This window comes from Pseudomonas ovata (genome assembly GCF_003131185.1).
GTDB lineage: Bacteria > Pseudomonadota > Gammaproteobacteria > Pseudomonadales > Pseudomonadaceae > Aquipseudomonas > Aquipseudomonas ovata.
Genome location: NZ_QFFU01000016.1, coordinates 56,331 through 113,042, shown reverse-complemented (window position 1 = coordinate 113,042; position 56,712 = coordinate 56,331). Strand labels below are relative to the sequence as shown.

Below are 56,712 nucleotides of genomic sequence, written 5' to 3'. Positions count from 1 at the left end.
CGTCGGCCAGTTCCTGTTCCGCTTCCGGCTGGTCGAAGGGGTGACGGTGAGTCACGGCCACGCCGGCGATGAAGAAGGTACAGAAACCGAAGAACTGCGGAATGATGAACCACAGGTTCTGCGCCTGGTAATCGACGATGTCGCGCATGTTGAACGAGCCGACCTGTACCACGATGCCCATCAGCGCCAGGCCCATGAACACTTCGTAGGACACGGTCTGGGCCGAGGCCCGCAGGCTGCCGAGCAACGCGTACTTGTTGTTGCTCGACCAGCCGGCGAACAGCACCGCGTACACCGACAGGCCTGCCATGGCAAAGAAGAACAGCAAGCCGATGTTCAGGTCAGCCACACCCCAGGTCGGGGTGATGGGGATGACCGCGAAGGCGATCAGCAAGGCGCTCATGGCCACCACCGGTGCCAGGGTGAAGATCACCTTGTCGGCAAACGGTGGCATCCAGTCTTCCTTGAAGAACATCTTGAGCATGTCGGCGGCGATCTGGAACATGCCGAACGGGCCGACACGGTTCGGCCCGTAGCGGTCCTGCCACCAGCCCAGCAGGCGGCGTTCGACAAAGCTGAGCAGCGCGCCGCAGACCACCACGGCCAGCAGGATCACGATGGCCTTGACCACCGCGATGATTGCATCGATCACTTCAGGGGTGAACCAGCTCATTGCGCTGCCTCCTGCAGGCCGTCGACGGCCTGGCCGCTGAATGCCGGTGGAATACCGGCCAGGCCTGCCGGCAAGCCGACCAGACCCGTGCCCAGCTCTTCATTGATGCGCAGCGGCAGACGCAGGGTCTTGCCGGCTACGTTCAACGTCAGCAGAGCGCCTTCATTGACACCCAGGCGGTCGGCCTCGGCCTTGGCCAGGGCCACGTAGGCTGCTGGAATGCGCTCTTGTACCGGGGCGGCTTTCGAGGAGTTCTCCTCACTGCCGAACAAGTGGTAGAACGGCACGGCCTGCCAGGTGCCCTGGGCGGGCGAGAACGCACGCGGTACGCCGCCGAACCAGCTCAGGCGATCATCGCCATTGCTTTCGATCAGGCGCGTGCCCGGGTCACCGGCACGCAGATGGCCACCTACTTCATCCTGGAACTTGTTCCAGGCCTGCGGCGAGTTCCAGCCCGGCGACCAGGCAAACGGCACCTGCTGGCGCGGTTCGGCCGAGCCCGAGTAGCCTTCCATCGAGAACGCGAACGCGGTGTCCTTGTCCTGCGGCGTGCGCGGTTCATGCACGCTGATGTTGGCGCGCATGGCCGTACGACCGCTGTAGCGCAGTGGCTCGCGGGCCAGCTTCATGCCCTTGATGCGGAACGAAGCGGACGGCGCGGCGTTGATGATACCGGCCAGGCGCGGCGTGCTGTTGGCGCAGGCTTCAGTGACCTGGTCCAGTTGCGTCCAGTCCACCGGCTGGTTGAGCAGGGTCGAACGCAGCGCGTGCAGCCAGCGCCAGCCTTCGTGCACCAGGATGCTGGCGTCCAGGTAGGTCGGATCGAAGACCTGGAAGAAACGCTGGGCACGGCCTTCCAGACTGACCAGGGTGCCGTCGCCTTCGGCGAAGCTGGCGGCCGGCAGGACCAGGTGGGCGCGGTCGGTGGTGGCGGTTTTCTGGTGATCAGCCACGATCACCACCTTGGCGGCGCTCAGGGCGGCATCGACCAGGGCGGCATCGACACGGGTGTACAGGTCGTTTTCCAGTACGACGATGGCGTCGGCCTTGCCGTCGATCACCTGTTGCAGCGCGGCATTGACCGAGTCACCACCGAGCAGGGCCAGGCCCATGCTGTTGGCTTCCGGCACCACCAGGCTGATCGAGCCTGGCTTGTCGCGCAGCTTGAGCGCCTTGGCGATGTTGGCGGCGGCTTCGATCAGGGCCTTTGAGCCCAGCGAACCACCGGAGATGATCAGCGGACGCTTGGCGGCCAGCAGGGCATCGGCAATGCGCTGCACCAGTTCGCGCGCTTCAGGCTCCAGGCCTTCGACGGCCGGGGCGCTGGCGTCGATGGCATGGGCCACGGCAAAGCCCAGGCGGGCCAGGTCGTCTGGCGCTGCATGCACGCATTCGGCGGCCACGTCGTCCAGGCGGGTTTCGGCCAGGCTGGCAATGAACAGCGGGTTCAACTCGTCCTGGGCGATGTTGCGTACGGCCGCATCCAGCCACGGTTGCACTTTCATGGCCGCAGCCATGTCACGCGCCTTGCCCTTGACGGCCTGGCGCAGTGCCAGCGCCACACGGGCAGCGGTCTGGGTCAGGTCTTCGCCAAGCACGAAGACAGCATCGTGGTCTTCGATCTCGCGCAGATTCGGAATCGGCAGCGGGCTGTCGTTCAGGACCTGCACGATCAGGCGCACGCGCTCCAGCTCACCGGCTTCCATGCCGCTGTAGAAGTGCTCGGCACCGACCAGTTCGCGCAGCGCGTAGTTGCCTTCCAGGCTGGCACGGGGCGAGCCGATGCCGACGATGTTGCGGCCACGCAGCAGATCGGCGGCGGTGTCCAGCGCCTCGTCCAGGCTCAGGCGCACCTGCTCCTGACCACGGCTCAGCAAGGGCTGGCGCGGGCGATCGGTGCGGTTGACGTAGCCATAGCCGAAGCGGCCACGGTCGCACAGGAAGTACTGGTTGACCGAACCGTTGAAGCGGTTCTCGATACGGCGCAGTTCGCCATAACGCTCGCCGGGGCTGATGTTGCAACCGCTGGAGCAGCCGTGGCAGATGCTCGGCGAGAACTGCATGTCCCATTTGCGGTTGTAGCGCTCGGAGTGAGTCTTGTCGGTAAACACACCGGTCGGGCAGACCTCGGTGAGGTTGCCGGAGAACTCGCTTTCCAGCGCACCGTCTTCGACGCGACCGAAGTACACGTTGTCGTGGGCGCCGTAGACACCCAGGTCAGTACCGCCGGCATAGTCCTTGTAATAACGCACGCAGCGATAGCAGGCGATGCAGCGGTTCATTTCGTGAGAAATGAACGGCCCCAGCTGCTGGTTCTGGTGGGTGCGCTTGGTGAAGCGATAACGGCGCTCGTTGTGACCCGTCATCACGGTCATGTCTTGCAGGTGGCAGTGACCGCCTTCTTCGCAGACCGGGCAGTCGTGCGGGTGGTTGGTCATCAGCCATTCGACGACACTGGCGCGGAACGCCTTGGATTCGTCATCGTCGATGGAAATCCAGGTGTTGTCGGTGGCAGGCGTCATGCAGGACATGACGATACGACCACGGGTGTCGTTCTCGTCGTTGTACTGCTTGACCGCACACTGGCGACAGGCACCGACGCTACCAAGCGCGGGGTGCCAGCAGAAATACGGAATGTCGAGGCCCAGTGACAGACAAGCCTGTAGCAGGTTGTCCGCACCGTCGACTTCGAGCGCTTTGCCGTCTACGTGGATAGTGGCCATGGTTCAAAGTTCTTCGTTGGCCCGTTGTCAGCGGGCGTGGCTAATGGAATCTCGGTGGTACCCGCCTCGGTCAGCCCTGAGCAACAAGGGCGTCGGCCGGTACGAAACCGGCGGCCTGGGGCCGCCAGCCTTGTGTCTTGTTATGCCCCGACCACGGTCGGGATCTTGCCGGGCATCGGCAGGCCTGCGCTGGCAGGTGCCACACCGGCTTCGAATTCCGACCTGAAGTACTTGATCGCGCTGCCCAGAGGCTCCACTGCACCGGGTGCGTGAGCACAGAAGGTGCGGCCAGGGCCAAGGAAGTTGACCAGGCCCAGCAGGGTCTCGATGTCCTCGGCACGGCCCTGGCCTTTTTCCAGGGCGCGCAGCATCTTCACGCTCCAGGGCAGGCCGTCGCGGCACGGTGTGCAGAAGCCACAGGATTCCTGGGCGAAGAACTCTTCCATGTTGCGCAGCAGCGAGACCATGTTGACCTTGTCGTCGACGGCCATGGCCAGGCCCGTACCCATCCGCGTGCCGACCTTGGCGATGCCGCCGGCGTACATCTGCGCATCCAGGTGCTCGGGCAACAGGAAGCCGGTGCCGGCGCCGCCTGGCTGCCAGCATTTGAGCTTGAAGCCATCGCGCATGCCGCCGGCGTAGTCTTCGAACAGCTCACGGGCCTGCACGCCGAACGGCAGCTCCCACAGACCGGGGTTCTTGACCTTGCCGGAGAAGCCCATCAGCTTGGTGCCGTGGTCTTCGCTGCCTTCGCGGGCCAGCGACTTGTACCAGTCGTTGCCGTTGTTGACGATGGCCGGCACGTTGCACAGGGTCTCGACGTTGTTCACGCACGTCGGCTTGCCCCACACGCCGACAGCGGCAGGGAAGGGCGGCTTGGAGCGCGGGTTGGCGCGGCGGCCTTCCAGGGAGTTGATCAGTGCAGTCTCTTCACCGCAGATATAACGCCCGGCGCCGGTGTGCACGAACAGCTCGAAATCGAAACCGCTGCCCAGGATGTTCTTGCCCAGCAGGCCGGCGGCCTTGGCCTCTTCAACCGCACGGTTGAGGTGGCGGGCGGCCGTCACGTATTCGCCACGCAGGAAGATATAGCCACGGTAGGCTTTCAGCGCGCGGGCGCTGATCAGCATGCCTTCGATCAGCAGATGGGGCAGTTGCTCCATCAGCATGCGGTCTTTCCAGGTGTTGGGCTCCATCTCATCCGCATTGCACAGCAGGTAGCGGATGTTCATGGATTCGTCTTTGGGCATCAGGCCCCACTTCACGCCCGTGGGAAAGCCCGCGCCGCCGCGACCCTTGAGACCGGAGTCCTTGACCGCCTGGACGATCTCGTCGGGCGACTGTTGGGTCAGCGCCTTGCGCGCCGCCGCGTAACCATCCTTGCTCTGGTATTCGTCGAGCCAGACCGGCTCGCCGTCGTCACGCAGACGCCAGGTCAGGGGGTGGGTTTCGGCCGTGCGCGCAATGCGGTTGGCCGGGCCGAAGGAAGTCAGGGTCATGGGTAAGCCTCCAGCATCTGGGCGACGCCGCCGGGCTGCAGATTGCCGAAGGTGTCGTCATCGACCATCACCGCCGGCGCCTTGTCGCAGTTGCCCAGGCAGCACACCGGCAGCAGGGTGAAGCGGCCGTCGGCGGTGGTCTGGCCCGGGGCGATGCCCAGGGAGCTCTTGATCTCTTCGACGATCGACTCGTGACCGGCGATGAAGCACACCATGCTGTTGCACACGCGAATGATGTGACGACCGACCGGCTGGCGGAAGATCTGGCTGTAGAACGTCGCCACGCCTTCGACATCGCTGGCCGGAATGCCAATGACTTCGCTGATCGCGTAGATCGCGCCATCCGGCACCCAGCCGCGATGCTTCTGCACGATTTTCAGGGCTTCGATGGACGCCGCGCGCGGGTCCTCGTAGTGATGCATCTCATGCTCGATGGCCGAGCGCTCGGTTTCGCTGAGGACGAAACGGTCAGTCTGGATAAGTGGGCTGTTCATGCTTAGCGGTCCACGTCGGCCATAACGAAATCGATACTACCCAGGTACGCAATCAAGTCGGCGACCATGCTGCCTTTGATCACCGAAGGGATCTGCTGCAGGTGCGGGTAGCTTGGAGTGCGGATCCGGGTACGGTAGCTCATGGTGCCGCCGTCGCTCGTCAGGTAATAGCTGTTGATACCCTTGGTCGCTTCGATCATCTGGAAGGATTCGTTGGCCGGCATGACCGGGCCCCACGAAACCTGCAGGAAGTGAGTGATCAAGGTTTCGATGTGCTGCAGGGTGCGCTCTTTGGGCGGCGGCGTGGTCAGCGGGTGATCCGCCTTGTACGGGCCTTCGGGCATGTTGCGCATGCACTGGTCGATGATGCGGATGCTCTGGCGCATTTCCTCGACGCGGACCATGCAGCGGTCGTAGGCATCGCCGTTGGCGGCCAGCGGCACTTCGAATTCGAAGTTCTCGTAGCCCGAATACGGACGCGCCTTGCGCAGGTCGAAATCACAGCCGGTGGAGCGCAGGCCGGCACCGGTGACGCCCCATTCCAGGGCTTCCTTGGTGTTGTAGGCGGCAACGCCGATGGTCCGGCCCTTGAGGATGCTGTTCTGCAGGGCGGCCTTGGTGTACTCGTCCAGGCGCTTGGGCAGCCAGTCGACGAAGTCCTTGACCAGTTTTTCCCAGCCGCGCGGCAGGTCGTGGGCGACGCCACCAATACGATACCAGGCCGGGTGCAGGCGGAAACCGGTAATGGCTTCGATCACCGTGTAGGCACGCTGGCGGTCGGTGAAGGTGAAGAACACCGGGGTCATGGCGCCCACGTCCTGGATATAGGTACCCAGGAACAGCAGGTGGCTGGTGATGCGGAAGAACTCGGCCATCATGATGCGGATGGTGTCGACCTTCTGCGGCACCTTGATGCCGGCCAGTTTCTCGACCGCCAGCACGTAGGGCAGGTTGTTCATCACCCCGCCCAGGTAATCGATGCGGTCGGTGTACGGAATGTAGCTGTGCCAGGACTGGCGCTCGCCCATCTTCTCGGCACCACGGTGGTGGTAGCCGATGTCCGGAACGCAGTCGACGATCTCTTCGCCGTCGAGCTGCAGCACGATACGGAACGCACCGTGGGCCGAAGGGTGGTTGGGACCGAGGTTGAGGAACATGTAGTCCTCGTTCTCGGCCGAACGCTTCATGCCCCAGTCTTCGGGGTTGAAGCGCGCCGCTTCCTCTTCAAGCTGCTGCTTGGCCACGTTCAGGCTGTAGGGATCGAACTCGGTGGCGCGGGCCGGGAAGTCCTTGCGCAGCGGGTGACCTTCCCAGGTCGGCGGCATCATGATGCGGGTCAGGTGCGGGTGGCCCGGGAAGTCGATCCCGAACATGTCCCACACTTCGCGTTCGTACCAGTTGGCGTTGGGCCAGATACCGGTCACGGTAGGCACGCTGAGGTCGCTCTCGGACAGGGCCACCTTGATCATTACGTCACTATTACGCTCTACCGACAACAGGTGGTAGAACACCGTGAAGTCGGCGCCCGGCAGGCCACGGCGATGGGTGCGCAGGCGCTCGTCAACGCCATGCAGGTCGTAGAGCATGGAGTAGGGCTTGGCGACCTGACGCAAAAAGGTCAGGACTTCGACCAGCCGGGCACGCTGGACCCACAGCACCGGCATGCCGGTACGGGTCGGCTGGGCAGTGAAGGCCTCGGCGCCAAAGCGGGTATTCAGTTCATTGACGACATCTTGGTCGTCAGCCTTGTACGGCGGGATGTACAGAGCGGTGTCTGCAGTCATAGGTCTCAATCACTTCGGTCAACGTACAGAGTCGACCCGCGTTCTCGTTTTGTTATGTAAGAACGGGGGGTGTCAGACTTCGTCGGGGCTGCGCAGGTTGGTGACCTGGATACGCTCTTCGCGACGCTGGACCTTCGTCGAGGGCATCTCGGCGCGATACACGCCTTGATCGCCGACAACCCAGGACAGCGGGCGCCGCTCTTTCCCGATCGATTCCTGCAACAGCATCAAGCCTTGCAGGAACGCTTCGGGGCGGGGCGGGCAGCCGGGCACATAGACATCCACGGGCAGGAACTTGTCCACGCCCTGAACCACCGAGTAGATGTCATACATGCCACCGGAGTTGGCGCACGAACCCATGGAAATGACCCATTTGGGCTCGAGCATTTGCTCGTAGAGACGCTGGATGATCGGCGCCATCTTGATGAAGCAGGTCCCGGCGATGACCATGAAATCCGCCTGGCGCGGCGAGGCCCTGATCACCTCGGCGCCAAAGCGCGCGATGTCATGGGGCGCCGTGAAGGCGGTGGTCATTTCCACGTAGCAGCACGAAAGGCCGAAGTTATACGGCCACAGGGAGTTCTTGCGACCCCAGTTGACCGCATTGCTGAGCACATCTTCGAGCTTGCCCATGAAGATGTTCTTGTGGACCTGATCTTCTAGGGGGTCGGAAACGGTTTCCCGTTCACCGATCGGATACTGCTCGTTAGGCGCATCCGGGTTGATTCTGGTGAGATTGTATTGCATTGCCAAAGCCTCATTGTTTTAGCTTCGCCTGCCGTTTACGACGACCTTCGGGTGCCCAATCGAGCGCCCCCACCCGCCATAGATAAACAAGACCCGCCAACAGAATTGCTATGAAAACGAGCGCTTCGACGAATCCGGCCCAGCCGCTTTCGCGTACCGACACAGACCATGCAAAGAGAAAGAGGGCTTCGATATCGAAGATCACGAACAGCATCGCGACCAGATAGAATTTTGCGGAAAGACGCAGGCGGGCACTGCCGGTGGGCAGCATCCCGGACTCGAACGGTTCGTTCTTGCTGCGGCCCCAGGCGCGGCTGCCGAGCAGGCTCGACAGGCCGAGCATGAATGCACAGAGGCCAACGACACCCAAAAGGAAAATGGCGAAGCCCCAGTTGTGGGCAATCAGACCTGTCGATTCGGACATGCTGGCAATCCTTAGTCAGAGAACGGGCGTCTCTGAGTGCTTGAGAAATGGGTAGAGAGCAGTGACGAAATGTCGCAGCGAGATCAGTCCGCTGATTTTATGTGCAAATACAGTGCAAGTAAATTTTCTATATCAAATTTATTCTTTGAATCGATCGTTCATACCGTTTGCACCAGGCTGCAGGCCACGCAGACCGGGGATTTCGATGGGTTCGACCCAGTATGTTTGGTTATTACGGAAAAGCAGAAAAGCAAAACAGAATGATAATTAATGTCATTTGATAGGGTGTTTCATTAATGCTGCCGAGTGTGCGCGCCGACCTGTTTAAAGCACTAATAAGTAACATCATGACAGATGTCTGGCATTGCTGTGCGTCAATGTCGCGCCACGTCGCTGCAAAACGCACAAGCCGCCCTGGTGGACGGCTTGTGCTGAGGCTGGGTGACGGCGTCTGTCAGTGGAACTGATCCTGCTCGGTCGAGCCGGTCAGGGCGGTCACCGATGAGGCGCCCCCCTGAATCACGGTGGTCATGTCATCGAAATAGCCGGTGCCCACTTCCTGCTGGTGCGCGACAAAGGTATAGCCCTTGGCGGCGTCGGCAAATTCCTGCTCCTGCAGCTTCACGTAGGCGGTCATGTCGTTGCGGGCGTAGTCGTGCGCCAGGCTGAACATGCCGTGCCACATGTTGTGAATGCCGGCCAGGGTAATGAACTGGTGCTTGTAGCCCATGGCCGAGAGCTCGCGCTGGAATTTGGCGATGGTGGCATCGTCGAGGTTCTTCTTCCAGTTGAAGGACGGCGAGCAGTTGTACGACAGCAACTGATCCGGGTACTCCTTCTTGATCGCCTCGGCAAAGCGCCGCGCTTCGTCCAGGTCCGGCTTGGCAGTCTCGCACCACACCAGGTCAGCGTACGGGGCGTAGGCCAGGCCGCGGGCAATGGCCTGGTCCAGGCCTGCGCGGACCTTGTAGAAACCTTCCGGGGTGCGGGCGCCGGTGACGAACGGCTGGTCGTACGGGTCGCAATCGGAGGTCAGCAGGTCGGCCGCGTTGGCGTCGGTGCGGGCCAGGATAATGGTCGGGACCCCGGCCACGTCGGCCGCCAGGCGTGCCGCCACCAGCTTCTGTACCGCTTCCTGAGTGGGGACCAGCACCTTGCCGCCCATGTGGCCGCATTTTTTCACCGAGGCCAGCTGGTCTTCGAAGTGAACGCCGGCGGCACCCGCTTCGATCATGTTCTTCATCAGTTCATAGGCATTGAGCACGCCACCGAAGCCGGCCTCGGCATCGGCCACGATCGGCGCGAAGTAATCGATGTAGCCGTCATCGCCGGGGTTCTTGCCGGCTTTCCACTGGATCTGGTCGGCGCGGCTGAACGAGTTGTTGATACGACGCACGACGGTGGGCACCGAGTCGACCGGGTAGAGCGACTGGTCGGGGTACATGGACTCGGCCGAGTTGTTGTCGGCAGCCACTTGCCAGCCGGAAAGGTAGATGGCCTGGATGCCGGCCTTGACCTGTTGTACAGCCTGGCCGCCGGTCAGGGCGCCCATGCAGTTGACGAAATCCTTGTCGGGCCGGAAAGACGGCCTGGCGCCCTGGGTCACCAGATTCCAGAGTTTCTCGGCGCCCAGCTTTGCAAACGTGTGTTCCGGTTGAACCGAGCCACGCAGGCGGACGACATCAGCAGCAGAATAGGTTCGGGTCACGTTGGTCCAGCGCGGATTTTCAGCCCAGTCTTTTTCCAGAGCCGCTATTTGTTGTTCGCGTGTCAGTGCCATGTTGATAAACCTCATTTCCTGGGTTTTTCAGGCGTGAAAACGATCGCGCCAATTGCTCGCTATGTTTCAGGCCGCCTGATGCGGGGTATGTCCTGCTCCGCCAAAACGCCTCGTTTATCGAAGGCACGGGTGTTGGCTGCTCACTGATCGGAAAACGTGCTGCTGGTTGCGTTTGCATCGGATGGCGACAGATGAACGAATGGCTCAGGGTGATGAGCAGGCGTTACGGGCGTGGTCGAGAGGCGCCTCTGGCTCGTGGTTGCCGTGTGCGTCGCTCATTCCAGGATGCCTTTGTGCCTGACAGCGCTACCGTCCCTCGGGACAACTTCGTTCCAGTCGCAACCTCGTCAAACTGCCTTGTGGGCGGTCAGGACACGAAGCGGCCCGCACGGTAAGTATGGGCGCGCCCCGGAAGCGCATGAAGGCTTCTGATCAGCGGGAGCGAGGCCATCATGCCGTGGTGTTTTTGACCCGTCAAACGTTTTGTAGTGCTTTTTTGGTGCCACTACATCTTTGGTCTAATATGACTGCCGGGTCATTGAGAGGCCCGCCGGTTCTGGGTCGGGCGCCCTGAAGCCGGTTATCCGGCGCCCTTACTCGAGCGCATCGACCTTGACGCGCAGCAGCATGTCGTCACGCCCCTGGGTCGAGTAGTAACGGGCATTGGCCTGACGATCGGCCACCGACTGGTTCTGGCTGCCCGCCAGGGTGATCCATTCGCCCAGGCGACCGCTGACCGTGCTGTCGGTGCTCTGCACCTTGATGGCGTCGGGCCGTTCCTGGCTCACGCGGTCCCGGTTGGTGCTGATGGTCAGGTGCACGATGTCGCCGGTCACGCTGGCCGTGACGTAAAAGCCCTGTGTCACGTTGCGGTACTGGGTCTCGCTTTGCGAATAACCGTAGCTGTCGGTGCGCGAGGTGGTCAGCGGAATACTCTGGCCGGTCTGGATCAGGGCCGGGCTGCCTTCGGTGGTCTGGATCTGTTGCAAGGCGCCTTCGCGGCTGTCGGTGCCGTAGCTGATGACGCGCCCGCCGCCGGCGCTGTTGTGATTCTGCGCGGCCTGGTCACTGGTATCGACGCTGATCAACAAGCGTTTCGGGGCGGTGTCGAGTTGCGAGAGCAGGGCGCGAAGTTCGTCGATCTTGCGCGATTCGGCATTGACGATCAACTGATTGCCATGGGCGTTGACCGAGCCTTCCTGGCCCAGGAAATTGCGCGCCACCGGCAGCAGTTCGTCACTGGTTCGGTAGTTGAGCGGCACGATTTCAGTGGCGGCCAGTGTCCAGGTGCTCGACAACAGCAGCAGTGAAGCCAACAAGGGGCGTATGAACATGTCCTTTACTCCGCGAGAGCGTATCCAGGCCTTGAGTGTGTCACTTTGTCAGCCGATAGCAAAACGCCCCGACTCCCTTGGCTGGCGCTTGCACGCAGGCCATGGGGCTCGGGGCGTTATTTATGTAGTGCTTGTGTAGGGATGCCTACACAGTCTCGCGGCGCATATCGACATGCGGCAGGCCGGCTTCGAGAAACTCGTCGCTGACCACATGAAAGCCAAAGCGCTCGTAGAACGCCGCCGCCTGCACCTGGGCACTGAGCTTCTGCTGCGTAAGGCCGCGTTTCTCGGCCTCCAGCAGCACGGCGCCGAGCAGGGCTTCACCGACTTTCAGGCCGCGCCAGTCCTTGAGCACCGACAGACGTCCGATTTCGCCGTCAGGCAACAGACGCGCGGTGCCGATCGGGTAATCACCTTCAAAGGCGAGGAAGTGGGCGGCGTCGGCATCCTCGGCATCCCATTCCAGCTCCGGCGGCACCGCTTGCTCGGCGATGAAGACGCTTTCACGAATGCGCCGGATGGCAGCATTGTCCTTGTGCCAGTCTGCAACCGATACACTGATTTTATTCATCGGCAAATCCCAGGCTTCCTTGTTTGAGCAGTTCGCAGAGCAATGTCCGTGCATCCTCGTCTGCCAGCCACGGACCGAGGTTCTCGATATGCAGGGCGTCGGCTGCGCAGACCAGCTTCAACAGGTCGCGCAACTTGCCAGGCAGCAGGCGGCTCTGACCGCTGGCGAACAGTAACAGATCGTCATCGACATTCGACCAGGCCATGCGCGCGCTCGGGTTGCGAATGATGATCGCGCCTTGTTCCAGGCTGTCGAGCAGGTCAGTCTCTTCCAGTTCTTCACCGCTGACCAGTTCAGGGTAGCGCGGCTCGGTCATGAACTGGCCGAACCAGGTCAGCAGCAGGCGCTCGTCGCTCATGTGCTCGGCCAGCAGGCCCTTGAGGCGGGCCAGTGCGTCGTGCTGGATCTGGTGCGGATCGCTCACGGGCTGGGCATCGGCGTCAGTGTAGCGCTCCTCGTCAGGAATGAACTGACTGAGGAAGTCGGTGAAATGCGTCAGTACTTCGGCAGCGCTCGGGGCGCGGAAGCCCACCGAATAGGTCAGGCACTCGTCCACGGCAACGCCCCAATGGGCCAGGCGCGGCGGCAGGTAAAGCATGTCGCCCGGCTCCAGGGTCCATTCCTCGGTGCCTTCGAACTCGGCCAGGATGCGCAGGTCAGCGTGCTTGATCAGGGGGCTGTCGCTGTCGCACATCTGGCCGATCTTCCAGTGCCGCTGGCCGTGGCCTTGCAGCAGGAATACATCGTAGTTGTCGAAGTGCGGGCCGACGCTGCCGCCAGGTGCGGCGTAGCTGACCATGACGTCGTCAATGCGCCAGCTGGGCAGGAAGCGGAAGTTTTCCAGCAGTTCGCCCACTTCCGGGACGAATTGATCGACGGCCTGGACCAGCAGGGTCCACTCGCGCTCGGGCAGGGTGCTGAAGGCATCTTCGGCAAACGGACCGCGACGCAGTTCCCACGGGCGCTCGCCCTGTTCGATGACCAGGCGCGATTCGACCTCTTCTTCCAGAGCCAGGCCTGCCAGCTCGTCCGGATCGATCGGGCTCTGGAAGTCCGGCAGGGCCTGGCGGATCAGCAGGGGCTTTTTCTGCCAGTAATCACGCAGAAAAACACGCGCGCTCATGCCGCCCAGAAGTTGAAGAGGAGTATCAGGATTCATTTGTAAGCCCTTGAAATGAAAACGCCCGGCACAGCCGGGCGTGTGCAGAAGTTGTTGCGGTTCAGATACGCTTGGCTTGTGCCACGGCGTTACCGATGTAGTTGGCCGGGGTCAGCTGCTTCAGCTCGACCTTGGCCTGCGCCGGCATGTCCAGGCCATCGATGAAGGTCAGCAGTGCTTCAGGGCTGATGCCTTTGCCGCGTGTCAGCTCCTTGAGCTTCTCGTACGGGTTCTCGATGTTGTAGCGGCGCATGACGGTCTGGATCGGCTCGGCCAGCACTTCCCAGCAGGCGTCCAGGTCGGCAGCGATGCGTTGCTCGTTCAGCTCCAGCTTGCTGATGCCCTTGAGGCTGGCCTCGTAGGCGATCACGCTGTGCGCAAAGCCCACGCCCAGGTTGCGCAGCACGGTGGAGTCGGTCAGGTCGCGCTGCCAGCGCGAGATCGGCAGCTTGCTGGCCAGGTGCTGGAACAGCGCGTTGGCGATGCCCAGGTTGCCTTCGGAGTTCTCGAAGTCGATCGGGTTGACCTTGTGCGGCATGGTCGAGGAACCGATTTCGCCAGCCACAGTGCGCTGCTTGAAGTAGCCCAGCGAGATGTAGCCCCAGATGTCGCGGTCGAAGTCGATCAGGATGGTGTTGAAGCGGGCAATGGCGTCGAACAGCTCGGCGATGTAGTCGTGCGGTTCGATCTGCGTGGTGTACGGGTTGAACACCAGGCCCAGCTCGTCTTCGATGAAGGCACGGGCGTTGGCTTCCCAGTCGATGTCCGGGTAGGCCGACAGGTGGGCGTTGTAGTTGCCCACGGCGCCGTTGATCTTGCCCAGCAGTGGCACGGCGGCCACCTGGGCGATCTGGCGCTCCAGGCGGTAGACCACGTTGGCCAGCTCCTTGCCCAGGGTGGTCGGCGAAGCCGGCTGGCCATGGGTGCGCGACAGCATTGGCACGTCGGCAAAGCGCTGGGCCAGTTCGCGGATGGCCTCGGCGATCTGGCGCATCAGCGGCAGCACCACGTTGTCGCGACCTTCGCGCAGCATCAGGGCGTGGGACAGGTTGTTGATGTCCTCGCTGGTGCAGGCAAAGTGAATGAATTCGCTGACCGCATTCAGTTCAGGCAGCTTGGCGGCCTGTTCCTTGAGCAGGTATTCCACAGCCTTGACGTCGTGGTTGGTGGTGCGCTCGATCTCTTTGACGCGCTCGGCGTGCTCGATTGCAAAATTGTCGGCCAGTGCGTCGAGAATGGCGTTGGCTTCGGCCGAGAAGGCTGGCACTTCGGCGATTTGCGGATGGGCTGCCAGGCGCTGCAGCCAGCGTACTTCCACCAGGACGCGGAAGCGGACCAGGCCGTATTCGCTGAAGATAGGGCGCAAGGCCTGGGTCTTGCCGGCATAGCGGCCGTCAACAGGGGAAACCGCGGTGAGCGAAGAAAGCTGCATGGGGTGCTCTCGGACAGTCGGCTTTGAAAAGGGCGCATATCATACATGAAATTGCCGGCCGACTGGGGACAGTCGACCAGCGTAGATAGCGTCGAGCCTGAAGGTTGAAAAAGGAGAGGCGCGGCGTTTCAGCCGTGCATCAACGTGTAGAGTTCTTTCAGTAGCTTGCGACGGCTGAACACCAGTTGCCAGCGATGGCCGCCAACTTGTCGCCACAGGCGTGCCGAGCGAATGCCGGCCAGCAGCAGGGCGCGAATGCGCGATGCATTGCTGGGTTGCTGCAGGTTGCGCATGTCGCCATGCACCTGGATGCGCTGGCGCAAGGTGCTCAAGGTGTCCTGATACAAGGCCCCGGCGGCGGCGATCACATTCTCGTGAGCGATGCCGAAATGCTCGACCTGTGACTGGATCTGCGGCAAGCGCTTGCCGATCACGCCCAGCATGTCGTCGCGCTTGGCCAGCTGGCGCTCAAGGCCCAGCATCGACAAGGCATAGCGCAACGGTTCGCGCTGCAGGGTGCCCGGGTCGCGCTCCAGGGCGCTGGCCAGGGCGCGGTAGCCCTCGCGCAGGCACTGGTCATTGCCGCCGTATACATCCAGGGTGTCCTTGGGGTCGAGCACCAGCAGGCTGCCGAGCATGCAGCCCAGGTCCGCCTCGCTGACCTGGCCGGTCTTGGCCAGGCGGTCGACCAGGATGGCGGCCTGGAAGACGCCGCCCAGGGCGATCAGTTGTTCCTGAATCGGGGTCATCAAGGCTTGTCCTTGCTGTTCCAGGGTTCGGCCGTTTCGATCACGCCGCCGCCCAGGCAGATTTCGCCATCATAGAACACCACCGATTGTCCGGGGGTCACGGCGCGTTGAGGTTCATCGAAGAGCGCGCGGTAGCCGCCAGCGGTCTTTTCCAGGGTGCAGCCCTGGTCGCCCTGGCGGTAGCGCACCTTGGCTGTCAGACGGCGCGGGCTGTCGAGGTCGACCGGGTTGACCCAGTAGATCTGCGAGGCCAGCAATGCGCGGGAGAACAGCCATGGATGGTCATTGCCCTGGCCGACGATCAGCTCGTTGCTCTCCAGGTCCTTTTCCAGCACATACCAGGGCTCGTCGCCGGCATCCTTCAGGCCGCCGATACCCAGGCCCTGGCGCTGGCCGATGGTGTGGTACATCAGGCCGCTGTGGCGGCCGATGACTTCACCTTCGGTGGTCTTGATCTCGCCGGGCTGGGCGGGCAGGTACTGGCGCAGGAAATCGGTAAAGCGCCGCTCGCCGATAAAGCAGATGCCGGTGGAGTCCTTTTTGCGCGCCGTGGCCAGGCCGTGTTGCTCGGCAATGGCGCGTACTTCGGGTTTTTCCAGCTCGCCGACCGGGAACAGGGTGCGGGCAATCTGTTCGCCGCCCACGGCATGCAGGAAGTAGCTCTGGTCCTTGTTCGGGTCCAGGCCCTTGAGCAGCTCGGTGCGCCCGTCGATGTCGCGCCGGCGCACGTAATGGCCGGTGGCGATCAGGTCGGCGCCCAGGCTCAGGGCGTAGTCGAGGAAGGCCTTGAACTTGATTTCCCGGTTGCAGAGGATGTCCGGGTTGGGCGTGCGGCCGGCCTTGTACTCTTCCAGAAAATGCTCGAATACATGGTCCCAGTACTCGGCGGCGAAGTTGGCCGTATGCAACTTGATGCCGATGCGGTCACACACGGCCTGGGCATCGGCCAGGTCTTCGCGAGCGGTGCAGTATTCCGTGCCGTCGTCTTCTTCCCAGTTCTTCATGAACAGGCCTTCCACCTGATAGCCCTGCTGCAGCAGCAGAACGGCGGAAACGGAAGAGTCCACGCCGCCGGACATGCCGACAATGACGCGTGGTTTTTCAGTGTTCGAAAGGGCTGGATCAGACATGAGCGTTCAACGGCTATGGTGAAAAGGACGCGATTCTATCAGGCCGCAAGTGTCGCGTCTCACGCCTTGTCGCGCAGCAGGGCGAGACTGAAGCGTTCGCCGGTCAGGTAATCGTCCACGCAGCGCAGCACCAGTTCACTGCGCCAGCGTGGCTGTTGCTCGAGCAATTGCTCGCGGCTCAGCCATACCGGGCCGATGATGCCTTCGTCCAGGCGATAGTCGGGATGATGGCGCAGCGCCCTGGCGGCAAAGCAGATGCGCTGGTAGGTCACGCCATTGCTGGGGGCGGTGTACAGGTAGATGCCGACCACGCCGGTCAGCTCCACATCCCAGCCGGTCTCTTCCAGCGTCTCGCGCACGGCGGCCCGTTGCAGGCTTTCGTTAGGGTCCAGGTGGCCGGCGGGCTGGTTGAGTACCGGCTGGCCTTGTTGCAGTTCCTCGACAAACAGGAAGCGTCCCTGATCTTCGATGACGGTGGCAACGGTGACATGGGCTTGCCAATTCATGGGCCTTTCTCCAGAAGCGATGGCGGTAAAAACAACAACCCCGGCACGTGGGCCGGGGCTGTTGTGTATCAGTGTTGCACCTTACAGCGCGGCGATGGCGGCGTTGAAGGTTTCGCTAGGGCGCATGGCCTTGCTGGCCAGCTCTGGCTTGGCGAAGTAGTAACCGCCAATTTCAACCGGCTTGCCTTGTACCGCATTGAGCTCGGCAACGATTTTTTCTTCGTTGTCGGTCAGGGTCTTGGCCAGGGGAGCGAACTGCGCCTTGAGGGCGGCGTCGTCATCCTGGGCAGCCAGTGCCTGGGCCCAGAACAGGGTCAGGTAGAAGTGGCTGCCGCGGTTGTCGATGCTGCCGACCTTGCGCGAAGGCGACTTGTTGCGGTCCAGGAACTCGCCAGTGGCCTGGTCGAGGGTCTTGGCCAGCACCAGCGCCTTGGGGTTGTTGTAGGCGTGGCCCAGGTGTTCCAGGGAAGCGGCCAGGGCCAGGAATTCACCCAGCGAATCCCAGCGCAGGAAGTTCTCTTCGACAAATTGCTGCACGTGCTTGGGGGCCGAGCCGCCGGCGCCGGTTTCGAACAGGCCGCCACCATTCATCAGCGGCACGATCGACAGCATCTTGGCGCTGGTGCCCAGTTCCATGATCGGGAACAGGTCGGTCAGGTAGTCGCGCAGCACGTTGCCGGTGACCGAGATGGTGTCCTGGCCGGCGCGGGTGCGCTCCAGGGTCAGCTTCATGGCGTCGACCGGGGTCAGGATCTGGATGTCCAGGCCTGCGGTGTCGTGATCGCGCAGGTACTTCTGCACTTTCTCGATCATCACGCCGTCGTGGGCGCGAGCCGGGTCGAGCCAGAAGATCGCCGGGGTATTGCTGGCGCGCGAGCGGTTGACCGCCAGCTTGACCCAATCCTGGATCGGTGCGTCCTTGGCCTGGCACATGCGCCAGATATCGCCGGCTTCGACGTTCTGTTCCATCACGGTATTGCCCTGGGCGTCGCTGACGCGCACCACACCGGCCGTCTTGATCTGGAAGGTCTTGTCGTGCGAGCCATATTCTTCGGCTTTCTGCGCCATCAGGCCCACGTTCGGCACGCTGCCCATGGTGGTCGGATCGAAGGCGCCGTGTTTCTTGCAGTCTTCGATCACGGCCTGGTAGATGGTGGCGTAGCTGCGGTCCGGGATGACGGCCTTGGCGTCGTGCAACTGGCCATCGGTGCCCCACATCTTGCCCGAGTCACGGATCATCGCTGGCATCGAGGCGTCGACGATCACGTCGCTCGGCACGTGCAGGTTGGTGATGCCCTTGTCGGAGTTGACCATCGCCAGTTGTGGGCGGGCAGCATAGACCGCCTGGATGTCGGCCTTGATTTCAGCCTGCTTGTCGGCTGGCAGGCTGGCGATGCGCTCGTACAGGTCGCCGATGCCGTTGTTCAGGTTGAAGCCGATTTCCTTGAGCACGTCGGCGTGCTTGGTCAGCGCGTCCTGATAGAACTCTTCGACGATCTGGCCGAACATGATCGGATCGGAGATCTTCATCATGGTGGCTTTCAAGTGCACCGAGAACAGCACGCCTTGCTTCTTGGCGTCTTCGATTTCGGCGGCGATGAAGCTGCGCAGGGCCTTCTTGCTCATGACCGAGCAGTCGATCACTTCACCGGCCTTGACGGCGGTTTTTTCCTTCAGGACGGTGGCGGTGCCGTCCTGCGCGATCAGTTCGATCTTCAGGCTGTTGTCGGCCTCGACCAGGGCGGCTTTTTCGCTGCCGTAGAAGTCGCCGCTGCTCATGTGCGCGACGTGTGCCTTGGAGTCGCTGCTCCAGGCGCCCATCTTGTGCGGGTGCTTGCGTGCGTAGTTCTTGACCGACAGCGGGGCGCGGCGGTCGGAGTTGCCTTCGCGCAGAACCGGGTTCACGGCGCTGCCCTTGACCTTGTCGTAGCGGGCACGGGTTTCTTTTTCCGCGTCGGTCGAAGGGTTCTCGGGGTAGTCGGGAATGGCGTAGCCCTGGTCCTGCAGCTCTTTGACAGTGGCTTTCAGTTGCGGAACCGAAGCGCTGATGTTGGGCAGTTTGATGATGTTGGCTTCTGGCGTGGTCGCCAGTTTGCCCAGCTCGGCAAGATGATCCGCAATTTGCTGGTCGGCGCGAAGCGCTTCGGGGAAGCTGGCCAGTACCCGGCCTGCCAGCGAAATGTCACGGGTCTCGACGTCGATGTCGGAAGACGCGGTGAACGCTTCGATGATGGGCAGCAGCGAGTAGGTGGCCAGGGCCGGGGCTTCGTCAGTAAAGGTGTAGATGATCTTCGAGCGGTCGGACATTCGTATTAACTCTCTGTTTTGCTGAGCATGCACAAAATCCCGATGCGCGCCGTATGGGCACTCTGCCCATGCTTGCGTCATGAGCCCGGGTCGGGATTGCTTCGCGGTGATGGTGGGTGCATCAGTCGAGCGTCAAGCAGTCGGGCACCTGTGTCCCGACGCAGATCGGAGCGGGTGTCATGCATCCGGACGGCCCCGCACCAGTGATTCGAGTTCCATGACTCGGCAGTCACGCCGGGGAGTATATCAAACCCTGAATCCCAAGCATTAATGCTATGCGGCCAATTGGCGCATGCCAATACGCCCTTGGTCGAACGCAAGCGCTCTGGAACAGGGCTTTCGGCGAATTTTAAAAGTCCTTGGGCGATGCCGTGCTGAGCGGTATTTGCCTGTCTGCCAAGGCGTGACTAGGCTTTATGGCGGTCAGGCTGTCCAATCAACTGCGTATTGGAGCTCAGCATGCAATACAAGAACATTACAATTCCCCCTGCCGGCGAGCGCATCACGCTCAACCCCGACCACTCCCTGAATGTCCCCGATCGACCGATTATTCCTTATATGGAAGGTGATGGTATCGGTGTGGATATCACCCCCGTCATGCTCAAGGTCGTGGAGGCTGCTGTCGAAAAAGCCTACGGCGGCGTGCGCCAGATTGCCTGGATGGAAGTCTATGCGGGCGAAAAGGCCACGCGCATCTACAGTCCGGACACCTGGCTGCCCGACGAAACCTTGCAGGCGGTCAGGGACTTCGTGGTGTCGATCAAGGGGCCCCTGACCACGCCGGTCGGTGGCGGCATCCGCTCGCTCAATGTCGCCTTGCGTCAGCAACTGGACCTGTACGTGTGCCTGCGGCCTGTGCGCTGGTTCGCCGGGGTGCCCAGCCCCGTCATCAGGCCGGGCGAGGTCGACATGGTGATCTTTCGCGAAAACTCCGAAGACATCTATGCCGGTATCGAGTGGCAGGCCGGCTCGGTGCAGGCCGACAAGGTCATCCGGTTTCTCAAGGAGGAAATGGGCGTGCACCGGCTGCGGTTCGATCATGAATGCGGCATAGGCATCAAGCCGGTGTCCCGTGAGGGCACGGTGCGCCTGGTGCGCAAGGCCCTGCAATATGCCGTTGATCATGATCGGCGTTCGGTCACGATCGTGCACAAGGGCAACATCATGAAATACACCGAAGGTGCCTTCAAGGAGTGGGCCTGCGAAGTGGCCGTCGGCGAGTTCGGTGCGACCCTGCTCGAGGGTGGGCCCTGGATGCGCTTTACCAATCCAAAGACCGGGCGCGAGATTATCGTCAAGGACGTGATTGCCGATGCCATGTTGCAACAGGTGCTGCTGCGACCGGCCGACTATGATGTGATCGCCACGCTGAATCTCAATGGCGATTACCTCTCCGATGCCCTGGCCGCCCAGGTCGGCGGGATCGGTATTGCACCGGGTGCCAATCTGGCCGATGGCGTTGCCATGTTCGAGGCCACCCACGGCACGGCCCCACGCTATGCAGGCAAAGACCAGGTCAATCCGGGATCGTTGATTCTGTCGGCAGAAATGATGCTGCGCCATCTGGGCTGGGAGGAGGCGGCGGATCTTGTGATCAAGGGGCTTGAGGGGGCGATCTTGGCCCGAACCGTCACCTATGACTTCGAGCGGCTGATGGACGGCGCCACGCGTGTGTCGTGCTCGGGATTTGGCGAGGCGATCATCTCGCACATGTGACAGGTAGAGGGATCAAGGCCGGATGGCCGGTTCAAGCATCTGGACCGGCCATCCGGCAGTCTGGCATGACTGGCGTTTGTGGTGGTTCGCCTCAGGCAGGCACGTTTGAAGCCTTGACGGTTGCACTCGATGTTTCGACCGATTTGTCAGCACTGGCTGTCGCGGGCGAAATCTCTACAGCGTGCAAGCCCTTGGGGCCCTGGATAATCTCAAATTGCACTGGTTGCCCGGCCTTGAGCGTCTTGTAACCATCCATTTTAATAGCTGAATAATGTGCGAACAGGTCTTCATCCCGGCCGTCGGCAAGGATAAATCCATAGCCTTTTGCATTATTGAACCACTTGACTTTACCACTGAGCATAGCCATATCCCTCTGCAAAGGACTCCGTCTGGAGTATCATCCACCTCAATCCGCCTGACCTGAAAAATTTTGGTTGACTGCGCGGACCCTTTTTACCCAATGTGGGCTCTATTGTTTGTAACACCGTTTAGCTGATAGTCAAGGTCATGCGGCAGTCCATGTCATGAAAGCCGGTTGGACAGCGGCCACTTGCTATTGGTTCAATCCGACTTTTTCGAAATGAACATTCTTTCCCCATGCATGCAATCAGCAAGATTCGACTAACATTCAATCAGGATGGTCCTCGGTCAAACGAGGGCGCGCACGAGGACGATGCGTCGGGCGTAGCGGTACAGGACGCCAAGCCGACTCTGCAGGCGCCACCGATGTATAAGGTGATTTTGTTCAACGATGATTACACCCCGATGGATTTCGTTGTCGAAGTGCTGGAGGTGTTTTTCAACCTGAATCGTGAGCTGGCCACCAAGATCATGCTGGCCGTCCATACAGAGGGACGGGCAGTCTGCGGATTGTTTACCCGCGACATCGCCGAGACCAAGGCCATGCAGGTCAACCAATACGCCAGGGAGAGCCAGCATCCACTACTCTGTGAGATCGAGAAGGACGGTTAAACGCCGACCACTTGGGTATGAGGTGAAGCTATGTTAAACCGTGAACTCGAAGTCACCCTCAATCTGGCCTTCAAGGAAGCGCGTTCCAAGCGTCATGAGTTCATGACCGTCGAACACCTTCTGCTGGCCTTGTTGGACAACGAGGCTGCAGCCACCGTCTTGCGTGCCTGCGGCGCAAACCTCGATAAGCTCAAGCGTGATCTGCAGGAGTTCATCGACTCCACCACACCCCTGATCCCCGTTCATGACGAGGATCGCGAGACCCAGCCAACGCTCGGGTTCCAGCGCGTGCTGCAACGCGCCGTATTCCATGTGCAAAGCTCCGGCAAGCGCGAAGTCACCGGTGCCAACGTACTGGTAGCGATCTTCAGCGAACAGGAAAGCCAGGCCGTGTTTCTGCTCAAGCAGCAGAGCGTGGCCCGGATCGATGTCGTCAACTACATTGCCCACGGAATCTCCAAGGTTCCCGGGCACGGCGAACACTCTTCCGAAGGTGAGCAAGATATGCAGGACGACGAGGGCGGTGAGGCTTCTTCCTCAGGCAATCCTCTGGATGCCTATGCCAGCAACCTGAACGAACAGGCGCGTCAGGGGCGTATCGACCCGCTCGTCGGCCGCGAGTCCGAGGTCGAGCGCGTGGCGCAGATCCTCGCCCGTCGTCGCAAGAACAACCCTCTGCTGGTCGGCGAGGCTGGTGTCGGCAAGACCGCCATTGCCGAGGGCCTGGCCAAGCGCATCGTCGATAACCAGGTGCCGGACCTGCTGGCCAACAGTGTCGTCTACTCCCTCGATCTTGGCGCATTGCTGGCGGGCACCAAGTATCGCGGGGACTTCGAGAAGCGCTTCAAGGCGCTGCTCAACGAGTTGCGAAAGCGCCCGCATGCCATTCTGTTCATCGATGAAATCCACACCATCATCGGTGCCGGTGCGGCCTCGGGTGGCGTGATGGACGCCTCCAACCTGCTCAAGCCGCTCTTGTCCTCGGGTGATATCCGCTGCATTGGCTCGACCACGTTCCAGGAATTTCGCGGCATCTTCGAGAAGGACCGTGCGCTGGCCCGTCGCTTCCAGAAGGTCGACGTGTCGGAGCCGTCGGTCGAGGACACCATCGGCATCCTCAGGGGGCTCAAGGGGCGCTTCGAGCAGCACCACGACATCGAGTACAGCGACGAGGCCCTGCGTGCCGCAGCCGAGCTGGCCTCGCGCTACATCAATGACCGGCACATGCCGGACAAGGCCATTGATGTTATCGATGAGGCGGGCGCCTATCAGCGCCTGCAGCCGGTCGAGAAGCGCGTCAAGCGCATCGAGGTCGTGCATGTCGAAGACATCGTGGCCAAGATTGCGCGGATTCCGCCCAAGCATGTCAACAGCTCCGACAAGGAGCTGCTGCGCAACCTGGAGCGTGACCTCAAGCTCACCGTGTTCGGGCAGGATGCGGCAATCGACTCGCTGTCCACGGCCATCAAGCTGTCCCGTGCCGGCCTGAAGTCACCCGACAAGCCTGTAGGTTCGTTCCTGTTTGCAGGCCCCACCGGGGTCGGCAAGACCGAGGCGGCGCGTCAGCTCGCCAAGGCCCTGGGTGTGGAGCTGGTGCGTTTCGACATGTCCGAATACATGGAGCGGCATACCGTTTCGCGGCTGATCGGTGCGCCGCCAGGCTATGTCGGTTTCGATCAGGGCGGTCTGCTCACCGAGGCCATCACCAAGCAGCCGCATTGCGTGCTGTTGCTCGATGAGATCGAAAAGGCGCACCCCGAGGTCTTCAACCTGCTGCTGCAGGTCATGGATCACGGCACGCTGACCGACAACAACGGTCGCAAGGCGGACTTCCGCAATGTGATCCTGATCATGACCACCAATGCCGGTGCCGAGACCGCCTCGCGGGCTTCGATCGGTTTCACTCACCAGGATCACTCCTCCGATGCGATGGAAGTGATCAAGAAGAGCTTCACGCCCGAGTTCCGCAACCGCCTGGACACCATCATCCAGTTCGGCCGGCTCAGTCATGAGGTCATCAAGAGTGTGGTGGACAAGTTCCTCACCGAGCTGCAGGCGCAACTGGAAGACAAGCGGGTCCTGCTCGAGGTCTCCGATGCAGCGCGCAGCTGGCTGGCGCAGGGTGGCTACGACGCGGCGATGGGTGCAAGGCCGATGGCGCGTCTGATCCAGGACCGGATCAAGCGTCCGCTGGCCGAAGAGATCCTGTTCGGCGAGTTGTCCGATCATGGCGGTGTGGTGCATATCGACATCAAGGATGGCGAGATCACCTTCGATTACGAAACCACTGCAGAAATGGCCTGACGGTATGGCCCGTCCCGCGAGGGGCGGGTCATGTGCAGGCGGTGTTTGATGAGCATGCTCCAGAAACGACAAAGCCCGGCAATGCCGGGCTTTTTCGTCTGAGGCAACCGTGCTTAACGAGCGCGGTAGGTGATGCGGCCCTTGCTCAGATCGTAAGGCGTCAATTCAACGCGCACCTTGTCACCGGTCAGAATGCGGATGTAGTTTTTGCGCATCTTGCCGGAGATGTGCGCAGTTACGACGTGCCCATTTTCCAACTCCACGCGAAACATGGTGTTGGGCAGGGTGTCGACGACAGTGCCTTCCATTTCGAAGCTGTCTTCTTTCGACATGCAGTAAAGCCCTCGGGTATCAAATTGAGTGGCCCGGTGCAAGTGGCGCCAGGCAAAAGCGGCGTGCATTGTGCCCGAAAAATGCCTGCTACGCCAAGGACTTCAGTACAGAGTGACCCATCTTTGATTTGTCAGCAGCTCAATGGGGCGGTATTGGGTCTTGTAATTCATCTTCTTGCAGTTCTTTATCCAGTAGCCCAGGTACACCGCATGCAGATTCAGGCGTGCGGTTTCGGCAATCTGCCAGAGGATGGCATAGCGCCCTAGGCTGCGGCGTTCTTCATCGGGCTCGTAGAAGGTGTACACCGCCGATAGCCCGTTGGGCAGCATGTCGGTGGCGGCCACTGCCAGCAACCGGCCCTCGGCACGAAACTCGTAGAAGCGCGAAAATGGCAGGTCGCGCACCAGGAAGGTGATGAACTGATCGCGGCTGGGCGGATACATGTCGCCGTCGGCGTGGCGCTGCTCGATGTAGCGCTGGTAGAGGTCGAAGTATTCCTGGGTGAAGGTCGGCTTGACGCCGCGCACCTGCAGGTCGGCGTTACGCTTGATGATGCGCTTCTGCTGTCGGTCCGGGACGAACAGGTCCACCGGAATACGTGCCGGTATGCAGGCACTGCAGTTCTGGCAGTGCGGCCGGTAAAGATGATCGCCGCTGCGACGAAACCCCATGTCCGACAGGTCGGCATACACCTGCACATCCATCGGCTGACTGGGGTCCAGAAACAGGGTGGTGGCCTGTTCGTCGGGCAGGTAGCTGCAGGCGTGGGGTTGCGTGGCATAAAACTTCAGCCGCGCCAGGTCGGTCATGTTGCCCCCATTGTTGAAAACCGTTGAGTAGAGTGTAAGCCAGCCTGTCAAACTCGCCTAGGCAACCAGTCGGCGTTATTTTCGGCGTCCAGGTGTGTGTGCAGGTAATCGGCAAAGGCCTGGCGCGAAATCGAACGAGCGCCCAGGCTTTGCAGGTGAGCGGTCGGCATCTGGCAGTCGATCAGCACAAAGCCCCAGGCCTTGAGATGCTCCACCAGTGTGGCAAAACCGACCTTGGAGGCGTTGTCGGCCCGGCTGAACATCGATTCGCCAAAAAACAGCTGCCCCATGGCCAGGCCATACAGGCCGCCGACCAGCACGTCGTCCTCCCATACCTCGACGCTGTGGGCATGACCACGTGCATGCAGCTGCCGGTAGGCGTCCTGCATCTTGCCGGTGATCCAGGTTTCCTTTGCGTAGCTGCGCGGTTCGGCGCAGGCCTGGATGACGGCCGCGAAATCCTGATCAAACGTCACCCGGTAGCGCTGCTGGCGCAGCACCTTGGACAGGCTGCGCGAGACATGCAGCTCTTCAGGGAACAGTACGGTGCGCGGGTCGGGCGACCACCACAAAATCGGCTGGCCCTCCTGGAACCACGGAAAGCAGCCGTGCCGGTAAGCCCGCACCAGGCGCTCTGCCGACAGGTCGCCACCGGCCGCCAGCAGGCCGTCCGGGTCGCGCAGGGCCTTGCTCAAAGGCGGAAAGTCCAGGCTGTTGCGTTGTAACCAGGTCAACATGGCGTCAGGGATTCTCACGAGGGAAGGGGAGGGCAGAGCACTGGATGCAACTCCAGGCGTCCGCCATGGTCACAGTCAGGTTGCCACGCACAGGCCCGGCAAGGTGCGGGCAGGTCATACCGGTTGAACGGTGTGTCATAAGCCTTTGTCACGAAACACAATGCATGCTCAAATTAGGCCCCCTCGACGGTGCTTGAATATGCACGACCGCCGCGCCAGACTTGTGGCGCTGCGTACAGTGCCAGTACAGACCCGCAGGCAGGCAAAGCCGTACAATGCCCACTTTGCGCGTTATCATTCAAGTCGGCGTTACATCGGGATACTCATCAGGTCCCGGATGTCACCGGCGTACCCCTTGAGTCGCCGTCGTTCGTGATCGTTCAACAGAGTTGTTCGCGCCCCAGCGCAGGAAATAAAGCGTTTTGAAGAAATCCACTCCAGCACCCGCACCTGTACCCCTCTGGCGGCAGCAGTTGCACTATCGGCTCAAGGAAGGGGCATTGATCGCCTTCGGCTTCCTGTGCCTGTACCTGATGATGTCGTTGCTGACCTACGACCAGAGCGACCCTGGCTGGAGCCATACCAGCAGCAATGCCACCGAGGTGCAGAACGCCGCAGGCCGTGCCGGCGCCTTCAGTGCCGACATCCTGTTCATGGTCCTGGGGTATTTCGCCTACATTTTTCCCTTGCTGCTGGCAATCAAGGCCTGGCAAGTCTTCCGGCAACGGCACGAGCCGTGGCAATGGAGCGGCTGGCTGTTTTCCTGGCGCACCATCGGCCTGGTGTTCCTGGTGCTTGCCGGTGCCGCACTGGCCCATCTGCACTTTCATTTCGCGTCAGGCTTTCCAGGCTCGGCCGGCGGTGTACTGGGTCAAGTGCTGGGCGACCTGGCCAGGCACGCGCTGAACATCCAGGGCAGCACGCTGTTGTTCATTGCCCTGTTCCTGTTCGGCCTGACGGTGTTCACCGACCTGTCGTGGTTCAAGGTCATGGACATGACCGGCAAGATCACCCTGGACCTGTTCGAGTTGCTGCAAGGCATCGTCAGTCGCTGGTGGGCCGAGCGCGCCGAGCGCAAGCAGATGGTCGCCAAGCTGCGCGAGGCCGACCTGCGCGAGTTCCAGCGCCCGGCCGGCGTGGTCGAACGCCGTGAGCCGCGCGTGGTGGCACGCGACAAGGTGGTCGAGCCTGAACCACCGGTCAGCCGTCCTGTACCGCCGGTGTCCATGCCTGTAACGACGCCTGCCAGGGCAGCGTCCGCCAGCGTGCCTGCCGCCGCAGTTGCCGCAGCACCGATCATGGCGCCTGTACCGCCGCCTGCGCCGGCCCCGGCCCAGTCTCTGGTTGCCGAGCGTGCCAAGCCGGCCCCGGCCATTATTCCGCCGGCCCCGGCCAAGCCACCAGAGCCTGTGCGCCTGGCAAAACCTACGCCGTCGTTCATCGACAGCGCAGTCGAGGGCACGCTGCCGCCGCTGTCGATTCTCGACCCGGTGGAAAAGAAGCCGCTCAATTATTCACCCGAGTCCCTGGACGCCGTAGGCCGGTTGCTGGAAATCAAGCTCAAGGAATTTGGCGTCGAGGTCACCGTCGACTCCATCCATCCGGGCCCGGTGATCACCCGCTACGAAATCCAGCCGGCTGCCGGCGTCAAGGTCAGTCGCATCGCTAACCTGGCCAAGGACCTGGCGCGTTCGCTGGCCGTGACCAGCGTACGCGTGGTCGAGGTCATTCCGGGCAAGACGACCGTGGGCATCGAGATTCCCAACGAAGACCGGCAGATGGTGCGCTTCTCCGAAGTGCTGTCCTCGCCCGAGTTCGCGGCGGCCACGTCACCGGTGCCCCTGGCCCTGGGCCATGACATCGGCGGGCGTCCGGTGATCACCGACCTGGCCAAGATGCCGCACTTGCTGGTGGCCGGTACTACCGGCTCCGGCAAGTCGGTGGGCGTCAACGCCATGATCCTGTCGATCCTGTTCAAGTCCGGCCCCAAGGACGCCAAGCTGATCATGATCGACCCGAAAATGCTTGAACTGTCGATCTACGAAGGCATCCCGCACCTGTTGTGCCCGGTGGTCACCGACATGAAGGACGCCGCCAACGCCCTGCGCTGGAGCGTTGCCGAGATGGAGCGGCGCTACAAGCTGATGGCGGCCATGGGCGTGCGTAACCTCGCCGGCTTCAACCGCAAGGTCCGTGACGCCGACGAAGCCGGCACGCCGATCAGCGACCCGTTGTACCGTCGTGAAAACATGCACGACGAAGCGCCGTTGCTCGATACCCTGCCGACCATCGTGGTGGTGGTCGACGAATTTGCCGACATGATGATGATCGTCGGCAAGAAGGTCGAAGAACTGATCGCCCGTATCGCCCAGAAAGCCCGTGCCGCCGGTATCCACCTGATCCTGGCCACGCAGCGGCCGTCGGTGGATGTGATCACCGGCCTGATCAAGGCCAACATTCCGACCCGCATGGCCTTTCAGGTGTCGAGCAAGATCGACTCGCGTACCATCATCGACCAGGGTGGCGCCGAGCAATTGCTGGGTCACGGTGACATGCTGTACATGCCGCCAGGCACCAGCCTGCCGATTCGCGTGCACGGCGCCTTCGTCTCCGACGAGGAAGTCCACCGCGTGGTCGAGGCCTGGAAAATGCGTGGCACCCCGGACTACAACGAAGATATTCTGGCCGGCGTCGAAGAGGCCGGCAGTGGCTTCGAAGGCGGCGGCGGTGGTGGCGATGGCGACGACAGTGAGAGCGATGCGCTGTATGACGAAGCGGTCAAGTTCGTGCTCGAAAGCCGCCGCGCCTCGATTTCAGCGGTGCAGCGCAAGCTCAAGATCGGTTACAACCGCGCGGCACGCATGATCGAAACCATGGAAAATGCCGGCGTCGTCACCCCCATGAACACCAACGGCTCCCGCGAAGTCATCGCGCCGGCGCCGATGCGCGACTGACCAACAGCCTTACCCTCGACAGCATGCCGGTCATGCTGTCGCCCTTTCAGCGAATCCAACGAGGAATTCCATGCGTCTTATCCGCCTGTTACTGGCCACCGCCCTGACGCTCTCCACCGTGGCGGCGCATGCCGACAGCAAGGACGTGGCGCGCCTGACCCAGTTGCTGGAAAAATCCCAGACCCTGACCGGTCGCTTCTCGCAGATGACCCTGGACGGCAGCGGCACCCAACTGCAGGAAACCACCGGCGAAATGACCCTTCAGCGTCCTGGCCAGTTCAACTGGCACACCGATGCGCCACAGGAACAACTGATGGTCTCCGACGGCAAGAAAGTCTCGCTGTGGGACCCGGACCTGCAGCAGGTGACCATCAAGACCCTCGACCAGCGCCTGACCCAGACTCCGGCCCTGTTGCTGTCCGGTGACGTGTCGAAAATCAGCGAAAGCTTTGACATTACTGCCAGGGAAGCCGGCGGCGTGCTGGACTTTACCCTCAAGCCCAAGAGCAAGGACACGCTGTTCGATAACCTGCGCCTATCGTTTCGCAATGGCCTGATCAACGACATGCAACTGGTCGATAACGTTGGCCAGCGCACCAATATTCTGTTCACCGGCGTCAAGGCCAATGAGCCGGTGCCGGCCGGCAAGTTCCAGTTCCAGGTGCCCAAGGGTGCTGACGTCATTCAGGAATAAGAGGCGCTGACCCCGGACCATGGACCTGTTCAGTCGTGAACCCATCGCCCAGCCCCTGGCCGCCCGCTTGCGGGCGACCAACCTGGACGAGTACGTCGGCCAGGAGCACGTGCTGGCCCATGGCAAGCCCCTGCGCGAAGCACTGGAGCAGGGCGCGCTGCATTCCATGATCTTCTGGGGCCCGCCCGGGGTGGGCAAGACCACCCTGGCGCGGCTGCTGGCCAAGGTGTCGGACGCGCATTTCGAAACCGTCTCGGCCGTGCTGGCCGGGGTCAAGGAAATCCGCCAGGCCGTCGAGGTCGCCAAACAACAGGCGGCGCAATACGGCCGGCGCACCATCCTGTTCGTTGATGAAGTGCACCGGTTCAACAAGTCCCAGCAGGACGCCTTCCTGCCGTATGTCGAAGACGGCACGCTGATCTTTATCGGCGCAACCACGGAAAACCCCTCGTTCGAACTCAATAATGCCTTGCTGTCGCGGGCACGGGTCTATGTGCTCAAGAGCCTGGACGAGGCGGCCCTGCGCAAGCTGGTGCAGCGCGCCCTGAGCGAGGACCGCGGGCTGGGTCAGCGGCACCTGCGCCTGAGCGACGAAGGCTTTGCCACGCTGATGGCGGCGGCCGACGGCGATGGCCGGCGCATGCTCAACCTGCTGGAAAATGCCTCGGACCTGGCCGAAGACGGCAGCGAGATCGACAATGCGCTGCTGCAAAGCCTGCTCGGCGACAGCCGGCGGCGTTTCGACAAGGGCGGCGAGGCGTTCTACGACCAGATCTCGGCGCTGCACAAGTCGATTCGCGGTTCCAGCCCCGATGCGGCGCTGTACTGGTTCGCCCGCATGATCGACGGCGGCTGCGACCCGTTGTACCTGGCACGGCGCGTGGTGCGCATGGCCAGTGAAGACATCGGCAACGCCGACCCACGTGCCTTGCCGTTGTGTATGTCGGCCTGGGACGTCCAGGAGCGACTGGGCAGCCCGGAAGGCGAACTGGCGGTGGCCCAGGCCATTGTCTATCTGGCCTGCGCGCCCAAGAGCAATGCGGTGTACATGGCCTTCAAGGCGGCCATGCGTGACGTAGCCGAGAATGGCTCGATGGAAGTGCCGCTGCACCTGCGCAACGCGCCGACCAAGCTGATGAAGCAATTGGGCTATGGCGACGAATACCGCTACGCCCATGACGAACCGGACGCCTATGCCGCCGGCGAGGACTACTTTCCCGACGAGCTAGAGCCGCGCCAGTACTACGCGCCGGTGCCGCGTGGCCTGGAACTGAAGATCGGCGAAAAGCTGCGTCATTTGCAGGCGCTGGACGCTGCCAGCCCCCGGAAGCGGAGAAAGTCATGATTCAGACCATTCTTGCGGTGTCGATTGCCGGCATCGCTGGTACATTATTGCGCTTCGCAACCGGCAACTGGGTCAGCGCCCACTGGCCGCGGCACTTCTACACAGCCACCCTGGCCGTCAATCTGGCCGGGTGCCTGATCATCGGCGTGCTGTATGGCCTGTTCCTGCTGCGCCCTGAGGTGCCGGTCGAGATTCGCACCGGCCTGATCGTCGGTTTTGTAGGGGGTCTGACGACCTTTTCATCCTTTTCACTGGACACGCTGCGCCTGCTTGAAAGCGGGCAAGTGCCGCTGGCGCTGGGCTATGCCGGCATCAGCGTGTTCGGCGGGCTGCTCGCGACCTGGGTTGGCCTGTCCCTGACCAGACTTTGATAGACGAGAGAACGATATGCTCGATTCCAAACTGTTACGTACCCACCTTCAGGACGTAGCGGATCGCCTGGCGTCCCGCGGCTTCACGCTGGATGTAGCCCGTATTGAAGCGCTGGAAGCCCGCCGCAAGGTCGTCCAGACCCAGACCGAACAGCTGCAGGCCGAGCGTAATGCCCGTTCCAAGTCTATCGGTCAGGCCAAGCAGCGCGGCGAAGACATCGCGCCGCTGATGGCTGACGTCGAGCGCATGGGCACCGAGCTGAGCGAAGGCAAGGTCGAGCTGGACGCCATCCAGGCCGAGCTCGACGGCCTGCTGCTGACCATTCCCAACCTGCCTGACGCGTCGGTGCCGGTGGGCGAGGACGAAGACGGCAACGTCGAAGTGCGTCGCTGGGGCACCCCGGCCAGCTTCGATTTCCAGGTCCAGGACCACGTCGCCCTGGGCGAGAAATTCGGCTGGCTGGATTTCGAAACCGCCGCCAAGTTGTCCGGCGCCCGTTTCGCCCTGCTGCGCGGTCCGATTGCCCGCCTGCACCGCGCCTTGGCGCAGTTCATGATCAACCTGCACATCAACGAACACGGCTACGAGGAAACCTACACCCCGTACCTGGTCCAGGCGCCTGCTCTGCAAGGCACCGGCCAGTTGCCCAAGTTCGAAGAAGACCTGTTCAAGATCAGCCGCGACGGCGAAGCCGACCTGTACCTGATCCCCACGGCCGAAGTGTCGCTGACCAACATCGTGGCCGGGCAGATCCTGGACAGCAAGCAACTGCCGCTCAAGTTCGTGGCCCACACGCCGTGTTTCCGCAGTGAGGCCGGTGCTTCGGGGCGTGACACCCGTGGCATGATCCGCCAGCACCAGTTCGACAAGGTCGAAATGGTCAAGGTGGTGGCCCCCGAGCAGTCGATGGACGAACTCGAGTCGCTGACCGCCAACGCCGAACGCGTCCTGCAACTGCTGGAACTGCCGTACCGCGTCCTGGCGTTGTGCACCGGCGACATGGGCTTCAGCGCGGTCAAGACCTACGACCTGGAAGTCTGGGTACCGAGCCAGGACAAATACCGCGAAATCTCCTCGTGCTCCAATTGCGGCGACTTCCAGGCCCGGCGCATGCAGGCCCGCTGGCGCAACCCGGAAACCGGCAAGCCCGAACTGGTGCACACCCTGAACGGTTCCGGCCTGGCCGTTGGTCGTACCCTGGTGGCGGTGCTGGAGAACTACCAGCAGGCTGACGGTTCGATTCGTGTACCCGAAGTGCTCAAGCCCTACATGGGCGGCCTTGAGGTCATCGGCTAAATGGAATTTCTGCCCCTGTTTCACAACCTGCGTGGCCGCTGGGTGCTGGTGGTCGGCGGCGGTGAGATTGCCTTGCGCAAATCTCGCCTGCTGGCCGATGCCGGTGCGCTGTTGCGCGTCGTAGCCCCTGAAATCGAGACCCAGTTGCGCGAGCTGGTCGAACACAGTGGCGCAGAAATCCGCCTGCGCGGCTACGAGCCGGGCGACCTGGACGGTTGCGTGCTGGTCATTGCCGCCACCGACGACGAGCCCCTCAACGCCCAGGTCTCGCAAGACGCCCGCCAGCGTGGCATGCCGGTCAACGTGGTCGATGCGCCGGCCTTGTGCAGCGTGATCTTCCCGGCCATCGTCGACCGCTCGCCACTGGTCATTGCCGTGTCCAGCGGCGGTGACGCACCGGTGCTGGCGCGCCTGATCCGCGCCAAGCTGGAAACCTGGATTCCGTCCACCTACGGTCAACTGGCCGGCCTGGCGGCGCGCTTTCGCCATCAGGTCAAGCAGCTCTACCCGGATGTCCAGCAACGCCGGGCTTTCTGGGAAGAGGTGTTCCAGGGGCCGATTGCCGACCGGCAACTGGCGGGGCAGGGCGCCGAAGCCGAGCGCCTGTTGCATGCCAAGGTCAATGGTGCACCGCCGCACGCGCCGGGTGAGGTCTACCTGGTCGGGGCTGGCCCCGGCGACCCGGACCTGCTGACCTTCAAGGCCTTGCGCCTGATGCAGCAGGCCGACGTGGTGCTGTACGACCGCCTGGTCGCCCCGGCGATCCTGGACCTGTGCCGCCGGGATGCCGAGCGCGTCTACGTTGGCAAGCGCCGCAGCGAGCACGCCTTGCCGCAGGAGCAGATCAACCAGCAACTGGTCAACCTGGCCAGGCAAGGCAAGCGCGTGGTACGCCTCAAGGGCGGCGACCCGTTTATCTTCGGTCGCGGCGGTGAAGAGATCGAAGAACTGGCCGCTCACGGCATCCCGTTCCAGGTCGTGCCAGGCATTACGGCAGCCAGCGGTTGTGCCGCGTATGCCGGGATTCCGTTGACCCACCGTGACTACGCGCAATCGGTGCGCTTCATCACCGGGCACCTGAAGAACGGCACCACCGATTTGCCCTGGCAAGACCTGGTCGCGCCAGCGCAGACTCTGGTGTTCTACATGGGGCTGGTGGGGCTGCCGACCATCTGTGAGCAATTGATTGCCCACGGTCGCGCCGCCGATACCCCGGCGGCCCTGGTGCAGCAAGGCACCACGGTCACCCAGCGGGTCTTCACCGGCACCCTGGCCAACCTGCCGCAACTGGTGGCCGACCACGAAGTCCACGCGCCAACCTTGGTGATCGTGGGCGAAGTGGTGGTGCTGCGCGAAAAACTCGCCTGGTTCGAAGGCGCACAGGGCACCCTCTGACCCCCCGTAGGAGCGCGCTTGCCCGCGACCGAGTGCGTAGCGCTCGCAAAATCTGCGAAACGCCACAAATTTGCGGTTGTGAACACATTCAAAATCTGCGAAACGCCACAAATTTACGGCTGCTAACGCAGCCGGTCGCGGGCAAGCGCGCTCCTACCGAAGGCCAATAAAGATCAGGCGTCCTGCCAGATGCCTTGGCCTGGCAATCGCTCCCGGTCATGCGCCACTGCAAAATCCTGCTTCGGCCCCTTGGGCACGATGCCGGTGGGGTTGATGGTGCGGTGGCTGGCGTAGTAGTGGTGCTTGATGTGCTGGAAGTCCACGGTCTGCGCCACGCCCGGCCACTGGTACAGCTCGCGCAGCCAGTGGCTGAGGTTCGGGTAGTTGCTCAGGCGTCGCAGGTTGCACTTGAAATGCCCGTGGTACACGGCATCAAAGCGCACCAGCGTAGTGAACAACCGTACATCCGCCTCGGTCAGGTAGTCGCCGACCAGATAGCGCTTCTCGCCCAGCAGGCACTCCAGTTCATCAAGCTTGGCAAACACCTCATCGAACGCCTGTTCGTAAGCGCTTTGTGACGTGGCAAAGCCTGCGCGGTACACGCCATTGTTGACGGCCGGATAGATCTGCTCGTTGAGCGCGTCGATCTCACCACGCAACGGCTCGGGATACAGGTCCAGGTGGTTGCCGGTCAGGTCGTTGAAGGCCGAGTTGAACATGCGGATGATCTCCGCCGACTCGTTGCTGACGATGCGCTTGAGCTGTTTGTCCCACAACAGCGGCACGGTCACCCGTCCGGTGTACTGCGGGTCATCCTCGGTGTAGCGCTGGTGCAGAAAGTCCAGATTATCCAGCGCATCGCCGCTGGAGCCGGTGGCCTTGTCGAAGGTCCAGCCGCTTTCCAGCATCAGCCAGCTGACCACCGACACATCGATCAACGCTTCCAGGCCCTTGAGCTGGCGCACGATCAGGGTGCGGTGCGCCCACGGGCAGGCCAGCGAGACATACAAATGATAACGCCCGGCCTCGGCCTTGAAGCCGCCATCGCCGCTGGGGCCGGGTGCGCCGTCCTGGGTGATCCAGCTGCGACGCTGGGCATTCTCGCGCTGGAAGGCGCCGTCCTTGCTGCTTTCATACCACTGGTCATGCCAGCGTCCGTCGATGAGCAGGCCCATGATTGGCTCCCTGTCTGTAAGTGAACATTGGAGCCAGTCTATCGACACAGGTTCGAACTAAAAGCGCAAATAGCCGCCGTTAATCATCGAATAACACGATGGGTCACAGCGACCGGTCACGGTTGTCCCAGAACTGCCGGGCCTGCTCGAAGGCGGCCTCACGCTCGACCCCCAGGCCACGCAGGGCCAGGGCAATGGTCGACAGCAAGGCCAACTGGCCGTAGCTGTCTTCGACCTCGCCACGCCAGAAAGCCACCAGATGCGCCGGTTCCAGGCTGGCCGGCTTGACGTGCCGACGCTCGGCCAGGGCCGGCCATTCTTCATCCCAGTCCTGGCCGGCCGTGGTGCCGTACAAATGGCTGATCGTGTCGGGGTTGACCTCGATTTCCCCGCCATCACCCTTGACCACAATGGCATGATCGCCCAACAGACGGCTGGCCTCGCGATGCACGCTCTGGTAGCCGGGGTGAAAGATGCTCTGCAAGCCGCAGCGTGCCTTGAGCGGGTTGAGCACCCGGGCCAGGGAGTGGATCGGCGAGCGCAGCCCCAGCGTATTGCGCAGGTCGATCATGCGCTGCAACTGCGGCGCCCAGTCGGCCAGCGGAATGAACGCCAACTGACGCGCTTGCAGGGCGCTGCCCACCGCCGTCCAGCTGCGGCACAGCGGGATATTCAACACACCGAGCAACTGCTCGGTGTACAAGCGGCCGGCGGTGTGCGCGCCGCCGCCGTGCAACAGCACGCGCACGCCGTTGTTGGCCAGGCACTTGGCGGCCAGCAGAAACCACGGCAGGTGACGCTTCTTGCCGGCATAGCTGGGCCAGTCGATATCGACCTCGATGGCCGGTGCATCCAGGCGCTCGCGCAACGCTTCGGTAAAGCCGGCCAGCTCTTCGGGGCTTTCTTCCTTGTGTCGAAGCAGCATCAGGAACGCGCCCAGCTGGGTGTCCTCGACCTGTTCGTCAAGCAGCATGCCCATCGCCTGCCGGGCTTCTTCACGGCTCAGGCCGCGGGCACCGCGCTTGCCTTTGCCAAGGATGCGCACAAATTGGGCGAACGGGTGTTCGGCCGGGGTTTCGGTCACCAGTGGGCTGTAGTCGGTCATATGCAATTCGTCGGTTTGGGCAGGCCTGCCAGGCGGGCCGCCAGTTTGGCGGGCCGCCCGTTGAACAGGCGGTTGAGGTGCGGGCTGTTGCCTTTTTCCGGGCCCAGCTTGAGGGCCGTGTACTTGATCAAGGGGCGGGTGGCCGGTGACAGCTGGAACTCGGCGTAGAACGCGCGCAGCACCAACAGCACCTCTTCATGCTCGGGGCCGAAGTCGATGCCTTCCTCGACGGCCAGCGCCCGGGCTACGTCCAGCGACCAGTCGTTGAGGTCCGCCAGAAAGCCATCCTGGTCCAGAGCGACAGTACGGTCTGCAACGATCAGATCGGTCATGACCAGGTGTTCACTCTGTCAAAACGCACGCAAAGCTCGACAAAGCCGGGATAGTCCACCACGCCTGTTTCAGCCGGCAGCATCAGGCCCCGGGCCTGGGCGTCTTCGTCCAGCACGAACACGCGCTCGCCCAGTGCCGCCAGGGCCGGGTCTTCACGGCGCAGCGCGTAGGTCGCATCGCCGCACAGCAGTATGGCGTCATCCGCACCCAGTATCCGCAGACAGCTGTCCAGGCGGGTATCGGTGAACGGGGAGTGGGAAACAACGTGCAAGGTCGCCATCAGATCGTGATCACCTGGTCGTAACGGTCAAAAAGTGCGGCGATGTCAGCACCGCAGGCCAGGACCTGGAGGCCTTCATCCAGCGCGTCGGTGGCGATGGCGCGTTGTTGCAGGCTATGGCCGCAGGCATACAGCTCGTCGACGCCGAACATCGGCAAGGCCTTGAGGTTGGCCGTCACATCCTTTTGCTGCACCGCCGCGGCCTGGCCGGCCTGCAACTGGAACACGCCATCGTCGAGAAACAGCAGACCCACCGGCAAATCGAAGGCGCCGCCGGCCAGCACGATATCCAGTGCCTCACGGGCACCAGGGCCGGACCAGGGCGCCTGACGGCTGACAATCAACAGGGATTTACTCATCTTAAGGTCCTCCAAAGCAGATCACCCGATCAGCGCTCTGCGTCGCATCGTGCAACTGACCCAGGCCGGACAGTTCCCACGGCGCCTGCAAACTGGCGGCATCACGCTGGTAGCGCGCCGATTCTTCGGCATTGAGCACGCCCCGGCGCAAGGCGGCGGCAATGCACACCACGCCATCCAGGCCCTGTTCGGTGATGAATGCACGCCACTGCGCCGGCAGGTCCTGCTCGTCCTGAGGCGTGACGACACTGTGCGACGCACTGTGTACGCCATCCTGGTAAAAGAACAGGCGCACGATCTCATGCCCGCCGGCCAGCACTGCCTGGGCAAATCGCAAGGCGCGTCGGGACGAAGGCGCATGAGGCGCAGATAACAGGCAAATGGCGAATTTCATGAGCGGCTCGTTCAGCGAAACAGCCGCAATGATAAAGAATTCACAGGCGAGTGTGGTGAATCACGAGCGCACAAGGCCTGGTCAGGCCTTGTGCGCTCGTCAGGCAGTGTCGATGCCACGCCTGGCGCAACGAAGGATCAGGTCGTTGCGGCCTTGACGTTTGTGGGCGTGCGCATCAGCACGTAATACGCCAGTGCCGGAAATATCAGCCCTGCCAGCCATGAAAGATCAATGCCCTCCAGAAGGGCAGGCACAGGCCCCACGTACAAGGCCGTGTTCATGAAAGGCACTTCAAGCGCAATGGTTGCCAGAAAGATCCCGATCGCTTTCTTATTGATACGGCCATAGATGCCCCGTGGATCGAAGATGTCGGCGATCCGGTACTCGCCCTTGCGGATCACGTAGTAGTCCACCAGGTTGATGGCGGTCCATGGGATCAGGAAGTAACTCATGAAGAAAATGAAGTTCAGGAAGAACTGGATGAATCCCTCCTTGGCCAGGGTGCACAACCCTGTGGCCAGCGCACAGATGACCAACATGAAGGCGGTGCGCACCGAAGGCGTCACTTTCAGGTTCAGGCAAGGCTCCAGCACGGTGACCGTGGACATGAATGCGCCATACAGGTTGAACACGTTGATGGCTATCTGGCCGTAGATCAGAAACAGGCACACCAGCAAGCCGGCGCTGCCGAACAGGCCACTCAGGTGCAGGCCGATATTGTCAGCCAGACCGCTTATCGAGACCGACAGGACAGCGCCCAGCACCATCATCCAGGTGCCGCCTGTGACGGTCCCCAGATAGCTGTACCAGAACACCTGTTTGGTTGAGGTGGCCGTAGGCAGGTAGCGTGAGTAGTCGGCCACATAAGGCGCGTAGGACAACTGCCAGGTCACCGCAATGCTGACCGATGCCAGAAAGGCTGGCAGCGAGAAACCCTGCAACGACCAGGCTTGAGCAGCAATGGGCAGGTTCAGTGCCACGAATGTGGCGACCCCGAAGACGGCGATCGACAGAATGGACAACACTTTCTGCAAACGATGGATCAGGCGATAACCATACAACGCCACCACAAAGCACACACCCCCCAGCACACAGATATTGGCGTTCAGACTGAGGGGGCTCACCGTCGTCATCACCTGGGCCGCCAGCAGGGTGTTACTCACGAAAAAGCCCAAGTAGATCAGCATCACGAACAGCAACGGCAATATGGCGCCGTAAACCCCGAACTGCGCGCGGCTCTGGATCATCTGCGGGATACCCAGTTTCGGCCCCTGGGCAGAGTGCGAGGCCATGAACAGGGCACCGATCACCGAACCCAGCAGGATAGATACGGCACTCCACAGCAGATTCAGGCCCAGGCTGACGGGCAAGACGCCCGCTGCAATCGTGGTGATGTTCATGTTGGCGCCGAACCAGACATAGAACAGCGATTGTGGCCGGCCCAGACGTTCGTTTTCCGGAATGAAGTCGATGCTTCTTTTCTCGATCTGCATGATCAACTCCAGGACGAAGGTTGGCTGTTGAGGGCGGTTTCAAGCCGCTCGATGGTCGGCACAAACGCCTCGGGCTGGAATGCAAAGTGATCCGGGACCTGGGTGGCCAGGTGCACGCTCGCTTGCCGGCTCCATTGCTTGAGCAGCTCGGCGCTCGAAAAGAGGCTCAATCCGTAGATCCAGTTCGTCAGGATCAGCAGCGCCGAGTAGTGGGCGGCCAGCGTGGTCGCCGTGCAGGCGTCAGCCACCACGACCACTTCATAGTTGTGCTGGTAAGCGTCAAACACCGTGGTCATGACACACACGTCGGTCAGCACACCGATGACCACCAGCGTCCTGATGTTCTGCTTCTTGAGCGCTGCATCAAGGTCGGTGCCATGAAAGGCGCTGTAGCGATGCTTGTCGATCACCGTGTCGCCCGACGCTGGCGCCAGCACCTCGAGGATTTCCACAGCAGGGGTGCCTGCCCGATACGAGGTCGGGCGGCCTGCCTCGTCCACTGGTTCCGAGCCTGCCAGGTTCCGGCCTTCAGCGTCATTGACGTGCCGGGTGTAGAACAGCGGGATGTTCAGTTGGCGAGCGGCGTCAATCACAGAGCGGGCATTGCTGACCACCTCATCAATGCGCTCAAGATGAAAGCCTGCCTCTTTTTGCAAGTCGATCACCAGCACGGCGGTTTGCGTCGTCATAAAAGTACCCAAGGCACAGTGATGGCCACGCCTTGAACGGCGCGCATCAGGCTGTGCCTGAATCAATCGGCAATAGGGTGCCTTGCCTGCACAGGGCAGAAAGGCGACTTATGGGCGAAGGGAGACTCGTCGAGTCTTCAGTGAGCGATCTGCCAGAAACCGTTCTGCTTGGCAGCCACTGAAGGCCGAAGACGTTTGAGGACAACGCGGGACGGCGATGATGATCGCCGCAGGTAACAGCGCCTGGCGCCTTGTCGCAACCGCACGCACGACCCTGCAGCCCCAGGGAAGGGCTTGATAGCAGCGATGGCGGTGAGTCGACAGGTCATTTCAGACACCGGACAGAAGGGGCTTGATAACCTGAAGCAAATGTCGAGCCAGCCTTTCTGTCACTGCTTGCAAGCGCTCTGGCCCGGGCATCTGCATGATGCTGTTTTTTGGTATGCCGTAATACTGTGTTACGGCATGTAGCACAAAGAGGCCGAGTGCACCGTGTCGATGCTTCCCATCGGCTCAGTCATATGTGACCTGCAATCCACGCAATAGCACATCCGCTGCCGCCAGGGCATGGTTGAGTCGGACCTGGCCTTCATCGGCCTCGGCAATCCAGAACGCCGCCTCGGTCAGGCTGCCATAGAGCAGCCGTGCCAGCGCCTGCGGGTCGGCAGGTGTGACGGTGCCTTGTTCGATCAAGCGCTCGATCAGCGCCTGCAACGAGCCAATGCAATGACGTTGCGCCTGTGGCGATGCCATGCCCAGTACCGCACGGGCATCGCGCAGCACGATGCGCTGGATCTCGGGTTCCAGTGCCATGTGCAGGTAGCTGCGGCAACGCTCGCGCAGACCCTGCCAGGTCCCGTCATGAGCATCGGAAACGGCTTGTAGCCGCGTATCCATTTCGGCGTCGATCTGCTCGACTACGGCCGCCAGCAGGCCTTTCTTGTCGGTGAAGTGGTGATACAGCGCCCCACGGGTCAGGCCGGCCTGTGCGGTCAGATCATCCATTGACGTGTCGGCATAGCCGCGCTCTGCAAAGACCTGGCGGGCGGTGTCCAGCAAGGTGTTACGCGTCTGTTCCATATCGGCGCGGGTGCGACGAACCATCGGGCTCTCCTTACATACATTACGTATGTATATTTACATACGGTCCGTATGAATGTACGGTTTATACATACGAGACGTATGTATTGTTCGCGCCCTGCGCCATTCTGGCAAGCGCCTGTTCTGGAGAGTCACATGGCCAACCCTTATCGAGCACTGTTCGAGGTGCCTGGCGCCAAAGCTTTTATCGTTGCCGGCCTGATTGGCCGGCTGGCCTTGCCGATGATGGGGATCGGCATCATTACCTTGCTGGCTCAGTTGCGCGGCAGTTATACGCTGGCCGGGGCGGTATCAGGCACCTTCGTGCTGACCTACGCACTGCTGTCGCCGCAGATTTCAAAAGGGGTCGACCGGCTTGGGCAAGATCGCGTCTTGCCGGTGGCCACCATGATCAGCGTGACGGGCGTGGCGATCCTGTTGCTGGCGACCTGGTGGCCGGCGCCTGACTGGACGCTGTTCCTTGGCGCCTGGCTGACCGGGTTCATGCCCAGCCTGCCAGCCATGGTGCGTGCGCGCTGGACGACGCTGCTTCGTGGGCAACAGCGCCTGCAAACGGCGTATGCGCTGGAAACGGTACTCGATGAAATGAGCTTTATCGCCGGACCGCCGCTGGCCGTAGGCTTGAGTGTCATGACCTTTGCCCAGGCCGGTCCGCTGGCGGCGGCAGTGTTACTGGCCATCGGCACAGGCTGGCTGGTGTGCCAGCGTGCCACGCAACCGGCTGTTACTGCCCCGGCGTCCGGCACGCGGTCGGTCTTGCGCCTGGCCTGCGTGCGACGCCTGGCGCTGTTGACGGTCGCCATGGGCGTCATCGTCGGCACCGTGGACATCGGCAGCGTGGCGTTTGCCGAGCACGCCGGGCAACCGGCCGGTGCTTCGCTGGTGCTGTCGGCCTATGCGCTGGGCGCCTGCCTGGCCGGTCTGCTGTTCGGTGCCGTGCAATGGCAGATACCCTTGCACCGATTGCTGGTACTGGGTGGGCTGGCCACCGCCGCCACCACACTGCCGCTGCTGTGGGTGTTCAACCTATGGACGCTGGCCGCCGCAGTCTTCGTGGCCGGGTTGTGCTTTGCCCCGACCCTGATCGTAGCGGTGTCACAGGTTGAGCGTAGCGTGCCCGAGCACCAGCTTACCGAGGGCATGACCTGGCTGCTGGCCGGCCTGAATGCCGGCGTTGCCCTGGGGGCCGTGTTGGCCGGGCAGGTGGTGGATGCCGAAGGTGCCCAGGCCGGCTTCAAGGTGGCTTTAGGGGCCGCTGTGGCGGTGCTGTTGCTCAGTGCCTGGGCCGGTTGGCGACCGTCGGTTCAAACCAGCGCCATCACCCCCAGCACTGGCCAGCCCGCGCCTGCCAGCCACACCGACAGCCGTGGTGCGTAGGGCAGCAGCATCACCAGCGTCACCCCGGCCAGCGAGACCAGCCCGAGCCAGCCCACACCAGCCATGGCCCAGCCCCAGGCCTGCGCGCAGCAGGCCAGGCTGGCGCCCAGCAAGGCCCAGCCCACCGCGCGCAACAGGCGTTGCAGCCCGGCACCGGGCAGGCGTTGATAAAGCTGCTTGTAGTGCCGCTCCAGGCCCAGGCACAAGCCCAGCAGGCCACTGTAGGCCAGCAGCAGGCTGGCGATGATCCACAGACTCATCTCAATTGGCCTCCAGGGCAGCACCAGGCGCTTTACGCGTGGCCTTGTCTTTTATCGGCCGGCCAAGCTTCCAGCGGGTCCAGGCCAGCAGCATGCCGATGATCACCACCACGCTTTCGAGCCAGAACGCCTCGTTGCGGTTTTCGCCGAGCAGGTTCAGCAGTGGCAAGGCCATGCACAACACCGCCGCCAGCCCCAGCTGTTCGCGCCAGGCCGCCAGCCAAGGGCGCACGATGGCGTGGCCCAGGCTGGCCAGCCACACCAGCAGGAACACCTGCACCTCCCAGCCGCCACGCCCGGGCAAGCTGACCGGCAGCAAGCGGTTGGCCCACAGATAGGCCACGCAGGCCAGGCTGAGGCCGGCAATGACCGCTACGTTGAGGCGTTCGGCGCTGTGATAGAGCAGGGCGGCGACACGGCCCTCGGCATCGTGACGGCGCCGGCGCTTGACGGTGAACAACACCACGCCGGTGGCCAGCATCGCGCAACTGGCCAGCCCGCACAGAAAGTACAGCCAGCGCATCCAGTAACCACCGAACTGCGCAAAATGCAGGCCGGCCATGACCTTCTGGGTCAGCAGCGTGGCCCGGCTGTCGCTGGGCAGGCGCAGCACCTGACCGCTGACGCCATCGAACTGCAGGCTCATGCCCTTGGTCAGCTCGATGCGGTTGCCCAGCACGGGACGTACCTCGATACGTGCGTCACTGCGCCCCGGATGCTGAATGCTCAGGCCGGCCACGGGGCCCAGCAAGCGTTCGGCTTCACTGAGCACCGGTGCCAGGGCCGTCAGGTCGGCCGGCTGCACCGCTGGTTTTGTCCCGCCACGCGGCCCGGCTTCGCGCCCGCCCGCCGGGTGGCCGTGTTGTTCGGTTGCCGGCGCTTCACGCAGGGCCCGGGTCATGCGCTCGCGATCGCCGTCGAACAGCGCCTCCATCGCCGCTGGCATATAGATCAGGTAGAAAATCACCAGGCCGGTGTAGGTGATCATCAGGTGGAACGGCAACACCAGCACGGCCGTGGCATTGTGCGCATCCAGCCAGGAGCGCTGGCCCTTGGCCGGGCGGAAGGTGAAGAACTCCTTGAAGAATTTCTTGTGGATCACAATGCCGCTGATCAACGCCACCAGCATGACCATCGCCGCCAGGCCCACCGCCCAGATGCCGATATTGCGTGGTAGGTTCAGGGTGAAGTGGAAACGAAAGAAAAACCCGCCGCCGGCGGTCTCGCGCACCGCCAGCGGCTCACCGGTGGTGGGGTCCAGCACCGTGCCGCCGCCACGGCGCTGCTCGCCGGCCGACACGGTCAGGGTCGGCGAGCGCTCGGTGGGCAGGCCGATGTTCCAGGCGCTGGCGTCCGGGTGGCGCGCTTGCAGATAGTTCAGGGCCACCTGTGCGGCCTGGGCCTGGTCCAGGGTGTGCGTCGGGATTTCCGGGCGCATCCAGTTATCGATTTCCTTGTCGAACACCGCCAGGGTGCCGGTCAGGAAAATACTGAACAGCACCCAGCCGAAAATCAGCCCGCTCCAGGTGTGCAGCCAGGCCAGCGATTGCGTCAGGGTCCTGGCTTTCATGCAAGGCGCTCCAGCAGTTGTGGCCAGAAGCCGATGCCGGCCAGCGGCACGGCGGTAGCGAGTCCGGCCCAGGCCCGCCAGTGATTATGGCAAGTGAAAACCCAGAGCATCACCAGGGTGTACACCGCAAAGGACAGCAAGGTGGCACTGACCATGGCATCGGCCTTGTTCAGTGGCAGCACGCGCGCCAGGGCGGCGGTAAAGGCGTAGGTAAATCCATAGCCGCCCACTACGGCGGCCAGGACACGTGAAACGGTGGGCCAGGGAGAGGATCGGCTTTTCATGCAGCAGTGCTCATCAGGTCTGGGACGAGCGAAAACCCGGACATGACCGGGTTCTCGCCAACGTAGTCGAATCAGAACGAGGTGGTCACCGAGGCATAGAACGCCCGGCCCGGCTCGTTGTAGGTGCTGGCCCCGGCGCTGGTGCCGGCGCCTTCGCGGTACACGCGCTTGTCGAACAGGTTGCTGATGCCGGCGCCGAACGACAGGTGCCTGTTCACCTCAAAGGTGCTGCCGAGACTCCACAGGTGGTACGGATCCAGCGTGCGCAACTGGTTGCTGGCGGTGACTGCGGTTTCCTGCAGCGGGTTGGTGGTGCGCGGCTCTTGCTTGCCATACCAGGTGCCGGTCAGGTTCAGCGACAGCGCCTGTGTCACTTGCCAGTCGAGCATGCTGTTGATCGTGTACTCGGGCACCACTGACAGCGGGTTGCCGTCGCTGTCTTCGTTGGACTCCATGTACGTAAGGTTGGTGTTCCAGCTCAGGACGTCGCCCTGGTTGCCCAGCAGCGGTACGCCGACATAGCCTTCCCAGCCCTTGACCACCGCATCGCTGGCGTTGTCCCAGCGCAGGATGGCCTCGTTGGCCGAAGTGCGCCCGGTCAGGTCGTTGGACGAAACGATCTTGTTGTCGTAGTCGTTGCGGAAGTAGGTCAGCCCGGCGCTCCAGCCGTCACGAGCGAAGCTGATTCCCAGTTCCTTGTTGATGCTGATTTCCGGGTCCAGGTCCGCATTGCCCAGCACGTAACAGCCGTTGGCACTGAGGCTGGCGGCGCAGCCGTTGCCATTGCTGCGGTACAGGTAGTTGGGGTTGGACTGGTACAGGTTCGGCGCCTTGAACGCACGGGCAATGCCGCCCTTGAGGGTGATGTCGTCGGTCAGCTTGTAGGTGCTGTTCAGGCTCGGGCTGCCGTTGGCGCCGAACTGGTCATGGTGATCCAGGCGCAGGCCCGGGGTCAGGAACCACTTGGGCGTCAGCTCGATATTGTCTTCCAGAAACACGGCCATGAGGGTCGCGTCCATGTCGGTGGCGCGGGCGCCGGCGGCCGAGTTGGGCAGGGTGGTGCCAATGGCGCGGTCCATGGTGCTCGGGTCGTCCAGTTCCTGGCGGTTCCATTCGGCGCCCACCGTCAGGGTCTGCTGGAATATCAGCTCCAGCGGAATATCCAGCTGGCCCTGCAGCAGGTAGCTGTCGTAAGTGCTGGTGCTCTTGTCGCTGCCGTTGATGTCGCCGTCCACCGAGCCGGTCTGGCCTTCGGGCAGGCGGTTGTTGCGGGTTTTCTCGTACTGCGCCACCACCTTGGAGGTGCCGAATGCCCAGTCGCCGCGGTGGGTGACCGAGAAATTCTGCCGGTACATCGTGTTGGTCTCACGGCCCAGCCAGGTGTTGATGGTGCTGCCGGGGGTCAGCGAGTCGGTGCCGCCGGTGCCAACATCGCCGGTGTAGATATTGCCCTGGCGGCTGTAGCCGGCTTCGAAGTCCAGGGTCTGCTGCGGGTCCAGCGCCCAGCTCAGCAGGCCGTTGACGTCCTTGTTGCGCACGCCTTCGCGCCCGGCGGCCAGCGAGGCCCCCGAGGCGGTGTCGGTGTGCGCCAGGTTGATGTCGGCATCATCGGCGTCGGTCTTGTTCAGGTTGCCGTAGACACGAAAGGTCAGGGCGTCGGTCAAGGGGCCGGCCAGGCTGAACGTGGTGCGCCTGGTCACGCCCTCGGCGTCATCCTCGGGCAGGTTGGTAAAGGCGCTGATGGAACCGGTGAGCTGTTCGCTGGGGCGCTTGGTAATGATGTTCACCACGCCGCCCATGGAGCCTGAGCCATAGCGCGCTGCCGCCGGGCCGCGCAGCACCTCGATGCTGTCGACCTGATCGGCCGGCACCCAGTTGCTGTCGCCACGGGTATCACGCTCGCCGGAACGGGTGTAGCGCACCGCGTTGCGTGAGGTCACCGGCTTGCCGTCGATCAGGATCAGGGTGTTTTCCGGGCCCATGCCGCGCAGGTCGATCTGCCGGTTATTGCCACGGGTGCCGCTGGCGCTGTTGCCGGTGAGGTTGACGCCCGGCATCTTGCGCACGATGTCCGACAGGTCGTTGACCGGTGGGCGCTTCTTGATGTCTTCGGCGGTGATCAGCGACACGCCGGAGGCTTGCTTGAGGGCTTCTTCGGCCGTGGCCACCACATGGGTATCAGTCAGCTGCAAGGCATCGGCCGATGCGGCCGAATCCGCGGTTTCGCCCAGCGCCAGCGCCGGGCCGGCAGCCATCAGGGCCATGAAAAGGGGACTGAATCTGAATCGCGAATGCATCGGCCTGCTCCTGAGTGTGAAAAGGAGTGAGGGCGTTCTGGACATGCCCCAAGGCGACGCGGTGCGCTCGCTCGACTCCCTTGATGGGCGCAGATGCTACGCATTCTCAAATAAGAATAAATATGTTTTACATTTTATACACTTGGCAGCCGCAGATGGACGCGCAGCCCTGGGCCGGCATTCTCCGCCCAGACCTCACCGTTTTGCGACTGCACCACACTGTGGGCAATTGACAGCCCCAGGCCGAAACCGTCGCCGCCTGGCCGTTCGGCTTGCAGGCGAATGAACGGCTGGAAAATCTGCTCCAGCTGGTCGGGCGGCACGCCGGGACCCTGGTCTTCGACCCACAGGTGCCAGTCTTGTGCCTCGCGTTTGCCCGCCAGCCGCACCTGGCCGCCTTCAGGGGAGTGGCGCACGGCATTGCGCAGGATGTTCTCCAGCGCCTGGGCCAGGCCATTGAGGTTGCCCAGCACCACGCAATCGGCAGGCAGCGTGCACGGCATGCGCTCGACGGGCCAGCCGGTCTCGAAGCTGCAGTCCTCACACAGCATTGCCCACAGCTCGGCGACTTCCACCGGCTCCACCGGCAGCTGCGGGCGCTCGGTGTCGAGCCAGACCAGCTCCAGGGTGTCGTCGATCAGCCGCTCCATGATCTGCACCTCATGCTCCTGGCGCTGACGCATGGCCTCGATGTCCAGTTCGCGCTCGCCGGCCACCCGCAAGCGGCTCAAGGGTGTGCGCAGCTCATGCGACAAGGCACGCAGCAGCCGGCGCTGGAACACCACGGTGCTTTCCAGGCGACCCGCCATCTGGTTGAACGAGCGCGCCAGCTCGCCGAGTTCGTCGCGTCGGCCGGCGACCCTGGGTTCGACCCGCGCCGACAGGTCGCCGTTGCTCAGCGCGTTGGCCTGCCGGCGCAAGGTGGCCATCGGCGCGATCAGCAGCCGGTACAGCAGCACGCCCAGCAACAAGGCCAGGGCCGTCGGCAGCCCTTGCTGCAAGGCGATCTCCCAGCGTTCATTGTGCTGGCGCGGGTCCAGGCGCGGCGGCAATTCCATCACCAGCCGACCCTGGAGCCCCGGCAGCGGCACATAGAAATTCGGTCGCCCGCCGGGCCGTCCGACCGCACTGTCTAGGGTGCGGATAAACCGCAGGCGGCCACGCTCGTCGTCCAGCATCGGCTGCGACGACAAGGACTCATCGTGCTCATCGACCACCACGGCCCAGACCTGCTCGCGCTGGCGTACGCCGTGCAAGAATTCATCCACGCCTGCACGGCCCTGGGTGCGCCAGGCGCTGGCCGCCTGCGCGGCATAGTCGTGGTAGACCTGCCGGGTCGACGTCGGCAGACGGGCGCTGGCGTCATAAAGGCGTTTGCTCAGGTCCACTTGCAGGCTGACCAGCAACAGGCACAGCAACGCCAGCAGCACGATCAGTTTCCACAGCAGTGAATGTCGATGCGGCAGGCTCATGGCGCCAGCGGGCTCAGCACATAGCCGGCACCGCGCACGGTCTGGATATTGCGGCCGTTGTAGCCGATCACCTGCAGTTTGCGCCGGATCCGGCTGACGTGCATGTCCAGGCTGCGGTCGTAATGCGACCAGGCCCGGTGCATGGCTTGCTGGTACAGGAACGCCTTGCTCAGCACTTCACCCACATGCGCCAGCATCACTTCCAGAATGCGGAACTCGGTGCCGCTCAGGTCGGCCCAGACGCCGTTATGACTGACATCGCAGCGTTGCAGGTCGACCGTCAGTTGCAGCTCGTCATGCCGGGTGTTTTTCGCTTCATGCTCATAGGCCACGCGGCGCAGCACGGCATCGATGCGCACGTCCATTTCGCGCATGCTGAACGGCTTGGGCAGGTAGTCGTCGGCACCCTGGCTGAACCCGACGATGCGGTCCTGCTCGGCGCCCAGCGCCGACATCAGGATCACCGGCAGGCGCAGGTGTTGGCGCAACTGGCCCAGAATCTCCAGGCCGCTGCCGTCGGGCAGCATGATGTCCATCAGAATCAGGTCGAAGCCTTGGCTGGTCACCAGCGCCACCACATCCTTGGCACTGTGACGCAAGGTCACTGCAAAACCACGCTGCTCGAGGTGGCTTTGCAGGTGAGAGGCAAGCAACGGATCATCCTCGATCGCCAGAATCCGTGAAGGCGTGTGCAGGGGGGAAGGGGAAAGCATGGGGGTTCCTGAGCTGAGAATGATTCTTTGTCGCATAGTGTGACGAATGTCGAGGGATATGCCTACCTGTCATGAATCGACCCACCTTTCGCGACCGTTGGTCGCTCCTGCGCAATGGCGGCATGGCCTGCAAAGGTGGCTTTATCCGATCCTCAAAACACCGCACCCGTCAATGCCGGCTGATCCCATGCAGGCGCAGCTTGCGGTACAGCGTATTGCGGCTGATCCCCAGGCGCTGCGCCACACGGCTCATGTTCCACTGCTCGGCCTCGACCGTGGCTTGCAGGGTCTGGCATTCCGACTGGCGCAACGGATCTTCGGCTTGCTGCGATTGCGGGCGACTGGCCGGCAGCAGCTCATGCACATCCATCAGGTTGATCTGCCCGTCATCGGACAAGGCCACCAGCGTGCGCAGCACGGTGCGCAACTGGCGCACATTGCCCGGCCAGGCCTGCGCCAGCAAGGCCTGGCGCGCGTCCGGCGTCAACTGGATGACATTGCCTGCGGCTTCTTCGCGCAGCAGCCAGTCAAGCAAGGCGCCCTTGTCTGCACGGTCGCGCAATGCCGGCAGGGTCACGCTGAAGCCGGCCAGGCGATAGAACAGGTCCTCGCGAAAATCGCCTTGTGCCACCCGTGCCGCCAGGTCCTGGTGCGTGGCGCTGATGACCTGCACATCCAGCGGCCGGGGCGCGGCACTGCCCAGCGGCACCACTTCGCGGGCCTCCAGCACGCGCAACAGACGGGTTTGCAGTGCCAATGGCATGTCGCCGATTTCATCGAGAAACAGAATGCCGCCGTGGGCCTGTTCGAGCTTGCCGACCATGCCTTCGCGCCGGGCGCCGGTAAAACTGCCGCCGCGATAGCCGAACAGTTCGCTTTCGATCAATGCCTCGGGAATCGCCGCGCAATTGATCGCCACGAAGGGCCGGGCGTGACGTGAGCCGGCCCGGTGCAAGGCGCTGGCAAAGGCTTCCTTGCCCGTGCCGGTTTCGCCACACAGCAGCACCGGCACATCGCGTTCCAGCACCCGCAAGGCGCGCTCGAAGTGGCGGCGCAGCGTCGGGTCGTCCAGGCACACGCGCTCATCACGAGGGCGCGGCAAGGCCCGGGCGATGACCGGGATCGAGGTCTGTGGTGCGCGCAGTTGCGCGTGCAGCAAGCGTCCGTCGGCCAGGCGCAGCGGCCAGCACAGGCTCGGCTGCGGGCTGGCACGCTCGACGATTTGCTCAAGGGGCAAAGCAACCAGCGTCGTCAGCGATTGCCCGGCCAGACGTTCACGCGACAGGCCCAGCAGCTCCAGCGCCATCGGGTTGACCGAGGTGATGATGCCGCGCGCGTCAAAGCCCAGCAGGCCTTCACCCAACAGGCCGGTAAAGCCCGGTTCCGGATGAAAACGCAGCAGAAAATGCTGTGGCTCGTGCTGGAGGAAATAACAGCTCTCGATCAACCGCGCCGACAGGCTGGTCAGGGCCATGGCCTGGAAGCGCTCCTGCAAGGTGCGTTCTTCGTGGGCCGATGAGACGTTGAGCACCGCCAGCAGTTCGCCGCGCGGATCGAAGATCGGGCTGGCCGAGCACGTCAGCCCGGCATGCCGCCCGCGAAAATGCTCATCGCGGCGGATGGTCACGTGCTGGCGCTCGACCAGGCAGGTGCCGACGCCATTGGTGCCCTCGCAATCCTCGCTCCACATGGCGCCCAGCCACAGCCCGGCGCGCTGGAACGACGCCCGTTCGGCCTCGTCGAGCACGCTGTCGATCACCACGCCCTGGGCATCGGTGAGCAGCACCACATGACCGCTGCGACCCAACTGCTGGTGCAGGCTGTTCATCTGCCAGCGCGCCACACCGATGATGGGCTCCAGCGGCGCGCGATGATCCTGCAGGCGCGGCTGTTCGACCACGCAGGGCGCCTGATGGCTGGCGGGGTCGAGCCGATGCTGGTCCAGGCAGCGGCGCCATGAACGGGTGATGGCCGGGGCTGCGCTGCCGGGCTGGCTGGCGGGCAGGCCGTGCACGGCCTGCAAGACCTGTTGCGCGTGGGCGTGAATCAGGGTCGAGGTCATTGTTGTTGTTCTCCAGCACACCGTGAAGGCGGGTCTGTCGGCAGCTTAGTCGAAACCTTGCTGCCTGAAAAAGCACCTGCCGGTACAGGGTGACACTCTGTCATGGGGACGTGTCACGCCCTGGGTACAGCAGCACCGGTCGCCACATGCCTTGATCGGTGTGCGCAGGCTCTGGCCTGAGGCTTTCGACGATCTGGCCCGAGCCTTGCGATAGACCAGGGGCAAACAAGAACAACAAAGGAAATTGCTCATGACAATGGCTACCCAAACGCCGGCACCGGCTGCAGCGCACACCCCTACCGAACAACTGGCCGCCTGGGTCGAACGCTTTGCCGGACACCTGGCCCGGCGCGACATCGATGCGACGCTGGCGCTGTTCGGCGACGAATGCTACTGGCGCGACCTGGTGCTGTTCAGCTGGAACCTGATCACCCTGGAAGGCCAGCCGGCCATCGGCGCCATGCTGCAAGAGCGCCTTGAGCAGACCCGGCCCGAGCGCTGGCAGCTCGAAGGCGAAGCGACCCTGGGCGACGGCGTGATCGAAGGCTGGATCAGCCTGGAAACCGCCACAGGTCGCGGCAAGGGCTATGTGCGCCTCAAGGACGGCCAGTGCTGGACGCTGCTGACCAGCCTGCGCGAACTCAAGGGCTTCGAAGAACCCGCCGGCCGGCGCCGGCCCCTGGGCGCGCAGCACGGCCACGGCCATACCGACAAGCGCAACTGGCTGGAGCGGCGCCGCGACGAGCAGGCGGCCATGGGCGTTACCACCCAGCCCTGGTGCCTGATCGTCGGCGGCGGGCAGGGCGGCCTGGGGCTGGCGGCCCGGCTCAAGCGCCTCAATGTGCCGACGCTGATCATCGACAAGGCCGAGCGTCCCGGCGATCAATGGCGCGGGCGCTACAAGTCGCTGTGCCTGCACGACCCGGTCTGGTACGACCACATGCCGTACCTGCCGTTTCCGGACCACTGGCCAGTGTTCACGCCCAAGGACCAGATGGGCGACTGGCTGGAAATGTACGCGCGCATCATGCAGCTCGATTATTGGTCTCGCACCGAGTGCGTGCAGGCCAGTTTCGACGAGCAGGCCGGGCACTGGAGCGTCGAGGTGCTGCGCGACGGCCAGCGGCACACCCTGCGCCCGACCCAACTGGTGCTGGCCACCGGCATGTCGGGGGTGCCGAACGTGCCGGTGTATCCAGGCAGCGAAACCTTTGCCGGCCAGCAACATCACTCCAGTCGTCACCCCGGCGGCGACGCCTGGCGCGGCAAGCGCGCGGTGGTGATCGGGGCGAACAACTCGGCCCATGACATCTGCGCGGACCTGGTGGAAAACGGGGCCGAGGTGACCATGGTGCAGCGCTCCAGCACGCACATCGTGCGCTCCGACAGCCTGATGGACCTGCTGTTCGCCGGCCTGTATTCCGAGGACGCCCTGGACAGCGGACTGACCACCGACAAGGCCGACATGCTGTTCGCCTCGATCCCGTACCGGATCATGGGCGACTTCCACCGTCCGGTGTTCGATGCGATTCGTGCGCGTGACAAGGACTTCTATGCCGGGCTGGAAAAGGCCGGCTTCATGCTCGACTTCGGCGACGACGACTCCGGGCTGTTTCTCAAGTACGTGCGCCGTGGCTCGGGTTACTACATCGACGTAGGCGCTTCGCAACTGATCGCCGACGGCACGATCAGGCTCAAGAGCGGCGCAGGCCTGGGCGTGGAGCACATCGAAACCGATGCCGTGGTGCTCAACGATGGCAGCCGGCTGCCGGCCGACCTGATCGTCTACGCCACCGGCTACGGTTCGATGAACGGCTGGGCCGCGCGGTTGATTTCGCCAGAAGTGGCCGAGAAGGTCGGGCCCTGCTGGGGCTTGGGCTCGGGCACCACCAAGGACCCGGGGCCGTTCGAGGGCGAGCTGCGCAACATGTGGAAGCCCACCGCGCAGCCGAACCTGTGGTTCCACGGCGGCAACCTGCACCAGTCACGGCACTATTCGCTGTACCTGGCGCTGCAACTGAAAGCCCGCTTCGAGGGCCTGGACACGCCGGTCTATAGCCCCCGGTCGAACTGACCGGTCATTGGTCGCAGGCCAGCCGCGCCAGAATATCGGTGCGGCAGGTGGCGAGAATCTCGTCGGCCAGGGCCGAGTCATCCGGGCAGGCCCTGGACATGGTCATCGCGCCTGTCGCCTGGGCAATCAGGGCGATCATTTTGGCGCGCTGTTCCGGCGCATACCGGGCCAGCATGCCTTCGATGCCATCGGCAAAGATGGCCTTGATACCTTCTGGCTGACGCGCCGCGTCGCCGCCCAGCGCCGCCATGGTGCAACCCTGGTCACGCGAGTCGCGGTGCTCACGCGAGAGGTAGCGCTTGAAGCGCTCGGCGGCCTCCAGCCTGTCGCTTTTTTCCTGCCCTGAAGCAATGGCGCACGCGGCGGCCTCGGCCATCAGGTCGGCCTTGGAGCCAAAGTGCTTGTAGAACCCGCCATGGGTAAAACCGGCAGCGGCCATCAGGTCAGCCACACTGACACCGTCATACCCGCGCTCACGAAACAGCGCGGCGGCTGTCTCAACAATGTGTGCCCGGTTCGCCTGGGCCTGGGCCTTGGTTACTCGCATGTCCGCATCTCCTGCCTGGACGTCTCGATCAAATGCTGACTATACATTGATGTCGATCATCATCAAGGCACGTTGACAATTAAGATGGTGTTCGCCATCTTAATTGCCACCTCGCGGCATCGATCCAGCCGTGTCCTTTTTCCCGACTGCCAGTGGAAGACCTCATGTCCAGCGACATCCTGTTCAGCCCCTTTACCCTTAAAAGCCTTGTGCTGCCTAACCGCATCGTCATGGCGCCCATGACCCGTGGCCTGGCGCCAGAGGGCATTCCCGGCGCCTTGCATGCCGAGTATTACCGGCGCCGTGCCGAAGGCGGCGTGGGCCTGATTCTGACCGAAGGGACGGTGATCGACCGGCCGGCCTCGCGCAACATGCCGGGCATTCCGTTTTTCCATGGCGACGCGGCGCTGGCCGGTTGGTCCGGCGTGGTCGATGCGGTGCACGCCGCCGGCGGACGCATCGCCCCGCAAATCTGGCACACCGGTTCGACCCGCGCCCGTGGCGAGTGGACCCCCGAGGCACCGGTCGAAAGCCCGAGCGGCCTGGTGGGGCCGGAGGATCCACGGGGCAACACCATGACCCTGGAAGACATTGCCGACACCGTGGCCGCTTTTGCCCGTGCTGCTGCGGATGCCAAGCGCCTGGGGTTCGACACTGTAGAGCTGCACGGGGCGCACGGTTACCTGATCGACCAGTTTTTCTGGCCGGGCACCAACACCCGCACCGACGCCTTTGGTGGGGCGACGATTGGCGAGCGCTCGCGCTTTGCCGCCGAAGCGGTCAAGGCCGTGCGCGCTGCGGTGGGGCCGGATTTCCCGTTGATTCTGCGGGTCAGCCAGTGGAAACAGCAGGATTACGCGGCTCGCCTGGCCACCTCGCCACAGCAGATGACCGAGTGGCTGGCGCCGCTGGTCGAGGCGGGCGTAGACATCCTGCACTGCTCGCAACGGCGTTTCTGGGAACCGGAGTTTTCCGAGATCGACGGTGCTGACGGCCTGAACTTCGCCGGCTGGGCGAAGAAGCTCACGGGCGCGGCGACCATCAGCGTCGGCTCGGTCGGGCTGGACGGGGATTTCTTCGGCGCCTTTGGCGGCCAGGGCTCCGGTGCCGCGGCACTGGACAACCTGCACCAACGGCTGGAGCGTGAAGAGTTCGACCTGATCGCGGTCGGCCGCGTGCTGATCTCCGATGCCGACTGGGCCAACAAGGTCCGCACCGGCCAGACCGACGCGCTGCAAGGCTTCAAGGCCGCCGACCTGGCGACCTTGGCCTAGGGTCTGTTGCCGTTTCATCACGGCCGCGCCGGCGCCCGTTTTGCCGCGAGGCAAGGCAGGCGCCGCGAAGTCTGGTCATTCCAGATGAGTGGCGAGTAACGCAGTATCGCGGCAAAACAGGCCCAGCAACGCGGCTCGTGCTGAAACGGCAACAGACCCTGGAAAGCCGCCTTGGTAGGAGCCCGCTTGCCGGCGACCGAGTGCGAAGCGCTCGTAAAATCTCGGAAACGCTGAAAATTTACGACTGCTTACGCAGCCGGTCGCGGTGGTCCGGCATTCCGGCAAGCGCGCTCCTCCAGGCCGGTATCAGCCGCGTTCAAGCAGCAGCGCCACCCCCTGGCCACCGCCGATGCACAGCGTGGCCAGACCCTTTTTCGCGTCGCGCTTGAGCATCTCGTGCACCAGCGTGACCACCACACGGCAGCCCGATGCGCCAATCGGGTGGCCCAGCGCAATGGCGCCGCCGTTGACGTTGACCTTCTCGGCATCCCACTGCAGTTCCTGGCCCACGGCCAGGGCCTGGGCGGCGAAGGCTTCGTTGGCTTCGATCAGGTCCAGTTCCTGCAGCGACCAGCCGGCCTTGGCCAGGCAGGCGCGGGTGGCCGAGACCGGAGCAATGCCCATGATCGCCGGGTCCACGCCGGCGCTGGCATAGGCCTTGATGCGCGCCAGCACCGCCAGGCCCAGTGCCTGGGCCTTGGCAGTACTCATCAGCACGACCGCTGCGGCGCCGTCGTTGACGCTGGAGGCATTGCCGGCGGTCACGCTGCCGTCGCCCTTGAACGCCGCCTTCAGCTTGCCCAGGGATTCGGCCGTGGTGCCTGCGCGCGGTTGTTCGTCAGTCGCGAAGGGCAACGGATCACCCTTGCGCTGGGCAATCATGATCGGCGTGATTTCATCGGCAAAGCGCCCCGACTCGATGGCCTGCAGGGCTTTTTGCTGGGAGTGCGCGGCAAAGGCATCCTGCGCCTGGCGCGAAATGTCGAAGCGCTCCACCAGGTTTTCGGCGGTGATGCCCATGTGATAGTCGTTGAAGCTGTCCCACAGCCCGTCGGTGATCATGCTGTCGAGCATCTGCGCATGACCCATGCGCAGGCCGGTGCGCGCCTTGGGCAGCACGTAGGGGGCCAGGCTCATGTTTTCCATGCCACCGGCAATCACCACCTCGGCATCGCCGCAACGAATGCTTTGCACGGCCAGGTGCAAGGCCTTCATGCCCGAGCCGCAGACCTTGTTGAGGGTCAGCGCCGGCACGGTGTGCGGCAGCCCGGCATGAATGGCGGCCTGGCGTGCGGTGTTCTGGCCGGCGCCAGCGGTCAGCACATGGCCGAGAATCACCTCGTCGACCTGCTCGCCGCTCAGGCCGGTCTGTTCCAGCAGGCGGCGGATGACCGCGGCGCCCAGTTCCACGGCGGGGGTATTGGCCAGTGAGCCCTGGAAGCTGCCAATGGCGGTGCGGGTGGCCGCGACGATAACGACGTCTTGCATGAACATGACTCCTTGTAAGTGATCCACACGCAAACGCTGTGCGTGCAGGAGAGGCTTTAGCCACATCGCCTGAGGGTTTCACAGGAACCTGTGGGAGGCGGCTTGCCGGCGATTGCAGCGCTACAG

50 protein-coding genes (1 of these 50 cut by a window edge) are annotated in these 56,712 nt (G+C 63.0%); 12 read left to right on the top strand and 38 right to left on the bottom strand.

The features are described 5' to 3' along the window. The 16 genes from nuoH to DGA31_RS19710 all read right to left on the bottom strand — a co-directional run. Positions 1-673, bottom strand: the 5' portion of a protein-coding gene (gene nuoH / locus DGA31_RS19785) for an NADH-quinone oxidoreductase subunit NuoH (RefSeq protein WP_056836990.1). Its footprint begins 335 nt before the window's first position; 673 of the gene's 1,008 nt are visible here — the first part of the coding sequence; it begins with the start codon at positions 671-673; the stop codon falls past the left edge of the window. Further along, positions 670-3,396 (bottom strand): NADH-quinone oxidoreductase subunit NuoG, encoded by a 2,727-nt coding sequence (nuoG, locus tag DGA31_RS19780; protein WP_056836992.1) that lies wholly within the window; start codon positions 3,394-3,396, stop codon positions 670-672. The genes nuoH and nuoG overlap by 4 nt, the downstream gene beginning before the upstream one ends. A gap of 140 nt (positions 3,397-3,536) precedes the next feature. Next, positions 3,537-4,895, bottom strand: coding sequence for an NADH-quinone oxidoreductase subunit NuoF (gene nuoF / locus DGA31_RS19775; protein WP_056836995.1), 1,359 nt, complete (start codon positions 4,893-4,895; stop codon positions 3,537-3,539). After that, positions 4,892-5,389 carry an NADH-quinone oxidoreductase subunit NuoE gene (gene nuoE, locus DGA31_RS19770; protein WP_056836998.1) on the bottom strand — a complete coding sequence of 166 codons (498 nt, stop codon included), beginning with the start codon at positions 5,387-5,389 and terminating at the stop codon, positions 4,892-4,894. Before nuoE ends, nuoF begins: the two co-directional genes overlap by 4 nt. A gap of 2 nt (positions 5,390-5,391) precedes the next feature. After that, complete coding sequence (gene nuoC, locus DGA31_RS19765) at positions 5,392-7,173, bottom strand: NADH-quinone oxidoreductase subunit C/D (protein ID WP_056837000.1); 1,782 nt, start codon at positions 7,171-7,173, stop codon at positions 5,392-5,394. 72 nt (positions 7,174-7,245) lie between these two features. Then, a complete protein-coding gene (locus DGA31_RS19760; RefSeq protein ID WP_056837002.1) occupies positions 7,246-7,920 on the bottom strand; it encodes a NuoB/complex I 20 kDa subunit family protein in 675 nt (224 codons plus the stop codon). A 10-nt stretch (positions 7,921-7,930) separates the two neighbouring features. Beyond that, positions 7,931-8,344 carry an NADH-quinone oxidoreductase subunit A gene (locus DGA31_RS19755; protein WP_056837004.1) on the bottom strand — a complete coding sequence of 138 codons (414 nt, stop codon included), beginning with the start codon at positions 8,342-8,344 and terminating at the stop codon, positions 7,931-7,933. A gap of 454 nt (positions 8,345-8,798) precedes the next feature. Next, positions 8,799-10,124 (bottom strand): isocitrate lyase, encoded by a 1,326-nt coding sequence (gene aceA, locus DGA31_RS19750; RefSeq protein WP_056837006.1) that lies wholly within the window; start codon positions 10,122-10,124, stop codon positions 8,799-8,801. A gap of 593 nt (positions 10,125-10,717) precedes the next feature. Continuing rightward, positions 10,718-11,458, bottom strand: a complete 741-nt coding sequence (locus tag DGA31_RS19745; RefSeq protein WP_109513700.1) for a secretin N-terminal domain-containing protein — start codon at positions 11,456-11,458, stop codon at positions 10,718-10,720. A gap of 145 nt (positions 11,459-11,603) precedes the next feature. Then, a complete protein-coding gene (locus DGA31_RS19740) occupies positions 11,604-12,029 on the bottom strand; it encodes a GNAT family N-acetyltransferase (RefSeq protein ID WP_056837011.1) in 426 nt (141 codons plus the stop codon). Continuing rightward, the gene (locus DGA31_RS19735; protein ID WP_109513699.1) at positions 12,022-13,188 is read right to left on the bottom strand and encodes a ribosomal protein uL16 3-hydroxylase; all 1,167 of its coding nucleotides are present in this window, start codon (positions 13,186-13,188) and stop codon (positions 12,022-12,024) included. The genes DGA31_RS19740 and DGA31_RS19735 overlap by 8 nt, the downstream gene beginning before the upstream one ends. Positions 13,189-13,249: 61 nt before the next feature. Continuing rightward, on the bottom strand, positions 13,250-14,620 hold the full coding sequence (purB, locus tag DGA31_RS19730) for an adenylosuccinate lyase (protein WP_056837014.1): 1,371 nt from the start codon (positions 14,618-14,620) through the stop codon (positions 13,250-13,252). Positions 14,621-14,748: 128 nt separating this feature from the next. Then, entirely contained in the window at positions 14,749-15,369 is a 621-nt protein-coding gene (gene hflD / locus DGA31_RS19725) for a high frequency lysogenization protein HflD (protein WP_056837016.1), read from the bottom strand. Beyond that, complete coding sequence (gene mnmA / locus DGA31_RS19720; protein WP_109513698.1) at positions 15,369-16,499, bottom strand: tRNA 2-thiouridine(34) synthase MnmA; 1,131 nt, start codon at positions 16,497-16,499, stop codon at positions 15,369-15,371. Before mnmA ends, hflD begins: the two co-directional genes overlap by 1 nt. A gap of 59 nt (positions 16,500-16,558) precedes the next feature. Continuing rightward, complete coding sequence (locus tag DGA31_RS19715; RefSeq protein WP_109513697.1) at positions 16,559-17,005, bottom strand: NUDIX hydrolase; 447 nt, start codon at positions 17,003-17,005, stop codon at positions 16,559-16,561. A gap of 81 nt (positions 17,006-17,086) precedes the next feature. Further along, a complete protein-coding gene (locus DGA31_RS19710; protein ID WP_109513696.1) occupies positions 17,087-19,312 on the bottom strand; it encodes an NADP-dependent isocitrate dehydrogenase in 2,226 nt (741 codons plus the stop codon). Between the two features lie 459 nt (positions 19,313-19,771). Between DGA31_RS19710 and icd the strand changes: the two genes are divergently transcribed. Next, positions 19,772-21,028, top strand: coding sequence for an NADP-dependent isocitrate dehydrogenase (gene icd, locus DGA31_RS19705; protein WP_109513695.1), 1,257 nt, complete (start codon positions 19,772-19,774; stop codon positions 21,026-21,028). 91 nt (positions 21,029-21,119) lie between these two features. On the opposite strand, the gene cspD is transcribed toward icd, so the two are convergent. Continuing rightward, the gene (gene cspD / locus DGA31_RS19700) at positions 21,120-21,389 is read right to left on the bottom strand and encodes a cold shock domain-containing protein CspD (RefSeq protein WP_056837941.1); all 270 of its coding nucleotides are present in this window, start codon (positions 21,387-21,389) and stop codon (positions 21,120-21,122) included. A gap of 236 nt (positions 21,390-21,625) precedes the next feature. Here cspD and clpS point away from each other — a divergent pair, with 236 nt between their 5' ends. Together clpS and clpA are read left to right on the top strand one after the other, a co-directional pair. Further along, the gene (gene clpS, locus DGA31_RS19695; protein ID WP_056837026.1) at positions 21,626-22,000 is read left to right on the top strand and encodes an ATP-dependent Clp protease adapter ClpS; all 375 of its coding nucleotides are present in this window, start codon (positions 21,626-21,628) and stop codon (positions 21,998-22,000) included. A 30-nt stretch (positions 22,001-22,030) separates the two neighbouring features. Continuing rightward, the gene (gene clpA, locus DGA31_RS19690) at positions 22,031-24,304 is read left to right on the top strand and encodes an ATP-dependent Clp protease ATP-binding subunit ClpA (RefSeq protein ID WP_109513694.1); all 2,274 of its coding nucleotides are present in this window, start codon (positions 22,031-22,033) and stop codon (positions 24,302-24,304) included. A gap of 113 nt (positions 24,305-24,417) precedes the next feature. On the opposite strand, the gene infA is transcribed toward clpA, so the two are convergent. The 3 genes from infA to aat all read right to left on the bottom strand — a co-directional run bounded on the left by infA (position 24,418) and on the right by aat (position 26,183). Then, positions 24,418-24,636: a translation initiation factor IF-1 gene (gene infA, locus DGA31_RS19685; RefSeq protein WP_002553999.1), complete on the bottom strand. Its 219-nt coding sequence runs from the start codon at positions 24,634-24,636 to the stop codon at positions 24,418-24,420. Positions 24,637-24,738: 102 nt separating this feature from the next. Next, entirely contained in the window at positions 24,739-25,446 is a 708-nt protein-coding gene (locus tag DGA31_RS19680) for an arginyltransferase (protein ID WP_109513693.1), read from the bottom strand. A gap of 47 nt (positions 25,447-25,493) precedes the next feature. After that, complete coding sequence (gene aat / locus DGA31_RS19675; protein ID WP_109513692.1) at positions 25,494-26,183, bottom strand: leucyl/phenylalanyl-tRNA--protein transferase; 690 nt, start codon at positions 26,181-26,183, stop codon at positions 25,494-25,496. Positions 26,184-26,605: 422 nt separating this feature from the next. Here aat and DGA31_RS19670 point away from each other — a divergent pair, with 422 nt between their 5' ends. The 6 genes from DGA31_RS19670 (at position 26,606) to cysG (ending at position 34,239) form a co-directional block, all read left to right on the top strand. Further along, positions 26,606-29,137, top strand: coding sequence for a DNA translocase FtsK (locus DGA31_RS19670; protein WP_109513691.1), 2,532 nt, complete (start codon positions 26,606-26,608; stop codon positions 29,135-29,137). Positions 29,138-29,207: 70 nt separating this feature from the next. Beyond that, a complete protein-coding gene (gene lolA, locus DGA31_RS19665; protein ID WP_056837035.1) occupies positions 29,208-29,831 on the top strand; it encodes an outer membrane lipoprotein periplasmic chaperone LolA in 624 nt (207 codons plus the stop codon). A gap of 19 nt (positions 29,832-29,850) precedes the next feature. Further along, on the top strand, positions 29,851-31,176 hold the full coding sequence (locus tag DGA31_RS19660) for a replication-associated recombination protein A (RefSeq protein ID WP_109513690.1): 1,326 nt from the start codon (positions 29,851-29,853) through the stop codon (positions 31,174-31,176). Next, positions 31,173-31,547 carry a fluoride efflux transporter CrcB gene (gene crcB / locus DGA31_RS19655; RefSeq protein WP_056837039.1) on the top strand — a complete coding sequence of 125 codons (375 nt, stop codon included), beginning with the start codon at positions 31,173-31,175 and terminating at the stop codon, positions 31,545-31,547. Before DGA31_RS19660 ends, crcB begins: the two co-directional genes overlap by 4 nt. A gap of 16 nt (positions 31,548-31,563) precedes the next feature. Continuing rightward, a complete protein-coding gene (serS, locus tag DGA31_RS19650) occupies positions 31,564-32,844 on the top strand; it encodes a serine--tRNA ligase (RefSeq protein ID WP_056837041.1) in 1,281 nt (426 codons plus the stop codon). After that, on the top strand, positions 32,845-34,239 hold the full coding sequence (gene cysG / locus DGA31_RS19645; RefSeq protein WP_109513689.1) for a siroheme synthase CysG: 1,395 nt from the start codon (positions 32,845-32,847) through the stop codon (positions 34,237-34,239). It abuts the gene before it with no gap. A gap of 173 nt (positions 34,240-34,412) precedes the next feature. Here cysG and DGA31_RS19640 read toward each other — a convergent pair whose 3' ends face one another. From DGA31_RS19640 to DGA31_RS19595, 9 genes are all read right to left on the bottom strand, one after another. Next, the gene (locus DGA31_RS19640; protein WP_109513688.1) at positions 34,413-35,414 is read right to left on the bottom strand and encodes a glutathione S-transferase family protein; all 1,002 of its coding nucleotides are present in this window, start codon (positions 35,412-35,414) and stop codon (positions 34,413-34,415) included. Positions 35,415-35,517: 103 nt separating this feature from the next. Then, positions 35,518-36,519 (bottom strand): glycosyl transferase family protein, encoded by a 1,002-nt coding sequence (locus DGA31_RS19635; RefSeq protein ID WP_056837048.1) that lies wholly within the window; start codon positions 36,517-36,519, stop codon positions 35,518-35,520. Beyond that, a complete protein-coding gene (locus tag DGA31_RS19630; RefSeq protein WP_056837050.1) occupies positions 36,516-36,851 on the bottom strand; it encodes a TusE/DsrC/DsvC family sulfur relay protein in 336 nt (111 codons plus the stop codon). The genes DGA31_RS19635 and DGA31_RS19630 overlap by 4 nt, the downstream gene beginning before the upstream one ends. Beyond that, positions 36,848-37,132 (bottom strand): sulfurtransferase complex subunit TusB, encoded by a 285-nt coding sequence (gene tusB / locus DGA31_RS19625; protein ID WP_109513687.1) that lies wholly within the window; start codon positions 37,130-37,132, stop codon positions 36,848-36,850. Before tusB ends, DGA31_RS19630 begins: the two co-directional genes overlap by 4 nt. Then, positions 37,132-37,491: a sulfurtransferase complex subunit TusC gene (tusC, locus tag DGA31_RS19620; protein ID WP_056837052.1), complete on the bottom strand. Its 360-nt coding sequence runs from the start codon at positions 37,489-37,491 to the stop codon at positions 37,132-37,134. The genes tusB and tusC overlap by 1 nt, the downstream gene beginning before the upstream one ends. A 1-nt stretch (position 37,492) precedes the next feature. Beyond that, a complete protein-coding gene (gene tusD / locus DGA31_RS19615; RefSeq protein WP_109513686.1) occupies positions 37,493-37,885 on the bottom strand; it encodes a sulfurtransferase complex subunit TusD in 393 nt (130 codons plus the stop codon). A 137-nt stretch (positions 37,886-38,022) separates the two neighbouring features. Further along, positions 38,023-39,378 (bottom strand): purine-cytosine permease family protein, encoded by a 1,356-nt coding sequence (locus DGA31_RS19610; protein ID WP_109513685.1) that lies wholly within the window; start codon positions 39,376-39,378, stop codon positions 38,023-38,025. Positions 39,379-39,380: 2 nt separating this feature from the next. Beyond that, the gene (locus tag DGA31_RS19605) at positions 39,381-40,067 is read right to left on the bottom strand and encodes a cysteine hydrolase family protein (protein ID WP_109513684.1); all 687 of its coding nucleotides are present in this window, start codon (positions 40,065-40,067) and stop codon (positions 39,381-39,383) included. A gap of 513 nt (positions 40,068-40,580) precedes the next feature. After that, on the bottom strand, positions 40,581-41,171 hold the full coding sequence (locus tag DGA31_RS19595; protein ID WP_109513682.1) for a TetR/AcrR family transcriptional regulator: 591 nt from the start codon (positions 41,169-41,171) through the stop codon (positions 40,581-40,583). 132 nt (positions 41,172-41,303) lie between these two features. On the opposite strand from DGA31_RS19595, the gene DGA31_RS19590 reads away from it, so the two are divergent. Then, positions 41,304-42,545, top strand: a complete 1,242-nt coding sequence (locus tag DGA31_RS19590; protein ID WP_109513681.1) for an MFS transporter — start codon at positions 41,304-41,306, stop codon at positions 42,543-42,545. Here the strand turns inward: DGA31_RS19590 and DGA31_RS19585 are convergent. From DGA31_RS19585 to DGA31_RS19555, 7 genes are all read right to left on the bottom strand, one after another. Beyond that, complete coding sequence (locus DGA31_RS19585) at positions 42,473-42,805, bottom strand: DUF3325 domain-containing protein (RefSeq protein ID WP_056837063.1); 333 nt, start codon at positions 42,803-42,805, stop codon at positions 42,473-42,475. The genes DGA31_RS19590 and DGA31_RS19585 overlap by 73 nt on opposite strands. A gap of 1 nt (position 42,806) precedes the next feature. Beyond that, entirely contained in the window at positions 42,807-44,375 is a 1,569-nt protein-coding gene (locus tag DGA31_RS19580) for a PepSY-associated TM helix domain-containing protein (RefSeq protein WP_109513680.1), read from the bottom strand. Beyond that, on the bottom strand, positions 44,372-44,659 hold the full coding sequence (locus DGA31_RS19575; RefSeq protein WP_109513679.1) for an iron transporter: 288 nt from the start codon (positions 44,657-44,659) through the stop codon (positions 44,372-44,374). The genes DGA31_RS19580 and DGA31_RS19575 overlap by 4 nt, the downstream gene beginning before the upstream one ends. A 71-nt stretch (positions 44,660-44,730) precedes the next feature. Continuing rightward, positions 44,731-46,956 (bottom strand): FepA family TonB-dependent siderophore receptor, encoded by a 2,226-nt coding sequence (locus tag DGA31_RS19570; protein WP_109513678.1) that lies wholly within the window; start codon positions 46,954-46,956, stop codon positions 44,731-44,733. 134 nt (positions 46,957-47,090) lie between these two features. After that, entirely contained in the window at positions 47,091-48,428 is a 1,338-nt protein-coding gene (locus DGA31_RS19565) for a HAMP domain-containing sensor histidine kinase (RefSeq protein ID WP_109513677.1), read from the bottom strand. Next, complete coding sequence (locus tag DGA31_RS19560; protein ID WP_056837074.1) at positions 48,425-49,141, bottom strand: response regulator transcription factor; 717 nt, start codon at positions 49,139-49,141, stop codon at positions 48,425-48,427. The genes DGA31_RS19565 and DGA31_RS19560 overlap by 4 nt, the downstream gene beginning before the upstream one ends. 169 nt (positions 49,142-49,310) lie before the next feature. Beyond that, the gene (locus DGA31_RS19555) at positions 49,311-51,203 is read right to left on the bottom strand and encodes a sigma-54-dependent Fis family transcriptional regulator (RefSeq protein WP_109513676.1); all 1,893 of its coding nucleotides are present in this window, start codon (positions 51,201-51,203) and stop codon (positions 49,311-49,313) included. Between the two features lie 250 nt (positions 51,204-51,453). On the opposite strand from DGA31_RS19555, the gene DGA31_RS19550 reads away from it, so the two are divergent. After that, positions 51,454-53,277, top strand: coding sequence for an NAD(P)/FAD-dependent oxidoreductase (locus DGA31_RS19550; protein ID WP_109513675.1), 1,824 nt, complete (start codon positions 51,454-51,456; stop codon positions 53,275-53,277). Positions 53,278-53,281: 4 nt separating this feature from the next. Here DGA31_RS19550 and DGA31_RS19545 read toward each other — a convergent pair whose 3' ends face one another. After that, the gene (locus DGA31_RS19545; RefSeq protein ID WP_109513674.1) at positions 53,282-53,824 is read right to left on the bottom strand and encodes a TetR/AcrR family transcriptional regulator; all 543 of its coding nucleotides are present in this window, start codon (positions 53,822-53,824) and stop codon (positions 53,282-53,284) included. A gap of 164 nt (positions 53,825-53,988) precedes the next feature. Between DGA31_RS19545 and DGA31_RS19540 the strand changes: the two genes are divergently transcribed. Beyond that, positions 53,989-55,098, top strand: coding sequence for an NADH:flavin oxidoreductase (locus DGA31_RS19540; protein WP_109513673.1), 1,110 nt, complete (start codon positions 53,989-53,991; stop codon positions 55,096-55,098). A 306-nt stretch (positions 55,099-55,404) separates the two neighbouring features. Here the strand turns inward: DGA31_RS19540 and DGA31_RS19535 are convergent, their stop codons facing one another. Further along, on the bottom strand, positions 55,405-56,586 hold the full coding sequence (locus DGA31_RS19535; RefSeq protein WP_109513713.1) for an acetyl-CoA C-acetyltransferase: 1,182 nt from the start codon (positions 56,584-56,586) through the stop codon (positions 55,405-55,407). Positions 56,587-56,712: the final 126 nt, after the last annotated feature.

Bases quoted from the DNA above. Each gene is read 5' to 3' on its own strand.
- DGA31_RS19740 (WP_056837011.1), bottom strand. From the start codon at position 12,029: ATGAATAAAATCAGTGTATCGGTTGCAGACTGGCACAAGGACAATGCT.
- DGA31_RS19570 (WP_109513678.1), bottom strand. From the start codon at position 46,956: ATGCATTCGCGATTCAGATTCAGTCCCCTTTTCATGGCCCTGATGGCT.
- DGA31_RS19575 (WP_109513679.1), bottom strand. From the start codon at position 44,659: ATGAAAAGCCGATCCTCTCCCTGGCCCACCGTTTCACGTGTCCTGGCC.
- DGA31_RS19640 (WP_109513688.1), bottom strand. From the start codon at position 35,414: ATGGGCCTGCTCATCGACGGACGCTGGCATGACCAGTGGTATGAAAGC.
- nuoE (WP_056836998.1), bottom strand. From the start codon at position 5,389: ATGAACAGCCCACTTATCCAGACTGACCGTTTCGTCCTCAGCGAAACC.
- cspD (WP_056837941.1), bottom strand. From the start codon at position 21,389: ATGCTCAGTGGTAAAGTCAAGTGGTTCAATAATGCAAAAGGCTATGGA.
- tusB (WP_109513687.1), bottom strand. From the start codon at position 37,132: ATGGCGACCTTGCACGTTGTTTCCCACTCCCCGTTCACCGATACCCGC.
- DGA31_RS19545 (WP_109513674.1), bottom strand. From the start codon at position 53,824: ATGCGAGTAACCAAGGCCCAGGCCCAGGCGAACCGGGCACACATTGTT.
- DGA31_RS19710 (WP_109513696.1), bottom strand. From the start codon at position 19,312: ATGTCCGACCGCTCGAAGATCATCTACACCTTTACTGACGAAGCCCCG.
- aceA (WP_056837006.1), bottom strand. From the start codon at position 10,124: ATGGCACTGACACGCGAACAACAAATAGCGGCTCTGGAAAAAGACTGG.
- purB (WP_056837014.1), bottom strand. From the start codon at position 14,620: ATGCAGCTTTCTTCGCTCACCGCGGTTTCCCCTGTTGACGGCCGCTAT.
- DGA31_RS19635 (WP_056837048.1), bottom strand. From the start codon at position 36,519: ATGACCGACTACAGCCCACTGGTGACCGAAACCCCGGCCGAACACCCG.
- serS (WP_056837041.1), top strand. From the start codon at position 31,564: ATGCTCGATTCCAAACTGTTACGTACCCACCTTCAGGACGTAGCGGAT.
- DGA31_RS19585 (WP_056837063.1), bottom strand. From the start codon at position 42,805: ATGAGTCTGTGGATCATCGCCAGCCTGCTGCTGGCCTACAGTGGCCTG.
- DGA31_RS19550 (WP_109513675.1), top strand. From the start codon at position 51,454: ATGACAATGGCTACCCAAACGCCGGCACCGGCTGCAGCGCACACCCCT.
- infA (WP_002553999.1), bottom strand. From the start codon at position 24,636: ATGTCGAAAGAAGACAGCTTCGAAATGGAAGGCACTGTCGTCGACACC.
- DGA31_RS19755 (WP_056837004.1), bottom strand. From the start codon at position 8,344: ATGTCCGAATCGACAGGTCTGATTGCCCACAACTGGGGCTTCGCCATT.
- hflD (WP_056837016.1), bottom strand. From the start codon at position 15,369: ATGACCCCGATTCAGGAACAACTGATCGCCCTGGGCGGCGTCTTCCAG.
- tusC (WP_056837052.1), bottom strand. From the start codon at position 37,491: ATGAGTAAATCCCTGTTGATTGTCAGCCGTCAGGCGCCCTGGTCCGGC.
- clpS (WP_056837026.1), top strand. From the start codon at position 21,626: ATGCATGCAATCAGCAAGATTCGACTAACATTCAATCAGGATGGTCCT.
- aat (WP_109513692.1), bottom strand. From the start codon at position 26,183: ATGTTGACCTGGTTACAACGCAACAGCCTGGACTTTCCGCCTTTGAGC.
- nuoG (WP_056836992.1), bottom strand. From the start codon at position 3,396: ATGGCCACTATCCACGTAGACGGCAAAGCGCTCGAAGTCGACGGTGCG.
- DGA31_RS19540 (WP_109513673.1), top strand. From the start codon at position 53,989: ATGTCCAGCGACATCCTGTTCAGCCCCTTTACCCTTAAAAGCCTTGTG.
- DGA31_RS19605 (WP_109513684.1), bottom strand. From the start codon at position 40,067: ATGACGACGCAAACCGCCGTGCTGGTGATCGACTTGCAAAAAGAGGCA.
- cysG (WP_109513689.1), top strand. From the start codon at position 32,845: ATGGAATTTCTGCCCCTGTTTCACAACCTGCGTGGCCGCTGGGTGCTG.
- DGA31_RS19560 (WP_056837074.1), bottom strand. From the start codon at position 49,141: ATGCTTTCCCCTTCCCCCCTGCACACGCCTTCACGGATTCTGGCGATC.
- DGA31_RS19535 (WP_109513713.1), bottom strand. From the start codon at position 56,586: ATGCAAGACGTCGTTATCGTCGCGGCCACCCGCACCGCCATTGGCAGC.
- DGA31_RS19595 (WP_109513682.1), bottom strand. From the start codon at position 41,171: ATGGTTCGTCGCACCCGCGCCGATATGGAACAGACGCGTAACACCTTG.
- crcB (WP_056837039.1), top strand. From the start codon at position 31,173: ATGATTCAGACCATTCTTGCGGTGTCGATTGCCGGCATCGCTGGTACA.
- DGA31_RS19715 (WP_109513697.1), bottom strand. From the start codon at position 17,005: ATGAATTGGCAAGCCCATGTCACCGTTGCCACCGTCATCGAAGATCAG.
- DGA31_RS19760 (WP_056837002.1), bottom strand. From the start codon at position 7,920: ATGCAATACAATCTCACCAGAATCAACCCGGATGCGCCTAACGAGCAG.
- nuoC (WP_056837000.1), bottom strand. From the start codon at position 7,173: ATGACTGCAGACACCGCTCTGTACATCCCGCCGTACAAGGCTGACGAC.
- DGA31_RS19735 (WP_109513699.1), bottom strand. From the start codon at position 13,188: ATGAATCCTGATACTCCTCTTCAACTTCTGGGCGGCATGAGCGCGCGT.
- DGA31_RS19555 (WP_109513676.1), bottom strand. From the start codon at position 51,203: ATGACCTCGACCCTGATTCACGCCCACGCGCAACAGGTCTTGCAGGCC.
- icd (WP_109513695.1), top strand. From the start codon at position 19,772: ATGCAATACAAGAACATTACAATTCCCCCTGCCGGCGAGCGCATCACG.
- lolA (WP_056837035.1), top strand. From the start codon at position 29,208: ATGCGTCTTATCCGCCTGTTACTGGCCACCGCCCTGACGCTCTCCACC.
- DGA31_RS19745 (WP_109513700.1), bottom strand. From the start codon at position 11,458: ATGTTCATACGCCCCTTGTTGGCTTCACTGCTGCTGTTGTCGAGCACC.
- DGA31_RS19610 (WP_109513685.1), bottom strand. From the start codon at position 39,378: ATGCAGATCGAGAAAAGAAGCATCGACTTCATTCCGGAAAACGAACGT.
- nuoF (WP_056836995.1), bottom strand. From the start codon at position 4,895: ATGACCCTGACTTCCTTCGGCCCGGCCAACCGCATTGCGCGCACGGCC.
- mnmA (WP_109513698.1), bottom strand. From the start codon at position 16,499: ATGTCTGATCCAGCCCTTTCGAACACTGAAAAACCACGCGTCATTGTC.
- DGA31_RS19680 (WP_109513693.1), bottom strand. From the start codon at position 25,446: ATGACCGACCTGGCGCGGCTGAAGTTTTATGCCACGCAACCCCACGCC.
- DGA31_RS19580 (WP_109513680.1), bottom strand. From the start codon at position 44,375: ATGAAAGCCAGGACCCTGACGCAATCGCTGGCCTGGCTGCACACCTGG.
- DGA31_RS19630 (WP_056837050.1), bottom strand. From the start codon at position 36,851: ATGACCGATCTGATCGTTGCAGACCGTACTGTCGCTCTGGACCAGGAT.
- DGA31_RS19660 (WP_109513690.1), top strand. From the start codon at position 29,851: ATGGACCTGTTCAGTCGTGAACCCATCGCCCAGCCCCTGGCCGCCCGC.
- DGA31_RS19590 (WP_109513681.1), top strand. From the start codon at position 41,304: ATGGCCAACCCTTATCGAGCACTGTTCGAGGTGCCTGGCGCCAAAGCT.
- tusD (WP_109513686.1), bottom strand. From the start codon at position 37,885: ATGAAATTCGCCATTTGCCTGTTATCTGCGCCTCATGCGCCTTCGTCC.
- DGA31_RS19565 (WP_109513677.1), bottom strand. From the start codon at position 48,428: ATGAGCCTGCCGCATCGACATTCACTGCTGTGGAAACTGATCGTGCTG.
- clpA (WP_109513694.1), top strand. From the start codon at position 22,031: ATGTTAAACCGTGAACTCGAAGTCACCCTCAATCTGGCCTTCAAGGAA.